Source organism: Armatimonadota bacterium (genome assembly GCA_020354555.1).
Taxonomy (GTDB): Bacteria; Armatimonadota; Hebobacteria.
Genome location: CP070648.1, coordinates 2,328,807 through 2,381,107 on the forward strand (window position 1 = coordinate 2,328,807; position 52,301 = coordinate 2,381,107).

49 protein-coding genes and 1 riboswitch are annotated in these 52,301 nt (G+C 66.1%); of the genes, 15 read left to right on the plus strand and 34 right to left on the minus strand.

Going from position 1 to position 52,301, the window contains the following annotated elements:
* Positions 1 to 314: 314 nt before the first annotated feature.
* The 21 genes from JSV65_09510 to ffh all read right to left on the minus strand — a co-directional run bounded on the left by JSV65_09510 (position 315) and on the right by ffh (position 17,789).
* Positions 315 to 509, minus strand: a complete 195-nt coding sequence (locus JSV65_09510; GenBank protein ID UCH36570.1) for a hypothetical protein — start codon at positions 507 to 509, stop codon at positions 315 to 317.
* A gap of 34 nt (positions 510 to 543) precedes the next feature.
* On the minus strand, positions 544 to 1,551 hold the full coding sequence (locus JSV65_09515) for an endonuclease/exonuclease/phosphatase family protein (protein UCH36571.1): 1,008 nt from the start codon (positions 1,549 to 1,551) through the stop codon (positions 544 to 546).
* 16 nt (positions 1,552 to 1,567) lie between these two features.
* Positions 1,568 to 2,086 carry a helix-turn-helix domain-containing protein gene (locus JSV65_09520; GenBank protein UCH36572.1) on the minus strand — a complete coding sequence of 173 codons (519 nt, stop codon included), beginning with the start codon at positions 2,084 to 2,086 and terminating at the stop codon, positions 1,568 to 1,570.
* A 242-nt stretch (positions 2,087 to 2,328) separates the two neighbouring features.
* Positions 2,329 to 2,859 carry a DUF2500 family protein gene (locus JSV65_09525; protein UCH36573.1) on the minus strand — a complete coding sequence of 177 codons (531 nt, stop codon included), beginning with the start codon at positions 2,857 to 2,859 and terminating at the stop codon, positions 2,329 to 2,331.
* Positions 2,860 to 2,995: 136 nt separating this feature from the next.
* Positions 2,996 to 4,087, minus strand: a complete 1,092-nt coding sequence (locus JSV65_09530) for a carbohydrate ABC transporter permease (protein ID UCH36574.1) — start codon at positions 4,085 to 4,087, stop codon at positions 2,996 to 2,998.
* Positions 4,088 to 4,172: 85 nt separating this feature from the next.
* Positions 4,173 to 5,111: a sugar ABC transporter permease gene (locus tag JSV65_09535; protein ID UCH36575.1), complete on the minus strand. Its 939-nt coding sequence runs from the start codon at positions 5,109 to 5,111 to the stop codon at positions 4,173 to 4,175.
* A gap of 15 nt (positions 5,112 to 5,126) precedes the next feature.
* Positions 5,127 to 5,426 carry a hypothetical protein gene (locus JSV65_09540; GenBank protein ID UCH36576.1) on the minus strand — a complete coding sequence of 100 codons (300 nt, stop codon included), beginning with the start codon at positions 5,424 to 5,426 and terminating at the stop codon, positions 5,127 to 5,129.
* Positions 5,427 to 5,435: 9 nt separating this feature from the next.
* Complete coding sequence (locus JSV65_09545) at positions 5,436 to 7,679, minus strand: hypothetical protein (protein UCH36577.1); 2,244 nt, start codon at positions 7,677 to 7,679, stop codon at positions 5,436 to 5,438.
* 168 nt (positions 7,680 to 7,847) lie between these two features.
* A complete protein-coding gene (locus JSV65_09550; protein UCH36737.1) occupies positions 7,848 to 9,152 on the minus strand; it encodes a glycine--tRNA ligase in 1,305 nt (434 codons plus the stop codon).
* A gap of 188 nt (positions 9,153 to 9,340) precedes the next feature.
* A complete protein-coding gene (xerD, locus tag JSV65_09555) occupies positions 9,341 to 10,231 on the minus strand; it encodes a site-specific tyrosine recombinase XerD (protein UCH36578.1) in 891 nt (296 codons plus the stop codon).
* On the minus strand, positions 10,228 to 10,956 hold the full coding sequence (locus JSV65_09560; protein UCH36579.1) for an amidohydrolase family protein: 729 nt from the start codon (positions 10,954 to 10,956) through the stop codon (positions 10,228 to 10,230). Before JSV65_09560 ends, xerD begins: the two co-directional genes overlap by 4 nt.
* Positions 10,957 to 11,023: 67 nt before the next feature.
* Positions 11,024 to 11,755, minus strand: coding sequence for an amidohydrolase family protein (locus tag JSV65_09565; protein ID UCH36580.1), 732 nt, complete (start codon positions 11,753 to 11,755; stop codon positions 11,024 to 11,026).
* A gap of 239 nt (positions 11,756 to 11,994) precedes the next feature.
* Complete coding sequence (locus tag JSV65_09570; protein UCH36581.1) at positions 11,995 to 12,738, minus strand: ribonuclease HII; 744 nt, start codon at positions 12,736 to 12,738, stop codon at positions 11,995 to 11,997.
* Entirely contained in the window at positions 12,728 to 13,243 is a 516-nt protein-coding gene (gene lepB, locus JSV65_09575) for a signal peptidase I (protein UCH36738.1), read from the minus strand. The genes JSV65_09570 and lepB overlap by 11 nt, the downstream gene beginning before the upstream one ends.
* Positions 13,244 to 13,354: 111 nt before the next feature.
* Positions 13,355 to 13,702, minus strand: coding sequence for a 50S ribosomal protein L19 (gene rplS, locus JSV65_09580; protein ID UCH36582.1), 348 nt, complete (start codon positions 13,700 to 13,702; stop codon positions 13,355 to 13,357).
* Between the two features lie 24 nt (positions 13,703 to 13,726).
* Positions 13,727 to 14,467 (minus strand): tRNA (guanosine(37)-N1)-methyltransferase TrmD, encoded by a 741-nt coding sequence (trmD, locus tag JSV65_09585; protein UCH36583.1) that lies wholly within the window; start codon positions 14,465 to 14,467, stop codon positions 13,727 to 13,729.
* Between the two features lie 33 nt (positions 14,468 to 14,500).
* A complete protein-coding gene (gene rimM / locus JSV65_09590; protein ID UCH36584.1) occupies positions 14,501 to 15,031 on the minus strand; it encodes a 16S rRNA processing protein RimM in 531 nt (176 codons plus the stop codon).
* Complete coding sequence (locus JSV65_09595; protein UCH36585.1) at positions 15,015 to 15,434, minus strand: YlqD family protein; 420 nt, start codon at positions 15,432 to 15,434, stop codon at positions 15,015 to 15,017. The genes rimM and JSV65_09595 overlap by 17 nt, the downstream gene beginning before the upstream one ends.
* A 32-nt stretch (positions 15,435 to 15,466) precedes the next feature.
* Entirely contained in the window at positions 15,467 to 15,709 is a 243-nt protein-coding gene (locus tag JSV65_09600; GenBank protein UCH36586.1) for a KH domain-containing protein, read from the minus strand.
* 112 nt (positions 15,710 to 15,821) lie between these two features.
* Positions 15,822 to 16,376 (minus strand): 30S ribosomal protein S16, encoded by a 555-nt coding sequence (rpsP, locus tag JSV65_09605; protein ID UCH36587.1) that lies wholly within the window; start codon positions 16,374 to 16,376, stop codon positions 15,822 to 15,824.
* Positions 16,377 to 16,448: 72 nt separating this feature from the next.
* On the minus strand, positions 16,449 to 17,789 hold the full coding sequence (ffh, locus tag JSV65_09610) for a signal recognition particle protein (protein UCH36588.1): 1,341 nt from the start codon (positions 17,787 to 17,789) through the stop codon (positions 16,449 to 16,451).
* 584 nt (positions 17,790 to 18,373) lie between these two features.
* On the opposite strand from ffh, the gene JSV65_09615 reads away from it, so the two are divergent.
* The gene (locus tag JSV65_09615; GenBank protein ID UCH36589.1) at positions 18,374 to 19,837 is read left to right on the plus strand and encodes a hypothetical protein; all 1,464 of its coding nucleotides are present in this window, start codon (positions 18,374 to 18,376) and stop codon (positions 19,835 to 19,837) included.
* A 198-nt stretch (positions 19,838 to 20,035) separates the two neighbouring features.
* On the opposite strand, the gene JSV65_09620 is transcribed toward JSV65_09615, so the two are convergent.
* The 6 genes from JSV65_09620 to JSV65_09645 all read right to left on the minus strand — a co-directional run bounded on the left by JSV65_09620 (position 20,036) and on the right by JSV65_09645 (position 25,705).
* Entirely contained in the window at positions 20,036 to 20,533 is a 498-nt protein-coding gene (locus tag JSV65_09620) for a hypothetical protein (protein UCH36590.1), read from the minus strand.
* A 270-nt stretch (positions 20,534 to 20,803) separates the two neighbouring features.
* Complete coding sequence (locus JSV65_09625; protein ID UCH36591.1) at positions 20,804 to 21,475, minus strand: ThuA domain-containing protein; 672 nt, start codon at positions 21,473 to 21,475, stop codon at positions 20,804 to 20,806.
* A 160-nt stretch (positions 21,476 to 21,635) separates the two neighbouring features.
* Positions 21,636 to 22,622, minus strand: a complete 987-nt coding sequence (locus tag JSV65_09630; protein UCH36592.1) for a zinc-binding dehydrogenase — start codon at positions 22,620 to 22,622, stop codon at positions 21,636 to 21,638.
* Between the two features lie 223 nt (positions 22,623 to 22,845).
* Positions 22,846 to 24,333: a sulfatase-like hydrolase/transferase gene (locus JSV65_09635; GenBank protein UCH36739.1), complete on the minus strand. Its 1,488-nt coding sequence runs from the start codon at positions 24,331 to 24,333 to the stop codon at positions 22,846 to 22,848.
* Between the two features lie 277 nt (positions 24,334 to 24,610).
* Positions 24,611 to 24,838, minus strand: coding sequence for a hypothetical protein (locus JSV65_09640; GenBank protein UCH36593.1), 228 nt, complete (start codon positions 24,836 to 24,838; stop codon positions 24,611 to 24,613).
* Between the two features lie 177 nt (positions 24,839 to 25,015).
* Positions 25,016 to 25,705, minus strand: a complete 690-nt coding sequence (locus JSV65_09645; GenBank protein ID UCH36594.1) for a gamma-glutamyl-gamma-aminobutyrate hydrolase family protein — start codon at positions 25,703 to 25,705, stop codon at positions 25,016 to 25,018.
* 221 nt (positions 25,706 to 25,926) lie between these two features.
* Between JSV65_09645 and JSV65_09650 the strand changes: the two genes are divergently transcribed.
* Both JSV65_09650 and JSV65_09655 read left to right on the plus strand, forming a co-directional pair.
* On the plus strand, positions 25,927 to 27,105 hold the full coding sequence (locus JSV65_09650; protein UCH36595.1) for a zf-HC2 domain-containing protein: 1,179 nt from the start codon (positions 25,927 to 25,929) through the stop codon (positions 27,103 to 27,105).
* An 85-nt stretch (positions 27,106 to 27,190) separates the two neighbouring features.
* Complete coding sequence (locus tag JSV65_09655) at positions 27,191 to 30,244, plus strand: hypothetical protein (GenBank protein ID UCH36596.1); 3,054 nt, start codon at positions 27,191 to 27,193, stop codon at positions 30,242 to 30,244.
* 252 nt (positions 30,245 to 30,496) lie between these two features.
* Here the strand turns inward: JSV65_09655 and JSV65_09660 are convergent, their stop codons facing one another.
* The 6 genes from JSV65_09660 to murJ form a co-directional block, all read right to left on the minus strand.
* Positions 30,497 to 31,444, minus strand: coding sequence for a dihydroorotate dehydrogenase (locus JSV65_09660; GenBank protein ID UCH36597.1), 948 nt, complete (start codon positions 31,442 to 31,444; stop codon positions 30,497 to 30,499).
* 46 nt (positions 31,445 to 31,490) lie between these two features.
* Positions 31,491 to 32,789: a hypothetical protein gene (locus JSV65_09665; GenBank protein UCH36598.1), complete on the minus strand. Its 1,299-nt coding sequence runs from the start codon at positions 32,787 to 32,789 to the stop codon at positions 31,491 to 31,493.
* Positions 32,790 to 32,860: 71 nt separating this feature from the next.
* On the minus strand, positions 32,861 to 34,138 hold the full coding sequence (locus JSV65_09670; protein UCH36599.1) for a PKD domain-containing protein: 1,278 nt from the start codon (positions 34,136 to 34,138) through the stop codon (positions 32,861 to 32,863).
* Between the two features lie 24 nt (positions 34,139 to 34,162).
* Complete coding sequence (gene hemW / locus JSV65_09675) at positions 34,163 to 35,299, minus strand: radical SAM family heme chaperone HemW (protein ID UCH36600.1); 1,137 nt, start codon at positions 35,297 to 35,299, stop codon at positions 34,163 to 34,165.
* A 3-nt stretch (positions 35,300 to 35,302) separates the two neighbouring features.
* The gene (gene lepA, locus JSV65_09680; protein UCH36601.1) at positions 35,303 to 37,111 is read right to left on the minus strand and encodes an elongation factor 4; all 1,809 of its coding nucleotides are present in this window, start codon (positions 37,109 to 37,111) and stop codon (positions 35,303 to 35,305) included.
* Positions 37,112 to 37,115: 4 nt separating this feature from the next.
* A complete protein-coding gene (gene murJ, locus JSV65_09685) occupies positions 37,116 to 38,780 on the minus strand; it encodes a murein biosynthesis integral membrane protein MurJ (GenBank protein ID UCH36602.1) in 1,665 nt (554 codons plus the stop codon).
* 218 nt (positions 38,781 to 38,998) lie between these two features.
* Here murJ and JSV65_09690 point away from each other — a divergent pair, with 218 nt between their 5' ends.
* Genes JSV65_09690 through JSV65_09700 form a run of 3 tightly spaced genes read left to right on the plus strand, consistent with a single transcriptional unit; the run spans position 38,999 to position 42,664 of the window.
* Positions 38,999 to 40,165, plus strand: coding sequence for a glycosyltransferase family 4 protein (locus tag JSV65_09690; protein UCH36603.1), 1,167 nt, complete (start codon positions 38,999 to 39,001; stop codon positions 40,163 to 40,165).
* Positions 40,162 to 41,301 carry a glycosyltransferase gene (locus tag JSV65_09695; GenBank protein UCH36604.1) on the plus strand — a complete coding sequence of 380 codons (1,140 nt, stop codon included), beginning with the start codon at positions 40,162 to 40,164 and terminating at the stop codon, positions 41,299 to 41,301. The genes JSV65_09690 and JSV65_09695 overlap by 4 nt, the downstream gene beginning before the upstream one ends.
* Positions 41,279 to 42,664: a polysaccharide pyruvyl transferase family protein gene (locus tag JSV65_09700; protein UCH36605.1), complete on the plus strand. Its 1,386-nt coding sequence runs from the start codon at positions 41,279 to 41,281 to the stop codon at positions 42,662 to 42,664. Before JSV65_09695 ends, JSV65_09700 begins: the two co-directional genes overlap by 23 nt.
* Before the next feature lie 43 nt (positions 42,665 to 42,707).
* Here the strand turns inward: JSV65_09700 and JSV65_09705 are convergent, their stop codons facing one another.
* A complete protein-coding gene (locus JSV65_09705) occupies positions 42,708 to 42,896 on the minus strand; it encodes a hypothetical protein (GenBank protein ID UCH36606.1) in 189 nt (62 codons plus the stop codon).
* A gap of 200 nt (positions 42,897 to 43,096) precedes the next feature.
* Between JSV65_09705 and JSV65_09710 the strand changes: the two genes are divergently transcribed.
* From JSV65_09710 to JSV65_09750, 9 genes are all read left to right on the plus strand, one after another.
* A complete protein-coding gene (locus tag JSV65_09710; protein ID UCH36607.1) occupies positions 43,097 to 44,038 on the plus strand; it encodes a hypothetical protein in 942 nt (313 codons plus the stop codon).
* A gap of 36 nt (positions 44,039 to 44,074) precedes the next feature.
* Entirely contained in the window at positions 44,075 to 44,677 is a 603-nt protein-coding gene (locus JSV65_09715; GenBank protein UCH36608.1) for a gliding-motility protein MglA, read from the plus strand.
* A 102-nt stretch (positions 44,678 to 44,779) separates the two neighbouring features.
* Positions 44,780 to 44,898, plus strand: a riboswitch (cyclic di-GMP riboswitch).
* A 159-nt stretch (positions 44,899 to 45,057) separates the two neighbouring features.
* Positions 45,058 to 45,753 carry a DUF4388 domain-containing protein gene (locus JSV65_09720; GenBank protein ID UCH36609.1) on the plus strand — a complete coding sequence of 232 codons (696 nt, stop codon included), beginning with the start codon at positions 45,058 to 45,060 and terminating at the stop codon, positions 45,751 to 45,753.
* Complete coding sequence (gene pilM, locus JSV65_09725) at positions 45,750 to 46,913, plus strand: type IV pilus assembly protein PilM (protein UCH36610.1); 1,164 nt, start codon at positions 45,750 to 45,752, stop codon at positions 46,911 to 46,913. The genes JSV65_09720 and pilM overlap by 4 nt, the downstream gene beginning before the upstream one ends.
* A gap of 28 nt (positions 46,914 to 46,941) precedes the next feature.
* The gene (locus JSV65_09730; protein ID UCH36611.1) at positions 46,942 to 47,523 is read left to right on the plus strand and encodes a PilN domain-containing protein; all 582 of its coding nucleotides are present in this window, start codon (positions 46,942 to 46,944) and stop codon (positions 47,521 to 47,523) included.
* On the plus strand, positions 47,520 to 48,194 hold the full coding sequence (gene pilO, locus JSV65_09735) for a type 4a pilus biogenesis protein PilO (GenBank protein ID UCH36612.1): 675 nt from the start codon (positions 47,520 to 47,522) through the stop codon (positions 48,192 to 48,194). The genes JSV65_09730 and pilO overlap by 4 nt, the downstream gene beginning before the upstream one ends.
* Positions 48,161 to 48,769 carry a hypothetical protein gene (locus JSV65_09740; GenBank protein UCH36613.1) on the plus strand — a complete coding sequence of 203 codons (609 nt, stop codon included), beginning with the start codon at positions 48,161 to 48,163 and terminating at the stop codon, positions 48,767 to 48,769. The genes pilO and JSV65_09740 overlap by 34 nt, the downstream gene beginning before the upstream one ends.
* A gap of 3 nt (positions 48,770 to 48,772) precedes the next feature.
* The gene (locus JSV65_09745; GenBank protein UCH36614.1) at positions 48,773 to 50,473 is read left to right on the plus strand and encodes a type II secretion system protein GspD; all 1,701 of its coding nucleotides are present in this window, start codon (positions 48,773 to 48,775) and stop codon (positions 50,471 to 50,473) included.
* A 128-nt stretch (positions 50,474 to 50,601) separates the two neighbouring features.
* Positions 50,602 to 52,301: type II/IV secretion system protein (locus JSV65_09750; protein ID UCH36615.1), on the plus strand; the 1,700-nt coding region annotated here is incomplete at its 3' end.

Below are 52,301 nucleotides of genomic sequence, written 5' to 3' on the forward strand. Positions count from 1 at the left end.
CGGGAACACGTCCGGCAACGGATCTTCCGAACTCCTCAGCGGCTGCCCGCCATCAACTGCGAGTTGGTCATCATTCATACGAACACCGGTTACAGCACAATGCGATCGAGGCATCCCCAATAGAGGTGGTTCGTGACCGAGCGAACGATTTCGCTCTGACGCAGCCGGGATGCTTCATTGCTCTCGACTGCCCTCAGCGCGAAGGCTCAGCATCACACTGCGCACCGGATTACAGGATCGAATTCGCGCAACGCCTCCCGGCATGCCGGGTTCAATTACGACGGCGGCGAGCGATCACCTGTCGGCCCGGCGCTTTACAGCCGATCAGTCAGAGCGGCCAGGGCGACGATGATGAATGGCCCGCATACGAGCAACCAGACCGGAATCGCCCACCACGTGCCGACCGTCAGGAACACCCACAGGAGCAGGATGTCGAGGCCGAGCGAGGCGACAGCAAGGGGCTTATGCCAGCGCTTGCTTTTCCGTTCGTGACGGGGATGAAGCATCATCTCCTCATTCCCTGCTCTCCCCGCGCGGCAAGTTCTAGCGTGACGAATCGCGCACGATCAGGTCGCAGATCACCATGCGGTGGTCGGAGTGCTTCGTCTCTCGCGCGACTAGGGCTGCCGCCCGGAACTCGCCGCTCACCCATATCTGGTCGAAGCGCGAGACCGGCGTGTCGTTGAGAACGGTATTCCCCCAGCCGAGGCCGCCCTCCTTGAATGCGTCGTGCAGGCGGGGCCGCAGGAGGCGGAAGATCGCGTCGCCGCCGGGGACGTTGAAATCACCGCCTAGAATCACCGGCCCGCGCGGAGGCACGGCGGTGACCGCTGCGGCGAGTTCTCTCATCTGCTCGCGGTGCACGGCGCGCTTGGCGGCGTGGTCGCGCCAGCACGACGGCGACCACACATCGAAGCGCATCACCGGCGGCAGGAAATGGGCGCTGAAGACCTGCGCTTCGATGCCGGAGACGAGCCGAACGTCGGCCTCGATGTAGGCGAAGGGCACCTTTCCGCTTTGCGGCACGGCGGTCACGGTTCCGCGGGCAATGATGTCCGTGTCAACGCCGCGGGCGAGGCCGGCCTGGCTGCCGTAGAGGCGCCGTGCGAGACCCTCCACCTCAGCCTTCGCCGGTGTTTCCTGAAGCAGCACGATGTCGGGATCGTGCTGCACGACTTCCGCTGCTGCCTTGGTGCCTTCCATGCCGCAGTTGAGGGAGATGACCCGCAGAGCCTGACCGCGCGCATGAGCCTGCTCCCACGTCGGCGACGGCCACCGGCGCAAGCGCGCCAGGCTTCTCGATTCCTCGGGGACGGCGATCAGGAAGAGGCACCACAGGAGCAGGACGGCGATGACTGCGCGTCTGCCGCCGCGCCACCCCAGGCCGGCGAGAGCCAGCCCAGGCGCCGGCCACACCCATGGCGGGAGGAACGTCACCGCGGCGCAACCGTCGAGGCGCAGCCAGTAACAGCTGGCAACGAACGCACACAACAGCGCAGACAGGCCGAGCAGGCCTGTCTGCGCAACGCCGTGTATCCTGGTCAGTGGCATGGGCAGGCGCCGCGGCCTACTTCTTACGCGAGCGCGCTCTCGTCCTGCGCTTCCGGCGCGGCGCTTTCCGCTTCGCGGGCTTGTCCACGGGAGCGGCGGCGCTCTTCTCGGCGACCAGCCTCTTCGCGTCGCGGCGGCCGAGCTTGCGCAGAGCAACGAGGGCAACCCGGTTGCCGCCGCGCGGCGACGTATCGCCCCGTTCCCACGAGGTGACGGCGCCGGTGCTCACGCCGACGAGCGCGGCGAGTTGGGCCTGCGTGATCCCCAGCCGCGCGCGCAGTTTGCGAATGAGATTCGGCGAGAAGCGAGCAGCCTGCACCTCCGCTTCAGGGGCATCGAGGCGCATCAGTTCCGCCTGCGCTTCTCGGGCTTGCGCCTCGGCCGCTTTCTCCAGTGCCGCTACGGAGCGCGCGAGCGACGAGACCGTCCGCTTCATCTCGCGCACGTCTCGCGATAGAGGGACGACGGTTTCCCTCATCTCCTTCCTGACGATGCGCGCGACGGTCGAACGGATGGCTTCTTCAACTTTACTCACGGATACCTCCTTCCACGACACGCGCGGCGCGGATGGTCGCACCACGCGGTTACATCGTCGGCTTCTGTCTCGGGGAGCGGCTTCCCTGCACGCGCATGTCGAGGCGCCAGCGGCCGGATACGGCTTGGCCCCGGATTGCGCGTCGAGTGGAGCGACCCACACCGGGCGCGTGGGCTCCTGTCAGCCGACAGCACCGGATTGGATCGCGCGCCGCGCTGCAGCAGCGGCGCGCGGGGAGTGGGCTACCGCGGCATCGTCTTCTGGCGACGCGAGAGGGCGCCCTGGCTCTCCGTCTCGGCCACGTGCGGCTCGAACTTGACGAACCGCTCACCCCTAAAGGTGAGCGTTCCTTCGCAGCCGATGGGCAGTGCTGCATAGAGCGGCTCGGGAACAGCGAATTCCATCTCGCCGTCGCGCGTGCCAAACGTCAGCCAGCAAACGTGCCGGAGGCCAGCGGCACCCCGCGGACGGACGGAGCGCTTGAGTATCGCCTGCACGATGCCCCGGCCGGACAGGGGCGAATCATAGCCGTACATGCGGGTGGACTTGCGGACGACTTGGGCCGGCACAGCTCGGCGGCGTGACACGACACCTGCCAGGAGCGTCCATGCATCGAATGCGAGTACGTAGAGCGCCACGAGCACAAGTCCCGCCAGGATTACCAGGAACGGCAGCAGCATGAGTGAGGGAGCGAAGATCCGAATACAGGCGAGTGCCGTCGCTGCCACGAGGATCAGCAGCACGCGTACGTACGGATTGTCGTCTTCGAACATCCCGGGCCTGCCAGCTAATCGCGGATGGTGCGACGCGCCTGCCGTCGATGGCGCCCGAGCGCGATTCATCTCGCCACGGCGAGCGAACGCCGCTGACTGATACCGCTTTCGCCCGCAACTCGGCGGTTCCTCCAGCCTACGCCTTCAAGCCGCTGAGGATGATGCCGCGGACGAAGTAGCGCTGTCCCACGATGAAGACTATGAGCACCGGCACCATGACGATCACCGAGGCCGCCATCAGCAGGTGCCACTCCGTGAGGTATGGCCCCTGGAAATGCGCGAGGCCGATGGGCAGCGTTTTGAGGCTGAGGCTGTCGATGACGATGAGCGGCCACATGAAGTCGTTCCAGGTGTGGAGGAAGACGAACGTCGTGAGTGCGGCGAGCGCGGGCTTCGACAGCGGCAGGATGACGTTCCAGTAGATGCCGAGGAGGCTCGCGCCGTCAATGCGCGCGGCGTCTTCCAGGTCACTCGGGATGGTCAGGAAGAATTGGCGCAGCATGAACGTCCCGTACGCGGAGAACATGGCGGGCAGGATGAGTGCCCAGTAGGTGTCGGTCAGCCGCAGCCGCGAGAGGAGAATGTACACCGGAATCATTGTGATGACGCCGGGTACCATGAGCGTCGCGAGATAGCCGAGGAACAGCCCATTGCGACCGGGGAAGCGCAGGCGCGCAAACGCGTATGCCGCCAGCGAACTGGTCGTGACCTGCCCGAGCGTCACCAACACCGCGACGATGATGCTGTTGATGTAGAACACCAGGAAGCCGTCGGCGTTCTGCAGCAGCCCCGCAAAGGCCGACTCCACCCTGATGGCCTTCCATGCGCCAATGTAGTTGCGCCACTCCAGGTGGAGCCGCTCGACGGGGCGCGCTGCCCCTGACGGCACGGCCACGACCTGGCCCACCATGTCGGACGGCTCCACTAAGCGGAGCCGCTTCGCCGTAGGCGTGCGTCCGACTTCAGCGCCGCGCATCTCGCGCCCGTTGATGACCGCGGTGTAGATCGGGCCGTACTGGTTCGTGACTTGACGCGTCGGCAACCACCTGTCATGTGAGACCACGACTTGCGTCGGATCCTTAAGGGAGGTGACGATCATCCACGCCAGCGGCACCGCCATGACGAAGCCGATGGCACCGAGCGCCGCGTAGGCCAGCATCTTCAACAGCGCGTTGCTGCGGCCGCTGCGCCGACGCCGCCGCATGCCTGTCGTCCGTCTATCGTCCATCTCGCTCACTGCGATAACACCAATCTACAGCCGAAAGCGGCTGTGCGACATGGCAGATGATGAGCCTGTTCGCCGCGCGCTGTCATCACTGAAAGAACGCCACCCGCTGGCTCAAGCGCCAGTTGAGCAGCGTGAAGCCGAAGATCAGGCCGAACAAGACGCAGGCGATCGCCGCCGCGTAGCCCATTTGGAACCATTGGAACGCGTTCTGGTAGATGTAGAGCATGATCGTCGTCGTCGCGCCCGCGGGGCCGCCGCCGGTCATCATGTACGCCGCGATGAACCCGCCCTGGAAGCCGGAGATGATGGCCATGGTGACGACGAAGAACGTGGTCGGCGACAGCATCGGCCAGGTCACGTAACGCAGCTTGTGCCACCAGTTGGCGCCGTCCATGTCGGCGGCTTCATAGAGTTCGCCCGGGATGTTCTGGAGCCCGGCGAGGTAGAGGATGCAGTTGTATCCCCCGACGGTCATCCACAGGCTCATGATAATGAAGGCGGGCTTGGCCCACGCGGTACTGACGAGCCAGCGCGGAGGCTGAGTCATGCCGATATTGCGCAGCCAGACATTCAGCAGGCCGTAGTCTTCCTGGAAGATCCACTTCCACAGCAGGGTCACGGCGACGGCGGAGCATATCGCGGGCAGGAAGAACAGGGTGCGGAAGAACACGACTCCGCGCAGACGCTGGTTGAGCAGCAGGGCGCAGAACAGCGATCCCGCGATGGACAGGGGGATGCCGAACATCAGGAAGACCGTATTCCAGATGTATTTCCAGAAGTACGGGTCGTTGGCGACGAGCCCGGAGCCCTCGCGGTGGAATGCGAGGAGCTTGTCGAAGTTGCGCAGGCCGACGAAACGCGGCTGGTCGAGGACGCCCCACTCGGTGAAGCTGAGCACGAATGCCGCCGCAACCGGCAGCAGCGTAAAGACCAGGAAGCCGAGGAAGTTCGGCAGCAGGAAAGCGTAGGAGCCCACGTACCGCCGCCAGCGGCGGCGTTTGGGCGTTTCTGCCGGGGTGGCCATGGCGGTGTGCGCTGCCTACTCCTCCTCCATCACCGGCGGGTAGCTGAACGATTCGGTTTCCTCGCCGCGAAAGACGACGATGATGAAATCCTCGCGCTCGAACACGGGCATATACGAGGACACGATGTCCTCGTCGAGCTGCGCGAACAGCTCCTGCTGCTGCTCCGGCGACAGATACGCTTCGAGCAGCACGGTCGCATGAACGGTGGCGTCCGCGTAGTGGATGTCAACCTGGCCGACGCGCCGCTCGCCGTCCCACACCATGTACACCTCGGACGACAGCGTACGCAGGCTCCGTATCAGACGAAATGACATCCCTGCCCCCTATCGCTGAATTTCGATGCGCTCCAGGCCCCCGGCTTGCGCCCGCGCAGCGCCATTGACGTATATTCTAAGCCCGGCGTCGTCGGTTTGCAACTCCGGCGCGCGCCACGTGATCCTGATGTCGCGATCGCGGAGCCTGGCATGGTCAAGGGTGAAATGCTCCAGACCCATCGGCAGCGGATGCACCACCGCCCCGCCGTCGGCCTGCGGCTGGAGCCCGGCAACGTACTTGATAATCAGGTCAACCACCCAGGAGTGCTGATAGTCATCAACGCCCCGGTAGAGGCACGGCATCCCGGTGCGCGGGTTATAGTGCTCGTAGCAATTCGGCCTCCGCACGTCACCGTCGAAGAACATCATGCGCACGAACCGGCGCAGCAGTTCCGCGGCTGCCTCCGCGAGCGACGGATCGAGGTGCTGCGCGGCGCGCGCGAGAGCCTCGCACGCATGGCTGTTCGTCATCGGCCACACCCGCCCGCTCCAGGGGCACGCGTGGCGCTTACCTTTCCATTCCGCGTCCGCGCTGAAGAAGGGATCGTCCACTGCGCAAGTCGGCACGGGAAACTCGGTCCAGAAGCGCTGCGGCCTAAGCAGATGGCGGCGCAGCGCGTTCACGTGTTCCGGCCCGGCGATGTCGGTCATGAAGGGGTAGAAGCCGACTGCCGGCGAGTGCGGCGAGCGCTCCCAGGTTCCCGGCAAGACGTCGCAGAACTCCTCGCGCTCGGAATCCCACATGCGTTCGCGCACGGCCTGCTTCGTGGCCGCCGCCTCCGCACGCCAGCGCCGCGCGTCGTCGGTCTTGCCAAGCTCCTCCGCGATCTCCCCCAGGCTGCGCTGAAGTTCGTAGATGTACACCGTCGCGTCCACGCCCTTGAGGCGAATCGGCTTCCACGTGTCCGCCTCGGGGTCGGCGAAGAGATAGCGGCTCGCGTACTCCTGCCCCGTTTCTCCCTGGTTGACGACGTCGTAGAGATGGCTGCCCGCGCGGTCGCGCTCGCGCGCGAAGTACTCCGCGTAGCGGCAGAGCGGCTCATAGATAGTCTTGAGGAAGCCCTTGTCGCCGAACAGGTTGTAGACCTGCAGGGCGCCCGCACCCCAGTTGGCGTGGTAGAAACCCTCGTCGTGCCACGCCACGCCGAGGTGGCCGGCGAAGCTGCCGCTGTCGAGTTGGTTCTCGACGAAGTTGACCAGGCTCCCCTCGGCGAATGACGGGAAGTTCATCCACGAGCACTCCAGCATGTGGCACTGAGCGCTGTAGGAGATGTGACAGCGGAACCCGCCGATGCCCTCAAAGATGCAGGGGTGCCGGAGATTGCCCTCCATCGCCGCCACCATCAGCAAGCGCAGGCCGTACCACCGATACCAGTAGTAGGTCGTGAGGTACGGGTCGCTGCATTCGAAGTACGGCACGGAATCGAAGAACTTGCGCCAGCCCTTCTCACTCGATGCGACGACGTCAACCTCCGGCAGCTTTCCGATCGCCCTCTCCGCGTGGCCCGACTCGGTGGATGCGGCGAACGCGAAGCTGACATGCCACGATTCGCCCGGCGGTATCTCGACCCGGTAATGGAGACCCAGGTGCACCAGTCCGTCAGACCGAGTCCCGACCGCGAACTCGTCCTCGCCGGGAAGGCCCGCGTCGCTCAGCTTGTCCTGGAACACCGACATCTCCCACAGCGGGGACGTGTCGTGCCATTCCGTGGGGTTGATGGTGTGCGACGTCGGCGGGATGTCCGCCCCGATGGCGGCGTGGAGCTCGACCTCCGCGCCCGCGCGCCGGACGGTGATGGGAAACACGAGCGCCGCGCCGTCGCGCCGAGGCGGACCGATGCTGACCCCGTCGCGCTCAAGTTTCTCCGCTCTGGGCTGAAGGCTCCATTGGATGAGGGCGATCGTCAGGGCCTGGTCGCTTCGGTTGGCGAGGGTCAAGCGGCTGGCGAAGATGTGGTTGCCGACGATGACGCGATCCTCGCGACATTCGAGGCCGACGGCCTCGCGCTCGATGGTCAGGCGGTCGGGGCGCCACACGCGGCGGCGGGTCGAGAACGCGATTGGCCGGTGCCGCTCGTCGAGGATGAGGACGGTGAAGAGCCGTTCCAGTGGAAGGTCATAGAGATACGACTCATCCCAGAACCCGGGGGCGTCGAGGAAACGCGGCGACGCGGGGGCGTACATCGCCCCACGTCCGTTGGCGAGGTACCATTTATCCTCGCGCGCGAGGTGGTTGAGAGGGTCAATCGCCATTGCTGTCCCGGACGCCGCAGTTGCGTACGCCGGCAGGTCATTCCGCGCGGCAGGCGAAGTCTGCCCGCCTCAGGCGAGTGTGCTGCTCGCGGCCGAGATTCCTCACTCCGCTTGCTGCCCTGCGAAGCAGGAGTCGCTGCGTTCGGAATGGCGGGATCCCGGCGCCGGCTAGCACTCCCCCAGCTTGTCGCGCAGGAACTCGACGAGCCGGTCCGCGGAGACGCGCACCTGCTCCATGGTGTCGCGGTCGCGCACGGTGACGGTGTCGTCCTCAAGCGTCTGCGAATCAATGGTAACGCCGAACGGCGTCCCGATCTCATCCTGGCGGCGGTAGCGGCGGCCGATGCTGCCGCCCTCGTCGTACTCGACGAACCAGTGGCGCTTCAGTTCCTCGTAGATCGCCCGCGCGCGGTCGGGCATGCCGTCGCGGCGGACGAGCGGCAGCACGGCGGCTTTCACCGGAGCCAGCCGCGGATGCAGCCGCAGCACCGATTCGACCTCCGCTCCCGCGGAGCCGCGGCCCCCTTCGATCGCCTCGTATGCGTCCACCACAAACGCGAGGACGCTGCGATCTACCCCGCCCGACGGCTCGATAACGTGCGGCAGATAGCGCTGCTTCGTCGCCTCGTCGAAGTACGCGAGGTCGCGGCCCGAGTGTTCCTGATGCTGCCGCAGGTCGAAATCCTGGCGGTTGGCAATGCCCTCCAACTCGGACCAGCCGAACGGGAAGTTGTACTCGATGTCGGAGCAGCGCGACGCGTAGTGCGCGAGTTCGTCCTCGCCGTGCTCGCGCAGGCGCAGGTTATCCCGCTTCACGCCGAAGGCAGTGTACCACTTCAGGCGCTCTTCGACCCAATACTCGAACCACTGGTCCGCCTCGTCCGGCGGCACGAAGTACTCGATCTCGTACTGCTCGAACTCGCGGCTGCGGAACGTGAAATTGCCGGTCGTGATTTCGTTGCGGAATGACTTGCCGATCTGGGCGATGCCGAACGGCGGCTTCTTGCGGCTCGACACGAGCACGTTCTTGAAGTTGGCGAAGATGCCCTGGCAGGTTTCCGGCCGCAGGTACGTCACCGCCGCGTCGTTCTCGACCGGACCCATGAAGGTCTTGAACATGAGGTTGAAGGGGCGCGCCTCGGTCAGCTCCCCGCCGCACGCCGGGCAGCGGTCGCCCGCGAGGTCATCGGCGCGGAATCGCTGCTTGCACTGCTTGCAGTCCACCAGGGGATCGGTGAAGCTCTTGACGTGACCGGACGCCTCCCACACCCGCGGATGCATGAGGATCGCGGCGTCGAGCCCGACCATGTCCGCGCGCTCCTGCACCACCGCGCGCCACCATGCGGCCTTGACGTTGTTCTTCAGCAGCACCCCGAACGGGCCGTAATCCCACACCGACCCGGTGCCGCCGTAGATCTCGGATGACGGGAAGATGAACCCCCGGCGCTTGCAGAGCGAGACGATGCGCTCCATCTTGAGTTGCTGCTCATTGGTCTGCTGGTTGGCTGTTTCCGGTTTGCTCACGGCGTCACGGACCTCACGATATGCTTAATTCGCAGCCGCGGGCGGCTGCACCATACGAATCAGGTTGTTCACGGCCGATCCCACCCGCCCGCGCTACCTAGACGCGGGCGCACGCCGCGCGTCTCTCCTCCGCGCGTTCACGCGCGCGGGTGCGTTGACTGGTACACTTCCCGCAGGTGATCCGCGGAGACGTGTGTGTAGATCTCCGTCGTCGAGATGTCGGCGTGGCCGAGCATCTCCTGGATCGCCCTGAGGTCCGCACCGCGCTCGAGCAAGTGCGTGGCGAAGGAATGGCGCAGCGTGTGCGGCGACACACGTTCCGCGATTCCCGCCAGCGCCGCGTACCGCTTGATGATCTTCCAACACGCGACGCGCGTCAGCTTGCCGCCGGCGCGTCCCGGAAAGAGCGCGGTCGAGCCGCTCTTGCGCGACGCGAGATAAGGCTCGAGCGCCTCGATCGCCTTGCGCCCCAGCGGCACGATGCGTTCCTTCGATCCTTTGCCCATGCAGCGGACGAATCCCAGCTTCAGGTTGACGTCGCCGATCTCGAGTTCGACCGCCTCGGACACGCGCAGCCCGGTCGCATAGAGCAACTCCAGCAGCGCGCGGTCGCGCAAGCCGCGCGCGGTGGAGGAGTCGGGCTTGGCGAGCATGGCCTCGACCTGCGCCAGCGTCAGCACGCCGGGCAGCCTGGTTTCCAGTCGGTGCGATTCGATATTGGCTGTCGGGTCCTGCTCGATCATCCCCTCACGCATGAGGTATCGGTAGAACGATCTCACTGCGGACAGCTTGCGCAGCACGGTGGTCGGCGCCGCGCCGGCCTTGCGCAGCCGGCCAAGATATCGCAGCAGGTGAGACTCGTCGGCATCGGCCAGCTTCGGCGCGCCGATCTCGGCGAGGAACGCCAGGAAAGCTTCCAGGTCCCTCCGGTACGCGGCGATGGTGTTGTTGGACAGACCGCGCTCGAGAGCGACGTGGTCGAGGAACAGATCCAGCGTGTGCCGCGCATCGGCGTGGAGTCCGGTCATAGCTTGAACAGGCGCCTTGCGTTGCCCTGGAGCACTGCGTCCTTCTGCGAAGACTCCAACTGAGCATCGCGCACCGCGCCAACCGCGAACGCCGGGTGCACCAGCGGCTGGTCGGTGCCGAAGACGACGCGATGGGGGCCTGCCTTCTCCATGGCGTAGGCAATCTTATCCCGGTCCGCCACGCGCCCCCCGCACTCGATCACGATATTGACGCGCTTGTCCGCGAGCCGCGCCGCCGGCTGCCAGTGCGCACCGGCCATGTTGCCGATGATGATATGTGCGCTGGGGAACTGCTCGGCCAGAGCATCAAGCCGCGCGAGTTCCCCTTCACTGCGCACCTGCACCATGAGCGGCTTGTCGTAGCGCAGCAGCGCCTTGACCAGCTGCGCTGTCAGCGGCGAATCCATCGGCTGCATGTGGTAGGCGGCATGCATCTTCGCGCCGATGAAATCCCGCCGCCGCAAGTAGGTCTGTATCTGCTCGAGAGAGAGATCCACGAAGTTGGGGTTGATGACGCACCACCCAAAGAGGTCGTCAGAGCCCTCGATGACCTCCGCAACTTGCGCGTTGCCCGACTCGATCTCGCCGGTGATCGCCACCGTGCTCGCCAGGAACACCCTCTCGATGGCGAAGCGCTTCATACCGGCGCGGATTTCGTCAACCGTCTGTGCGCGGACCGGCCAGAACCAGGGCCCGTAATGCGCATGGACGTCTATTATCGGCACTTGCTCACCTCATCGGCGTCAGCAAGATACTGGGCGTCGCGGCATGTCGTTCCCAGCCGCCCCGCTGTCAATCCTGCTCCAGCAGCCGGGCGAAGTTGCCGCCCAGGATCGCCGCCCGGTCACCCTCCGACAAATCGGCGAACTTCAAGCGCAGATACGCGCTCGAGAAGTACTTGAGCGGCGCGCGCGACCCGAACAGCAGTCGATCGCTGCCGACCTCGTCCGCAGCCGACTCGATTCCGCCCACCGAGGTCACCAGGTGGGTTTCCATAGAGATGTTGGGGTCGGTCTTCATGACCATCAAGGTTTCGCCGAAGTTGTGGTAGCCCACGCCGGAGAGGACGACCCGCGCCTGGCACTGCTCGGCGATCCGGCCGATAACCGTAGCTGCGCCCTGGCGACCGGCTTCCACCATGACCAGTGCCCCGGCTTCCGCGGCCAGCTTCAGCGCCTCTGCGAAACACGCGTGATCGAGCGACCATTCCTGCGTCTCGGGAAAGAGCGCGAACATCCGGAAGCCCTGCTCGGCGCGCTCCGCCAACTCCTCGACACACACCGTCCCGCGCCTGGGGTCAACCGTTCCGACGGGCAGAAGTCGCGCATCGTCCTGCGCGGCCTGCCAAGTCGTGTCGTTGCCGCGGCGGGAATCCACGAATATCCCCACGGTGGACAAAGTGGCCGCGCGCGCGACGCTGTGTTTGTCCAAAACTGCCGACAAAGCTTGGAGCGACACGTCAACCGGCCGGCTCGCCCAGAAGCCGAAAAGCGTACTTATGTCCCGAATCGCCGGTTCTGACACTACCCGCCTCCCGGGTGCTGGGATCCTCGTATCGTCACGCCCGGCAGTGCGCGTACGGCCAACCCCACAAGGATATGCTGCAAGACATGCAGAGCCGCACGCCGTGTGTCCATTCTCCACACCTGTGGATAAACCTGTGAACTCACCCTCGCGAGCGCCGCCATTTCCGACCGACGCGGGCTCGGCCATGGGTCGCTACCGTGACCGGACCGGTTCCCAGACCGCGGACGACTTCGGCGTCATCCCTCAGGTGCAGCACACCCATCCGGCCGCACGAAGCGCGCCACCGGAGCGAATGACCGCCTGTGCACCGGGCAAATGCCGAGTCGTTCGATCGCCAGGCGATGGGCGCGCGTCCCGTAGCCCTTGTGGGCGGCGAACCCGTAACCCGGATAGAGCCGCTCGAGCCGCTCCATGATGCGGTCGCGAGTGACCTTGGCAACCACCGAGGCCGCCGCGATAGACATGCTGTACGCGTCGCCGTCAACGATGGGGCGTTGGAAGACGGGAAGGCCGGGCACCGAGAACCCGTCCACCAGCACGCAGTCGGGCTGGGCGGACAGGCGAGACAGCGCCAACCGCATGGCTTTGAGCCCGGCCTGGCGTATGTTGATGCGGTCCAGTTCATCCACATCCACGATGCCGACCGCCGCCGCAGTCGCGCGTTCCATGATGATCGAGCAGAAGTGCGGTCGCTTATGGGCGGCGAGGCGCTTGCATTCCCACAGCCCCGGACTCTTGAAGTCGCGGGGCAGGATCACCGCGGCCGCCACCACCGGCCCCGCCAGAGGCCCGACGCCGGACTCGTCGACGCCTGCGATGAGCTGATGACCCGAGTTCCACAGCTCCCGCTCGTGCTTCCACAAGGCGTCGAGGCGGGCGTTCTCGGCACGCGTCCGCGCTCCCTTGCGCGCGGCCTGGGACCGCTTGCGGAGGCGATCCTTCGCGCGCGACGGCGCGCTATCGCCGTCATCACCTGGCAAGCGCCATTCTCCCCGGTGGCCAGAAGATAATCATCGCCTTGCCCAGAAGGTTGGCCCGATTGAGGAATCCCCAGCGGTGGCTGTCGTTGCTGTCGCGGCGATTGTCGCCCATCACGAAGTACTGTCCCGAGGGCACTTCGACCGGGCCGTAGTCGTAGTCGGGGGCCTGCAGCGGCCCGATGTAGGGCTCATCGAGCTTGCGGCCGTTAATGTACACCCCGTCATAGCTGCGGATTTCGAGGTGATCGCCGGGCAAGCCGATGAGGCGTTTGATGAAGTCCTTCTGCTCCATGGATGCCTGAGGCGGGGCGCGGAAGACAATGACATCCTGGCGGCGCGGTTCGGTGAGCCGATAGATGAACTTGTTGACCAGCACGCGGTCTCGTTCCATCAGTGTCGGCCGCATCGAGCCTGAAGGGATGTAGAACGCGGCGACGACAAAGGGCTTGATGAGCAGGAAGACGAGGGCGAACGCGATGAGGAGCGAATCGGAGAGTTCGAGCATCAGCGCCCGATACGGCGATCCGCGCCACACCGTATAGACCATTCGCAGCAACGCGACCGCGGCTACGATGGCGACGATCTTCCACGGAGAGTCCAGGTTAAACATGCGGCTCTAACGGGCCTCCTTGATGCGCCCGGCGCGGCCGACCTTCTGGCGCAGGTAGTAGAGCTTGGCGCGCCGCACCTTGCCGCGCCGCAGCACCTGGATGCGCTCCACGCGCGGCGAGTGCAGCAGGAAGGTGCGCTCGACGCCAACCGCGTGGGCCACGCGGCGCACCGTGAACTGCTCGCTGGCGCCGCCGCCCGCGCGGCCGATGACGGTACCCTCAAACGCTTGGGTGCGCTCGCGGCCGCCCTCGGTGATGCGCAGATGAACCCGCACCGTGTCGCCGGGTCCGAACTCCGGGATATCGGTCTTCAGTTGCTCTTTTTCCAGTTGGTCTATGATCACTTTGCCCATTGCACGTCTCCGTCGGGACGGCCTTCATTCATCGCGCTGTCCCCTGATTTTCTCCAGCAATCCGCGGTCTTCCTCGCTGAGCGCCGCCCGCTCCAGCAGATCCGGCCGGCGCTCCAGCGTGCGCTTCAGCGCCTGCTCGCGCCGCCACACTCGAATCACCTCGTGGTTGCCGGAGAGCAACACATCGGGAACCTTCCAACCGCGAAACTCGGCGGGCCGCGTGTACTGCGGCTGCTCCAGCAAACCCGAGGCGAACGAATCCGTCACCGCCCCGTCCTCCGCCCCCAAAGCCCCCGGCAGGAGTCTGATGACCGCGTCCATCACGACCATCGCCGGCAGCTCGCCGCCGGTCAAGACATAATCGCCGATAGATATCTCCTCGTCAACCAGGTGCTCGCGAACGCGCTCGTCCACGCCTTCGTAATGACCGCACACAATGACGAGGTGCTCATACCGCGCCAGTTCCGCGGCCTTCGCCTGATCCAGACGCGCGCCCTGCGGCGTCATCAGCACCACGCGCTCGCGACATTCCTCCGGGCAGCGCATCGCCTCGACCGCGGCGAAAATCGGCGCCGCCTTCATCACCATGCCGCTCCCGCCGCCGTACGAGTAGTCGTCTACTATGCGCTGGCGCTCCGTGCTGAAGTCGCGCGTGTTGACGATCCTGATCTCGACTAGCCCTTGCTCTCGCGCGCGGCCGACGATGCTCGCATCGAACGGGCCGGCGAACATCTCCGGGAACAGCGTCAGTACGTCAATTCGCATCGGCATCGCCAAGGGTGCTGCACGGACCGGCCCTTAGATCTCCTCCGGCAACTCAACTACGATCCTACCGGCGCGGAGATCAATCCCGCGAATGACCTCGCGCGTCGCGGGGATCATGGCCCTGTCGGTCGCGTAGACGTCGTTGGCCTTGGTGCGCAGCACCTCCCGCACGCGGCCGAGGTCCTCCCCGTCAACCGTCACCACTTCAAGCCCCACGATATCATCAATGAAATAGTGCCCCTCGGGGAGCGCAATCGCCTGCGCGCGCGGGATCAGGATGTACGCGCCCCGCAACGCTTCCGCGGCGTCTCTGTCGTCGCAGTCCTTCAGCTTGAGCAGCACCCGGGACGGGCCGACTGCGGCGCGCTCAATGACGGCCCCGCGCCGCTCGCCCCCGGGAAGCTCGAGAGACACATCACTCAGTTCCGCGAATCGCTGCGGCACGTCGGTCAGCGGCTCGACTCGCACTTGCCCCTTGACACCGTGCGGGGCAGTGATGCGCCCAACGGCGATCTCGGCGTCTTCGCGCGGGCGCTGCCGCGGTGCGTCACTTCCTGGGGTCACGGATTTCCGTGACAATCCCGTCTTTGATGACGATTTCGGCCTGCGTGAGTTTCTCGTAGAGGTTATCGCCCTCCTTGATTTCGATCATGCTCTCAATCGTCCCGCGCGGGAACTCCGAGCCGAGTTCGAGCCCACGCACTTCCTCTGCGCGCTCCAGCAATTCCTTCTTAACCGACTCCTGACGCCCCTTCTCGGCTTCGATCTGCTGGCGCACCTGCATTGCCTGATTGAGGTCGGCGCGCTGCAGATCCGCCAGCACCCGTCGCGCCTGGAAGTCGATCTGGTCTAGGCGACGCTGCGCCGAGTCCGCCGCCTCTTGCAGCTCCTTGTCCATCTCCTGCTTGAACTGCTCCGTGACTATCACCCGCAGCGCCACCGGGCGCATGACTGTCAGATTGGCCACGTATATCCTCCCGATCTACCCAAAGGGTCTACTCATTCATCGGGGTGCTTGTTGATGTCCACCCAGATGTTCTTGTTCTGCTTCGCGCCGGCGGCCTTCGCCACGGTGCGCAGCGAGTTGGCTATGCGCCCCCCCTTGCCGATAACGCGCCCCATATCATCCGACGCCACGCGCACTTCGAAGATGATACTCCTCTCCCCCTCCACCTGGCTCACCACTACCCGGTCCGGCTCGTCAACCAGCGCCTTGACAATCATCTCGATCAGGTCTTTCACGATTAGCACCTCCGCCGACTGGCCTTGGCCCGTAAGGTATAACTAGCATCGGCCCGGCGCGTGGCGCATATACCGTCGTCCGCGCCGGAATCGCGGTGCCGCGAGGTATCTGTCAATTCGCGGTTGTGGTTTCTTCGGGCGCTTCTTCCGGAGCCGGCGCCGCCGGGGCATCGGACGCCGCCTCAGACTGCGGCTCAGTTGCGTCCGGCTGCGGCTGCGCCGCTTCTGCTTCAGGAGCGGGCGTCTCGGCGGCCGGCTGCTCCGGCGCTTCAGCCTCCGCCGAGGGGGGCGCGGCAGGCGGCTGTCCAGCGGCCTCGGCGCCTGGCTCCTCGGCAGCCGCGGGCGCAGCTTCCGCTCTAGGTGCGACCTGCGCCTCGCCCTTGCCGAAATCCGGCATTGGCTTGCCTTGCTCCTCGTAGAACTTCTGAAGTATGCCCTGTTGGATCAGCAGGTCGCGTACCGTTTCCGTCGGCAGCGCGCCGTGTTTGAGCCACTTGAGCGCCAGCTCTTCCTTGATCCCGACCTCGTGGGGCTGGCGCGCCGGATTGTAATACCCGATGACCTCGATGAAGCGCCCGTCCCTCGGTGACCGCACATCGGTCGCAACGATTCGATAGCGTGGTTGATGCTTGGCCCCGACTCTTCGCAGGCGAAGTTTAACAGCCATTTGTCCTTCTTATCTCCTGGTCTCGTGTTCCCTCGCGCTCGAACGCGCGCCGTCTATCATACACTCCCCGCCTTAGGTCCAGGGCAAACGCAGCTTCGGCATCTTGCCCCGCGTTTCCATTTCGGCGAGGCGATGGTACGTTTCCTTGAACTGCTTGAACTGGCCCAAGAGCTGGTTCACCGCCTGCGGCGATGTGCCGCTTCCCTGTGCGATGCGGCGCCGCCGGCTCCCCTTGATGATCTCCGGCTGCGCGCGCTCCTGGGATGTCATGGATTGCATGATTGCCCTGAGCTGCTTCATCCGCGCCGGGTCAATCTCCAGGTTCCCCGGCAAGCGCATCTGCCGGAAGCCGGGTATCATGTCCAGCAGTTGATCGAGCGGCCCCATCTTCGAGATCTGACCCAACTGCTCCATGAAATCGTTGAGGTCGAACGTGCGCGTGCGCAGCTTGCGCTCAAGCTCTGCCGCCTGTCGCTCGTCCACCGCCGATTCCGCGCGTTCGATCAACGTCAACACGTCGCCCATGCCGAGGATGCGCGAGACCATGCGGTCGGGATGAAACGCCTCGAGCGCATCGAGCTTCTCCCCCACTCCGACGAGCTTGATCGGCGTGCCGGTGACGGCCCGTATCGAGACCGCGGCCCCGCCGCGCGCATCGCCGTCGAGCTTGGTCAGGATGAAGCCGGTCACGTTGAGCGCCGCATCAAATTCCTGCGCCACGCGCACCGCGTCCTGTCCCGTCATGGCGTCGAGCACGAGCAACGTTTCCGCCGGCGACACCTCCTGCTGCATCCGGCACAGCTCGCCCATAAGTTCCTCGTCCACATGCAGGCGGCCTTGCGTGTCGAGGATCACGGGATCGAGACCCTCCCGCTGCGCCTGCGCCAGCGCCGCGCGGGCGATGTTGACGGGGTCCTCCCGCGCGCCGAGGTCGAACACGGGCACGCCGACCTGTTCGCCGACGATGCGCAACTGCTCAATCGCGGCCGGCCGGCGGACATCGGTGGCGACGAGGAGCGGCTTGCGGCCGTTCTTCTTCTCCAAGCGCGCCAGCTTGGCTGACGTGGTGGTCTTGCCGCCGCCCTGGAGGCCGACGAGCATGAGGATCGTCGGCGGCTGGGGGCTGCGCTGCAGGCTCAGTTCTCCCTCGCCGCCGAGCAGCTCGGTCAGCTCTTCCTTGACGACTTTGACGACCTGCTGGCCGGGGGTGAGGCTTTGCAGCACTTCGTGCCCCACCGCGCGCTCGCGCACCCGCCCGACGAAGTCCTTGACCACCTTGAAGTTGACGTCGGCCTCGAGCAGCGCGAGCCGGATCTCGCGGCAGGCCTCGGTGACGTCCTGCTCGGACAGCCGCCCCTTGCGCGCGAGCCGGTCGAAGACTGCCTGCAGTTTGTCTGTGAGATTATCGAACACGGCGCCGTTGACCCTCGGGCTGCGGTTCGGAGAGAAAAAACTTGCGCCAAATACCGGAGCACTTGCGCTCGCTCGGTGCGGTGTGCCTTGGTATGGACACCCGCCCACAGCAACGGCGACCGCCGCCTCCAGCTTGGCGCTGTTCGCAGTATAGCAAAGCGATCCCGCAATTGTCAACGAAACAGGCTGCCTCCGACGCGCAATCCGCCGTGCGATAGGCCCGATTCGTCACAGTCATGAGGCGTCCACTGGGCGGCGAGCGAATTGGCCTGTGTTGCCCCGCATTCGCGCACGTTTCCCGTTAACTGCTCGGTCCGGCTCGCCGTTTCGTGCGCGGGTTCCTGGGAAGGACGCGAAGCCGCTCTCGTGGAAGGTCGCTTGGGGCGGGCCGACTGGTGGAGTCCCGTAAGCCGCCCGCGCCGCCCCGTATACCCGTGCCCGGATCATTTCCGTACCTCTCGCGCGCCGCACACCGGGAAGCCGCGGGTGCATAGCGAACGTGCGCCGGCCACAACTGAATACTCCACACACACGCCTGCGAGCGCACCGCGGCCATGGATTCGCGCTCGCGAAAGGAGACAGCCGTGCCCAACAAGATCGCCGAGAAGCTGATCCGCAGGCTGGAGGAACTCGCTGAAGACCCGGACCCCAACCCGCCTAAGTTGAAGGGAGCCCGCCGGAAGCGCAAGTACGAGCATGACATATCGATGCACGCCCGAGTGCGGCACGACGCGGCTGGACAGCTTCTCGCCCTCCTCGGCCCGAAAGCATACCTCAACGAGTCCCGAATCCTGCGCGCTCTGGACAAGAGTACTCTGGATTACCAGAGGTCGAGACAACAGGTCAGGACCAAGGGCATGATGGACCGGTTGCAGCACGTCCCGGAGTACATCATTGACATGCCGCAGCTGATCAGAAGCGAGGTCCGCGGCATCGCCAAGGTGCTGAGGGATGCAGAGATACGCAAGGTCAAGGTGTACGGGGTCGGGGGGTCCGCGACGCCGGCGGGTATTGCTCGGGAGATCATCGAGAACTCGGGCCGCCTTGGGTATGACTTTGAGGTCGTGCGGCGCGATACACCCAGATTCGAGAGCGTGGACGACGCGACGCTGCTGATATTCGCGAGCTTCTCTGGGAATACGGAGGAGACTCTCAATTGCTTCGAGCGGGCGCTGAAGAGGAAACACCCGACCGATCATATGATCGCGATGTCCAAAGGCGGCAAGCTCAAGACGATGGCCGCCGATAGCAAAGTGCCGTGGATCCGGATCCCGGCCCGCATCCGCCAGCCGCGGGAATCCATGGTCTTCCAGCTAACGGCAATCCTGAGCGTCGTCTCGGCGCTCAAGCTGCCGTCCGGGGGGTCGCGCGCACCCTTCGAGGTGGACGACGCAATGCTCGACGCGGCGAAGCGCCGACTCGAAGGGATGCGCGGAGAGTTACACTGGGACGTGCGGTTCGAAGCGAACCGGGCAAAACAGATCGCGGCGAAGCTCGTCTGCGGCGACGTCAACGCGGCGAAAGCCGGCGCGTACGGCGCGCCTTGGACTCGGCCTTGCATCCCGATCGTCCTGTCGTCGGCGTCGAACCAGGCGGTGGCGTACGAGTTCTACACACAACTCTGCGAGGCCTCGAAGATCGTGTGCCACGTCGCGACCTATCCGGAAGCCCTTCACAACCTGGTGGAGTGCATGAAGTTCAACCTGGTTTCCGGCGCGGGCGTCCCGTGGTCGCTGTATTTCCTCGAAAGCGCAGACGACACGCCGCGCGTGGCTCGGCGGTGGCGCGCTACACTGAAGGAGATATTCCCCGATGTGGCTTGGTGCTCGTTCAAGGCTGAGGGCGATACGGCCTTCGAACGTGCCCTGTCAGGGTACTACTTCAACGCGTGGCTGCGCCTGTACATGGCCTTCCTCAACGGCGCGGAGCCTCTGCCCGTTCCGACGATGGATTACATGAAGGACTACATGGCCGGCATACCGAGGAAACCGCGGCGTCCCGGATCGAAGCCCGGCCGCTCTGGCAAGAGGCCATCTCGACCTCGATAGGCTGCGGCGGTTCGGCGTTGTCGTGCCGGTTCAGGAATCGCCTCTTGGGAAGACCGCGCCATCGGGATCGAGCGGATTGTCGAAATCGGCGCGAGGTGCACGGCATTGCCCAGGATCTTGGCACGAAAGCTGATGGGATGGTAGGTGCTTGCCGCCGCGCCATTGTGCGCGGGCAGCCTCTTCCGTGGCGTCCCAGTGCTACTTAACGACTATCTCCACCCCGACCACCTCGAACGGCGTCCCCCCAGACTCGCAACCTAGCACGCCAAAACACTTGAGCCGAGTGGTGCCGCGCGCCACGGCACGGAAGTCCAGTTCCACCAGCGCCCCGGACCCGGCCAACGCGGTGGCTGTCGGGCTGTGGCCGAAGACCGCCAGCGCCCCTTCCTCGGACGCCCTGTGCTGCACCACCCAGCCCCGCCCGGCCAGCAGTTCCGCCTCCCACGGCGGGGAAACGAACTCCACAATCCCGATGTCATAGGCGATGTCAATGCTGAAGTTGGTGACCCTTGCCGGGTGCTCAGCATTCACTGTCAGGGTGAAGGTGTCATCGACGCTCACTTCAGTCAGCGGCGGCTGAATCGAGACCGTGCCTCCCGGTTCCTGAAGAGCCAGCCATAGGACGAGGAAGACGCCCGCGGCGATCGCCGTCGCCAGCAGGAAGGACAATATGATTATCTCGCGTCGCTTAAGCACATCCAGCGCTCCGCGGGTGACCGACAGGCAGCTGGTGGAGGCCCCCTCCTGCGATGGGGAAAGGCTCTGACTGGACGTCGTGACGTGACGTCAGGTAATCGACAACCCAACCGCCCGTCTCAAGGGCACGCGTCTCACGGCTGGACTGTTCGCTTGGTAGCGCCGCGGCGAGGTGGTGTCAGTGTGCCGGCGAGCAGCAGCGTGCAGCGAGACACGCCGCAGGCTCACGATCTACGGTTCAGGGCAGGGGCTCGCCGACGACGAGGAACGTCACTTCTCCACGCCGGCGGCCCACTTGATGCAGCCCAGGATGTGCTCGCGCATCCACGCCTCGGACCACAGCTCATCCGGGTGCCCGAGGCCTGTGTAGATCACGCGTCCCTGCCCATAGGGGTGGCACCAGCCCATCGCGTAGTCGTGATCGTCGCGATTGCCCTTGGCGAGGTCCACCGACGCGTTGTCAATACTCATCAGCACGTGCGTCTTGCTGCGGTCCCAATTGCGGAAGGTGTAGATCTCGTCGAAGACCTTCAATGACTCGCCGAGCATGCGCGTGGCCGGGTGCTTCGTGTCTTCTACCTTGACGGTGACTTCCTGGGTCCACGGGTGGCCGTTGAAGTAGCCGCCGAGCATCTCGCCGTATTCGGGCCACTCGTACAGCGTGTCGGCGGCATTGTGAATGCCCATGAACCCTTTTCCGCCACGGACGAAATCAAGCACGGCCGCCTTCTGCGCATCGTCCAGGGGCAATTCACCGGTGGTGGCGAAGATCAACACGTCGAGCTTCGCCAGGTTCTCCGCGGTGATCCGTCCGCAATCGTGCGTGGTAACGGCGCGATAAAGGCCGCTCGCCCTCCCGATGTCCTTGACCGCTACCTCCGCGTTCGGGAGGTACGAATGCTCGAATCCCGCGGAATGTCGCAGCATCAGCACGTTCAGCATACTCTCTCTCCTGTTAGGCGTGACGGTACGTGTTCCGGAGTATCTGCTCCCTAGGGGTTCGGTTCCGGAGTCTTCAATCCTCCACGGCCGGCGGGTATTCTGCGAAAACGGTCGCCCACAGCCCGCGCTGAGCAGCGCCCACCGACATTCCGCGCGAGCATTAAGGCTCGATCACGACGCGTAGGGAGCCGTCGGCCTTGCTCTCCGCCAACTCAAAGGCCTGCTGCGCCTGCTTGAGCGGGAACCGATGCGTGGCGAGTGGCGCCAGATCCACCAAGCCCTGCTCGACCAGCCGGATCGCCTGGGCCTGGTTATGGTTCTGGCGGCGTATCCATTGGATGGTGACCTCGTGCCGCCGACCGACGGACGCGCCCATCGTCATCACATCCTCGACGGGAATGCCGAGCAGCGCTACCTGTCCGAACGGACGAAGCATCCTCACCGCTTGATCCGGCGTCTCCGGGGCGCCGGCGGCCTCGTACACGACGTCGCAGCCCTCGCCGTGCGACCAGTCGAGTGCGACGGCCACGGGATCCTCCCGATCCGCTAGCGCCGTCGCATCCGCTCCGAGCCGACGCGCGAGTTCGAGGCGCTCTGGGATGAGATCGGTCGCCAGAACATCCTTGGCGCCGGCGGCGCGGGCGACCTGGAGAATGCACAGGCCGATACCGCCGCAGCCGAGAACCGCGACGCGCGCTCCCGGCGGTGGCGGAACCAACTCCACTGCATGCACCGCCACTGCCAGGGGCTCGAGCAAAGCCACGGCAGCGAAATCGAGACCCAGGGGCGCACGGAACAGCGCGCTTTCCGGCCAGGGGACGAACTCGCGCAGCGCGCCCTGACGCGGAGGCAGGCCGCAGAACTCGAGGTTGCGGCACAGATGGTGCCACGCTCGATGGCACATGTCGCAGCGTCCACACGGCAGAGCGGGTTCGACGACCACCGTGGTCCCGTCGGGGATGTGCCGGCCGCCGCGACAGATGCCGGCGAATTCATGGCAGGGGCTGAACGGACGATCCCACGTCACACCGCCGACATTGCCCTCGCTGAAGATGTGGATATCAGAGCCGCAGATGGAGACTGCCTTGACCTCGACCAGGCACTCGCCCGCGCCGGGGATCGGTTTCTCCCCCTCCGTGATTCGCACGTCACGAATTCCGTGAACAAGGGCGACTCTCATCGTCTCTTCCTGGCCCCGCCGCTCACCGATTCCATTCAATCTCCGGCCATCCACGCCAATCCGCGGCCAGCTGATTCTGTTCGCCTGCGGCTCGCCTTGCCCCTCCCCCGCGTTCGCCGCGCTTTCCACGGTTTGGTCAATGCTTCGCGGCCTCATCGAGGCCGCGCCCACAAGCGACGGGGGAATCCGGTCAGGAGTGCTCGTCGTAGGTCGCCCAGAAGCGCTCACCCATCGGCCTCGTGTCCCCAAGCTCTGCGCGCCAGCGCTGCAGTTCCGTGCGAAGACGCTGGAGATGATCGCCGCCGGCGGGATCGTCCGCGAGGTTGCGCGTCTCCCAGGGGTCATCGCGGAGATCGAATAACTGCGTCGTCCGCGTTCCGTTGACTGCGTACTCAATCAGCTTGTAGCGCTCATCCCGCACCGCGCGCTGGCAATCCGTGTAGGCGAAAAGCAGCCGCTCGCGAGCAACGGCCGTCGAATCATGCATGAGGGGTACCAGGCTTTGGCCGTCCACCGTTGCGGGAGTCGCCATGCCGGTGAGTTCGCACAGCGTCGGGAAGATGTCCGTGAGGTAGCACAGGCCATCCCGGCGCTCGTTGCGCGGTATCCCCGGCCCGGCGATGATGAGTGGCACGTGGATGCTGTGTTCGTAGAGGTTCTGCTTGCCCATCAGCCCGTGCTGGCCCACGGCGAGGCCGTTGTCCCCGGCAAAGACGATGATGGTGTTCTCCGCTTGCCCGGTCTCCTTCAGCGTCTCAAGCAAGCGGCCGACCTGCGCGTCGAGGTGCGAGATCATGGCGTAGTAGTCTGCGATGTGTTCGCGAATCTCTCGTGGAGTCCGCGGCCATGCCGCGAGCTTCTCGTCACGGGTGCGCAGGTCGCGGTTGTCGAAGGGATGCTCCGCGAGGAAGTTCCCCGGCAGGCGGATAGCATCGACATCGTAGAGGTCGTGGTACCGCTGATGCGTCTCGCGGGGATCGTGCGGCGCGGTGTAGGCGATGTACGCGAGGAACGGCGCCTCGTCCCGGTAGCCCTTCAGGAAACGAACCACGGCATCGGTGAAGAGATCGCTCGAGTGCTCGCCCGATCGGATATGGTCGAATGCGGACGATAAGGTCATCTCGATCTTCCCCCAGCGCGCCTTCAGTTCGCGAGGCTTGGGATACTCACCCGATGAGCTGAAGTCGCACAGCGGCACGTTCCAGTGGTCGGCCATCCCGCCGAAGAATACCTCTCCGCCGGCGGAGAAGCTGCGCGCGTAGCTGGGCGTGCCGTTGTGCCATTTGCCCGTCCCGAAGGTCGCGTAACCGGCCTGCCGCAGGGCCTCGGGGAACGTGACGTGCTCGGGCGGGATCCCTTGGCCCACGTTCTGCAGGTGGAATAGACTGCGCCCGGTCATCAGCATCGCGCGGCTGGGAATGCAGACGGCGCCGCTGGTGCCGCCCATGATGTAGGCGTGGGTGAACGTAACACCGCGGCTCACGAGGGCGTCCAGGTTCGGCGTGACGATCTCGTCGTTGCCCAAGGCGTGGATGGTGTCGAACCGCTGGTCATCGGTGAAGATGAACAGGACGTTCGGTCGCGAACGGGAGCCCTGCGCGCGGCCGGCGAAGGGCGCGCCGAGTGTCAGCCCGGTGCCGGCGGCAGCTAGCGTGCCGAGCACCTCGCGGCGGGTCATGCGATGAGCCATCAAGTCCCTCCCCTATCCTCTTCGTTGTCGGCGCTGAATTGCCGTAGGCCTGCATATGATAGCCTAGGACCGGTGAGATGTGAACCCTTCAGGACACCGGGGCGAGGCGGAGAATGGAGCCGCGGGCATCAGACCGGGGGCAGCACGGTGCCACCGCTCTCTGACGGCATGTCACGCGTCACGAGCGCAGACGAAGTACCGAGTAATGCGACCCCGACAGGAGTCGCACCCAAAGTCATGGATCCCGCGCGCCCGGGTCGGCCACTCACTTGAGGAAGAAGATGAGCTTGAGTTCGCCGGGATGGAAGCGGTGGAAGCGGAGTGAGTACGACGCGATGGCGGCAAGGCCGGCGACGGCAATGCCGAGCAGGAGGAAGATGTAGGCGTACCCGAGCCCGGCCAGCAGACCGAGGCGCAGGCGGTACGACGACGGCGAGCGCTGCGCGAAGCGCTCGAAGCGATCAACCAAGCCGACGAACTTCTCATGCGTCATGGACACGGCACCCTCCTCGGAGCAGGGCACGCCTACGGCTGGTTAGCTGAACGCTCGGACCGATGCCTCGCCGCAATCGGTCAATCGCTCGCATTGTGGCCACGAGGAGAAGCGACGTCAACGCCATCGCCGGCCCCGCCGGTTCCGACGCCGAATCGTTGGATGACGTGGGCGGGCTCAACTCCCCGCCGAGTCAATGAGCGAGGCGAAGAGGGCGGCATGTTCCCAGCGATCCAGCAGATCCTCGGGGTGCCACTGGACACCGAGAACAAAGCGCGCCCCTGGAAGCTCCACCGCCTCGATGATGCCGTCCGGTGCCCATCCGGAGATGATCAGTCCCCCGCCCACCGTCTGCGCGGCCTGATGGTGGCTACTGTTGACCTCGAACTCGGTGGTGCGTACGGTCCGGGCGCCAAGGGAGTCTGCGCGCAGCATGACGCCGTGGGTTGCGCGTTCCGTTCCCCCGCCCTTGCCCGCCCCACGACCGTGGCCGATGCTCTGGGGCAGTTCCGACGGCAAATCCTGCCACAACGTGCCGCCGAGAGCCACCACGAGCACCTGCATCCCCCGGCACACCGCCAGCACGGGGATGTCACGAGCCAGGGCGAGACTGAGGGCCTCAAGCTCAAGCTCGTCGCGCTCCTCGTCCACACGACCGAGATTCGGGTGGGGCGTGTGGCCATATCGCCGCGGCGCGACATCCCCGCCCCCGCTCAGCAGGAGGCCTTCGGCCTGGGCGACGTCACTCGGACGCTCGAGACAGAAAGGCGCACCGCCCGCCGACTCGACCGCGCGCATGTAGGCGAGCTTGGGAGCCCAGCGACCAGTTTCAGCATCGCGACCGCCGGTCACAGCGATTCGTGACAATTCGGGCCTCGCAGGAATCTTCCGGCCGCAGTGTACCAGCGCCATCGGGTGCCGGTCAATGCCGACAGCGCCGGGAGACCGCCTCGAAGCGCCTCGGCTACGTGGCCGCGGGGAATCCAGCCCGCACGGTGTCCCAAGTCACGCCCATGTGAGCGTAACTTCGAGGCCGCACGCGTGTCTAAACCACCCGACGTAACCAAAACCCACAGGAGGGGCAAGCGATGTACTGTGTACGGTCTAGCGAAGAGCTGACCAGCTTCATGGACGGCGAGCTGTCCTCCGGGAGGGCTGCCGAGATCGAGCGGCACCTCACGGAGTGCGCAGCTTGCCGTCGTGCGCTGAGCCAGCTCAGGCAGACGGCGAGCCTCGTTGGTGCCCTGGCGGAGGTCGAACCGCCGGCGGACCTGCGGGCTCGCATCGCGCAGAAGGCGGCGCAGCCGCAGCCGGCCGCGCTGGCCTGCGCTGGCGCCCGTGAGCTGCTCGACGAGTACGCTCACGGCGAGCTCGGTGACGAAGCGGCGAACAGCGTGCACGCGCACCTGTGCGAGTGCGAAGCGTGCGGCCGCGAGCTGGCGCAGCTCGAGCAGGGCGCCGGGTTGCTGGGCTCGCTCGCCGACGTCGCGCCGCCACCGCGCATTCGCGAACGCGTACAGCGTGAGGTGGCGCTGCGGTCGCGCCCGGTGTACGCGAAGCCGACGTTCCGCGGGCTTGTCGCCACGCTCGCAACGGCGGCGACAGCGGCAGCTGTGATGGTTGCGATGCGGGTGCCCGCCTCGGCGCCGCAGTCGGTAAGGCTAGCCGAGCAACCGCGGACGGCGCCGGAGGCGACGGTAGCGGAGCCTTCAACCACGCGGACAGCGCCGATGGTCGCTGAGGAAGTCGTCAAGCCGGCTCAGGAGCAAGTCGCCAGGGCGGTTGCAGGACTGGCGCGAAGCCGCCCGACAGCGGCGACATCGGTCGCAACGACGGCTCAGCCCGCGGCGACGCTGATGGCCAGCGTGGCGCTCGACGGCACGCCGGCAAGCGCAACCGAGCCGAAGCCTGTTGCGCCGGCGGGTGAGCCGGACGATCCCCCGCTCATGGTCGCCTACGTGGACGGCGACGAGATGACGCGCTTCGTTGCGGACGGTGCGCTGCTACCGATCGCAACGCCTGCGCCCCAGCCCGCGGGCGCCGGCCCAGTAGTCGGGTTGGAGCCGGCAACCACACCGGAGTCACTTCCGCAACCCCACCCGACCCGCGAGACGGTGCGCGCGACCGTGACGCCCAAGGTGGAATCGCCGTTCGCCGAGGTGCGCCGGGCGCTGAAGAGCGACCGCAAGTCAGAAGCGCCGACCTTCAGGCGCAAGCGGCAACAGGATCGCCTCGCGGCAGGGCCGATCTCGCCGTGGGGCTTCTGACGGCGTGAGCCGTCATCGCAGTCGAGGGCGGATCGGATAGCAGCGTGTCTCGAATGGTGAACGCTTCCCATAACGAGCAAGGGCGATGAAAAAGAAGGCGAAACGAAAGACAGCACGGGCCCATATCTCGCCGATCAGAGCCGCGGGGCGCAGCCTCGTTTTCGCGCTTTTACTGGCGCTTCCGTGGGCGGCGCCTCACGCCGCGTTTGCGCTGACCGCGCCTGACCAGTCGCCGGCGGACGCGAACCCGGTGTATCACGTCGGCGAATCGTTCAACCCCGTGGGCTCCAGCGGGCTGCCCTTCACGATGATCGACGAACGGCCGGATCCCAAGGCCGCAACCGCGGGCGCGGCGTCACAGATCTGGGGCAGTCAACTCAGTCTGGCCCTCAACGTGAATTCGAGCCTCGCCAGCAGCGTCTATTACAGCAAGAGCTTGCCCCTCTACGAGGCGCTGCGGCGGAACAGCCAATTCGGAGGATTCGATCCGACATTGGGGGTGCTCGCTTTTCGCGCCGAGGGCGCGGAGCACGTGCTCGACAGCGGCAGAGCGATCCAGCAGAAGCTGGACTACGCCTCGGGCGCGTTCGCGCTTCAGGGCTCGTACACCGACGTTGATAAGGATTTCCACACTCCGGGCGCGGGAAGCGTCAGCGTGATCGGAGACCGATCGCCTGTGGATGCCCTGGCGGCGATGCGCGGCATGAGCGAGCTTCAGTTCCAGGCCCAGTTCAATCCGTCGGCCGCGTTCGCGCTGAGCACGAGTCAGCGCAAGTCCGTCAACGAGCAGCCCGGCCACAAAGAGATCGGGATGACGGTGAGCGAGATGGCGCACGCGCTCACCTACCAACTGAGCGGGGATCGCCAGCTCAAGGCGGACTTCCAGAGCCGCGACGAGGACTGGCGGGGCCACGGCGCGATCAACATGGAGAAGCTCGCGGCGCACCTGGACGTTACCAGCCGCCTGGCGCTCGACTACAGCTACGACTGGAACAAGAACGAGCGTCAGGGCCACAAGGAGAAAGGCCGCGACGTTACCGAGATCAAGCAGAGCCTGGTCTACAAGCTGACCGGTGACAGCAAGCTCGCCCTTGACTACCGCAAGTTCGACGAGCAGTGGGACGGCAAGGGGCCGATGCAGCTCGAGACCCTGGCCGCGAGTTTGAATCCCACGAGCCGACTTCAGCTCACGTACAACCACGACTGGAGCGCCAACGATCGCGACGGCCACAAGGAGAAGGGCCTGACGCGCGATGCCACCAAGACCGGCCTCGCGTACCAGTTGACGGATCAGACGCGGCTCGAAGTCAACTACGACGATATCCGCGAGGAATGGGATCGCGGCGACCGCACCGACGCGACGGAGACGCAGATTCGCAACTACGCCGTTCGTCATGCCTTCGGCGGCAGCACCAAGGCCGACGTGACGCGGAACCTGACCTCTATCACCTCGGCCGGCGCGACGACCGACATTGACACGACTCAACTCCACCTCGAACACAAGCCGGGCGAGAGGCTCAACCTCGTCGCGGACTGGATGGACCGAAATCGCAGCGACGGCGGAACCGAGGATCTGACCGCGCTCGCCCTGGACACGGCGATCGGCTCCGGCGCCGGCAAGACGGCGATCAAGGCGCTGTATCAACAGCACAGCGACGGCGCGGATGATAAGCAAGTGGACACGTTGTACCGCCTCGGCGTATCGGCGTCGCCGAGCCCGCTGCTGCAACTGAGGGCGGACTACGAATCGCTCAATCAGCAGGGCCCGAAGGCGGATCATGATTTCGTTCGCACCAATCTGGGCTTCGCCAGCCAGCTTCACCGATATGCAAAGCTGACCGCCGACTACGCGCGCGAAACCGATAAGGATGTCCAGACCAAATCCGACCGCGGAGCCAGGATCGAGATCAACCCCGGCTGGCTTACCCTGAGCGGCGGGGTCGCCTTCCAGGAGCGCCAAGGGCAGCCGGATTTGACGACAACCTCCGGCGACCTGCAGATCAAGTTCGGGCACGCGCTCGCCGACTGGGCCAAGGCGGTGAGCGGCGCCGAGCCGCTCCCGGGCGCTGGCGCACATGGCTTCCGCGGCGCGCCGGGGTGGTTGAACCTCGGCGACGGCGCGATCACGCTCAACTACATCGCGCGCTCGACCGACGAGCAATCGCACGTGGTCACGCGCAGCCTCGGCTACCAGACCATGCTCGGCGACCGCGCGTACGTCAAACTTGCGATGCACAAGAACCCCATGATCAAGAAGAAGGACAAGCTGGTCATGGAGGCGGCGCGGTGGGACAGCTACGAGGGCGGTCTTGACCTGAGCAGCGGTTTCGCGGCTCTCGGCCGCTTTATTCGCGAGGAGGATCTCAACAGCGGGCGCGCAGCGACGGCGCGCGTGCTCGGGCTGCGCGGCGCCATCGGCGGCAGCGACACGTTCACCTTCGTTGGCGGCCTGCAGACGGTGCAGCCGGAGGGTGACGCCGCGACCAACTGGCAGTTCGCCAACGTGAACCTGAAGTTCGGGCGGGCGCTCGCGGACTGGGCCAAGGCGGCCAGCGACGGCGGGCTGTTCGACGACAACACCAAGTACGGCCACCGTAAGCTGCCCGGCTGGGCGGCTTTCGCAGACGGCGGACTAAGCCTGCAGTATATGTCGCGCGAGTCGGAGACAGGCGACCAGCTGATTGCCTCCGCGGCGGGGTATCAGACGATGCTCGGCGACCGCGCCTATGTCAAGCTGTCGTTCCAGCAGAACCCGCTGACCGACAAGGGCAAGGTGATTCCGGTTGACCGCAAGCTCTACGAAGTCGGGCGGCGCTTCGGCGGGAAGTTCATGGCGCTCGCGCGCTTCATCACCGACGATAACCTCGCCGAGTCCAAGTCGCTGCGCACCAGCATGCTCGGCCTGCGCAGCCGGCTGTCGGAGCGCGAGCGGCTGGAGACCGTCATCGTGCTCGACGACGTGTCGAGCCAGGGCCAGCGCTATCGCTCCACCACCTACGGCCTCGAATACGCGCGAGAGGTCAACGACGGCCATTACCTGATCGTCAAGGGCACCCTCACCCGCGACGACCGCCCCGGCGTGTCGGACGAGCTGCGGGATAACTACCAGGTCGACTTCGCTTACAAGAAGGCGATCTAGCGCACCGCGCTTCGTCCTCACCCTCGCATCTTCTGCCGCACAACACCGGACACCATTTCGCTGAATCTCTGAGCGTCTCACACTGCGTCCGTGCGCCTGCCGCCGCGGCGGGATCGCCGACAAATGCGTAGCGGAGTATTGGCCGACGGCCACATGCAGCCGCGCGACAGCCAGGGCCGAAAGGCGGCGCGGTGTTCGGCGAATGGCGCGAGATACGCCGGCGCTTGCCTGGGGCGGGGGGCGGAGCCGGGGCTACGGGTTCAGCTTGACCGAGCCAATCACATCGCGGAGGGACGAGATGCGTTCGCGGCGCAGGAACTCGCGGATCCCCTGCGCGATTTCCTGGGGCTTGTTCGGGTCGGCGAGCAGACACGTGCCGAGGCCGACAGCGGTGGCGCCGGCGATCATCAACTCGATCGCATCGTCGGCATCCCACACGCCGCCCATGCCGATGACCGGAACCTCGACTGACTGCGCGACGCGATAGACGCGCAGCACCGCCGCCGGCCGTATCGCGGGGCCCGACAATCCGCCGAAGTTGCCGCCGAGCAGCGGCCGCCGGGTGCGGATATCAATGCACATGGCGGTGAACGTGTTGACGAGCGCGATGATGTCGGCGCCAGCGCTTTCGCACGCGACGGCGATGTCGGCGATATCCGTGACGTTGGGCGTCAGCTTCGCGATGAGCGGGCGATCCCAGGCGGAGCGGCAGGCGGCAACGACTGCGGCCGCGGTTTCGGGATCTGCGCCGAACGCCATGCCGTGCTGCTCAACATTGGGGCAGGAGATGTTCAGTTCGAGCGCTGCCAGCCCGTCGGCTGCGGCGAGTCGGCGCGCCATTTCGGCGAACTCATCGAGCGTTTCGCCGGCGATGCTGGCAATGAGGTTCAGACCCAACTCCCGCGCGCGCGGGAGCTTGTCGGCGAGGAACGCATCAAGCCCGGGGTTCTCCAGCCCGATGGAGTTGACAAGGCCGGCGGGAGTCTCGACCGTTCGCGCGCCGGGCGGGTTGCCTGCGCGCGGCCGCAGCGTGGTCGTCTTCAGGACGAACGCGCCGAGGTGTCGCAGCTGCGGCGAGCCGACGAATTCCTCACCGTAGCCCCAGATGCCGGACGCGGCGACGAGCGGCGTGCGCAAGCGCATGCCGGCGAGAGTGACCCCCATCGTGGCGGTTTTCGCTTTCGATCTTGCCGGTGTCATGTTCGTTGTCGCGGCTCAGGGCACGGCACACGGTGACCCACATCGGTCATCCCGCGGTCGCCGTAATCTCTTCCCACGCCACCTCTTCGGCGCGAAATGCCGGGCCGTCGCGGCAGACCGTGCGATAGACGGGTTCGCCGCTTTCCGAGCGCATCCGCACCACGCATCCCCGGCACACGCCCATGCCGCAGGCCATGCGCTGTTCCATCAGCACCTGCACCGGGATATGCGGCTCAGTGATGCGCGCGATCTCACGGAGCATCCCGCCCGGCCCGCACGCGAATATCTCTGTGTCGTTGCCCATCATCTCCCTGAGATGTCGTTCCAGATACTCCGTGACGAGCAACCCATCTTCCTGCTCAGTCACGAGCGTGGCCACAGCGCCGATTCCTTCGAAATCCTGCGGCGTCAGGGGCGCGCTCGCGCGATCGACGGCCCCGAGCAGGGCCACAACGTCTCGGCCCTGGCGGCGCAGCTCTTGCGCCAGGGCGAACAGCGGCCCCGCGCCGATGCCGCCGGCGACGAGCACCGCACGGCCCAGGCTCGGGCGTATCTCAATCGGCCTGCCCAACGGGCCGCGCAGCGACAGCGCCTCCCCGGCGCGCATCTGCGCCAAGCGCTGCGTCCCGCGCCCGACGACCTTGAACAGGACGTCGAAGGTTGCGCCCCGGCCCGGCTCGATGATGCTCGATAACTCAGGCGGCAAAGGCGATTGCTCCGAAAGCCGTTCCGGCTCATAGTCGGGGCCGACAAAGCGGTGGAAGCCGAATGGCCGGCGCAGAAGCGGCAGTTTGGGATCAACCGTAGGTGCGACAGATTCGCGCCACGGCTTGTTCTTCGCGTCGGCGAACGACCGGAGTTGATCGCGTGTGACGCATCCGAGGAGCATGAACTGCCCGGCGCGTGCGGCCTCAGCTACCGGCTCGCACGCCAACGTCATGCGGTATGCGTCGCCGCCGCGCGGCTCGATCGCGCGGACCTCGGCGCGGGCTTCGCGGGCCGGGCGGCTCATTGGCTGCGGGACGGTGGCGCCGCGGAAGTAGCGCTCGAGGTTGCGGGTGAGGACCGCCGACCACCCCTCGCGCCGCAGTGTATTGGCCTCCTCGGCGCGGTCAACGAGGGCGAGACAGCGAACGCGATTCGGCCCCGGGAATCTCGACGAAGGCCGGCCCGCGGACGCTGCCTCGAGCCGGTAGGCTACGCGCTTGCCGTCGAGCCACAGCATGCCGACGTGCGCGAGCTGCCCCGGCAGGCCGGGGCAGCGGTTGTTGAGAACGGCATCGCTGATGAACGCGGGGCACGGGCTGCACCTCGTCTGCAGCACCGCCCGATAGGCTGCGCCCACCCACACCTCCAGACCCCGCTCGCGAGCCTGAAAGGCCAACCGGCAGAGCAGTCGCGCCTGGGCGCGCTCCATCATCTCACGCGAACGAGCACGACGTAGGTCTTTGACTCCGGATTGGCGCCGGTCGCGTCACTGACGATGACCGTCGCCTCGTAATCCCCCGGCTGGTCATACACGTTGGTCACGCGCGTGCCGGTCGCTTGCGTCTCGACGCCGTCGGAGTTGTCGAAGTCCCACACCGCCTGCACGGGGGCGAGACCGCCCTTGGCATCGGCGAGAAACGTCACGGGCTGGCCGGTTCTCGCGATCGCCGGGTAGGCAACCGGCTTCGCCCCGAGTGGTGAGGTGTCCAGGGTGATCTTCATCTCGCCAACGTAGAAGATATCCGGTCGCTCGCTGAAAACGGCGATCCTCTCGAGCTGGTCGCCCAGAGGTCCCTTGAACTCGCTGAGCGGGAAGCCGACGCGCGTCCATCCCGAGGCGTTGCGATCCCCGGGGTGGATCGGATAGTCGGCAAGCACTGCGGTGCCCTTATCGGTTGTGAGCTGGACGCGAAAGCCATCGGTCTGGAACGCGGCTTCCGCAGCCGGCGCGGGGCCGGTCGGTATCGGTGCCGGCGCCGGCTTTGCTTGAGGCGTGGGCTGGGTGCGGCGATACGTCGTCCGCGTCGCCCCCGGCGTGCGGCGCATAACAGTCCCCAACCTGCCCGCTGACGCGCGCGAGGACGGCAGCACCCGAGAGGTGCGACTGTCACGCCTTCCGCCGAGCCCGACTCCACCGAGACCGGTGGATGTCCGCCGAGTGGTGCGCGGCGCAACACGCGCACCCGTACGCGTGGGCTGTGATGGGCGGCGCGCAGGGGCGACCGTCGTGCGCGACGAGGTCCTGTCGCGCCCGCCTCCCATCCTCAGGCCGCTCAGGCTCAGGCGGAGCTGGCCGCCTCTCTCCTCGGCGCTCCCGCCAGGCACGCGGTCGGCTCCGCCCACCGCGGACTCGGTGCCCGCTGCTGCCTTGGGCTTCGGGCGTGCGAAGTGAGGGCGCAGCCACATCTCAATGTAGGCGTTGGGCTGCCCGGCGTAGCCGGAGATGTCAATCGGGGTCGCGAAGTCAATCCGTCCGCCCTGGAAGTCCCCGTGTGAGACGAGCTTGAGCGCACTCGCGCCCTGGTACCGGACGTCGGTGACCTCCTGAAGACTGCCGCTGCCCCACGAGCCCAGCGCCAGCGGGACCGGAGCCGTCTTCACGTCACCAGTGTAGATCAGCGTTTCCTGTGCCGCCGTCGCGATACCGCTCACCGCAAGGAGCGCTCCGAGAGTCCCGACCGCCGCGATCGTCACGTATCTCATCATCGGGATCACCTACCTTCGGCCCTGTCAGGCCATGATCCGCATTCCGACCTCACTCGCGAGGAGCATGCCGCGCTCGGTGAGGGCAAGCCGCGAGCCGGTCATTGTCGCCAGTCCCGCCCGCACCAACTCCTCGATGTGGTTTCTGTATTCGTTGACAGCATCCCTGCCGCACCGCGCGCCCAACTGCGCCAGGCACGAGCCCTCCACGGTGCGCAACTCGAGTATCAGCCCCTCGTCCATTCTGCGTCGCGCCGCAAGCCGTTCAACGTACGCCACGGGCAGTACGCCGCGGCGCACCATGGCGCGGTATTGCCCCGGGCACGCCGTATTCGCCCACCGCAGCCCCCGGACGCTCGAATGCGCCCCCGCGCCCAGGCCGACGTAGTCGCCATCGCGCCAGTACTTCTCATTGTGCCGGCAGCGGCGCCCCGGCAAGGCGAAATTGGAGATCTCGTAGTGCTCGTAGCCGGCGGCGAGCAGCATATGTCGCGCCGCCGCGTACATCTCAGCTTCGGTCTCCTCCCCCACTCCCACAAGGTCTCCCGCGAGCTGCCGACGATGGAACTCAGTGCCCGGCTCAATGGTCAGGCAGTACGTCGAAATGTGCTCCGCGCGTAGGCTCATGGCCTGCTCCAGCGTCGCCCTCCACTGCCGCTGCCCCTGGCCGGGCACGCCGAAGATCAGATCCAGGGAGACGTTCTCCCACCCCGCCCCGCGTGCATCTTGCACCGCCTCGCGGGCGCGCCGCGCGTCGTGCCTTCGACCAAGCGTGCTGAGCACCTCGTCGTCGAAGGACTGCGCGCCGATGCTCAGCCGGTTGAACCCAACTCGGCGCAGTTCGGCGAGGGAGTCCCGCGTAAGCGATTCCGGATTTGCTTCGACCGTGATCTCGACATCGTCCGCGAGAGGAAGGCGCACCTCAATCGCGCGCAACAACTCGCCGAGCAGCGCGGGACGCAGCATCGTCGGCGTGCCGCCGCCAAAGTACACCGTGCCCGCAGCAGCGTCGCCGTCCAGCCGCAGTCGCACCTCCTCGCTGACGGCGGGCACGTAGGCCTCGATCTCGCCGTCGGTGGCCGGCCGCGAGTCGAAGCTGCAGTACGGGCATTTGCCCGTGCAGAACGGAACGTGGACGTAGATCCCGAGATGCTCTGCGGACACGTCTCAGCCCTTTTCGTCGCCCACCCGCAAGACGGTGAGGAAGGCCTCCTGTGGAATCTCGACGTTGCCGACCTGCTTCATGCGCTTCTTGCCCGCCTTCTGCTTCTCGAGCAGCTTGCGCTTGCGCGTGACATCCCCGCCGTAGCACTTGGCAACGACGTTCTTGCGCAGCGGCCGGATTTTTTCAGACGCGACGACGCGCGACCCGATCGCCGCCTGTAAGCGCACCTCAAATAGTTGCCGGGGCACCACTTCCTTCAGCTTCTCCACCGCGCGCCGGCCGCGGCGCTGCGCGCGCTCCCGATGGGCGACGAACGAGAGCGCGTCCACGATGTCGCCGTTGACCAGCACCTGAACCCGCACCAACTCGCCCTTGCGGTACCCCGCCACTTCATAGTCCAGGGAGGCATATCCCCGCGTGCGCGACTTGAGCTGGTCGAAGAAGTCGAGCAGGATCTCCGCCAGCGGCAGATCGTAGGTGATGATGACGCGGTTCGTGCTCGAGTATTCGATGTTGCGGAATTCGCCGCGCCGGTCCTGAGCCAGTTCGAGACACGAGCCGACGTACTCCGACGGCGCCATGATCGTTGCGCGCACCCACGGCTCTTCGATGTAGTCCACATATTGGACGTCCGGCATCGCTGCGGGGTTGTCTATCTCGATGACCTCTCCGTCGGTGCGATGGACGCGATAGACGGCGCTCGGGGAGGTCGCCACCAGGGTCAGGCCGTACTCGCGCTCCAGTCGTTCCTGGACGATCTCCATGTGCAGCAAGCCGAGGAAGCCGCAGCGGAACCCGAAGCCGAGCGCGGCCGAAGTCTCGGACTCGTAGCTGAACGCGGCGTCGTTGAGCTGCAGCCGCTGCAGCGCGTCGCGCAGGGCGGGATAGTCATCGCCCTCGGTCGGATACAGGCCGCAGAACACCATGGGCTTCAGCGCCCGGTAGCCCGGCAACGGCGCCGACGCCGGCCGTTCCGCGGCGGTGATCGTATCGCCGACGCGCGCGTCCCCGATCGCCTTGATGCCCGCGGCAACATAGCCCACCTCGCCCGCGGCGAGAGACTCGACGGGCTTCATGGTGAGCCCGAAGACACCGACCTCATCAACCTCGAATTCCTTGCCGGTCGCCATCATGCGGATGTGCATACCCTTGCTCAGCCGGCCTTCGCGCAGCCGGACGTATGCGATCGTGCCGCGGTAGGGATCGAAATGGGAGTCGAAGATGAGTGCCTGCAGCGGCGCCTCGGGATCGCCCTCGGGCGCCGGTATCCTCCCGACCACCGCCTCCAGCACCTCCTCGACGCCGGTGCCTTCCTTGGCACTGGTGAGCAACGCCGCAGATCCATCGAGGCCGATGACGTCCTGCAGTTCCGCGCGGACGCGTTCGGGATGGGCGTTGGCCAGATCAGTCTTGTTGATCACCGGGACGATCTCGAGGTCGTGCTCGAGCGCGAGGTCGGCGTTGGCCACGGTCTGCGCCTCCACCCCTTGCACCGCGTCCACGACGAGCAGTACGCCCTCACACGCAGCAAGGCTGCGCGACACCTCGTAGGTGAAGTCCACGTGGCCGGGGGTGTCTATCAGATTGAGGACGTATGTCTGGCCGTCGCGGGCCGTGTAGTTGATGCGAATCGCGCTCGCCTTGATGGTAATCCCGCGCTCGCGCTCCAGATCCATCTGGTCGAGCACCTGGTCGCGCCGCTCGCGCTCGCTCAGCGTCCCGGTGATTTCCAGGAGCCGATCCGCAAGCGTGGACTTGCCGTGATCAATATGGGCGACTATGCCGAAGTTTCGTATCCGGTTCTGTTCCAACGTGCTATTGCTCGCTCTGGGGCGCGGCCGGCACTCCTGCGCCCCGGCGCAGGAGTGTGCGGCGGATGATGTCCGTCGCCAACGGCAACTCCTCCGCACCCACCACCCGCAGCGCGGCGATAAACGCGGCGGCCCCTGCCGCGATGGCGGCCAGGACTTGCAGGCCGACGCGCCACAGGCTGATGCTCCCGCCCGCGGCCGCCCCCTCGGCCTCGGGTGCCGTCAACGTGAAACCGAAGTGAGGCAAGCCGAACGCGTTACCTATTATATTACTTACCCCCAACGCGACCACGCCCATGACCGCTGACGCCAGGACGACTCTGCCGAACGACGCGGCGAGTCCCCACATGTCCATCGGCCCAACCTTGCGCCGCAGGAGCAGAGCCGCGGCGATCATGGCGGGCAGCGAGGCGATCGAGGTCGCCAGCGGCAGGCTGCCGTACGCAGCCGGGGTGGTCTTCATCAGAGCCACTGCCAGCGCTGCGGTGAGCCCGATATAACCGAGGCCGATCAGCGGGGGCGTCACCGTGTCCTGCATCGAGTAGAACCCGCGGTTAATGATTTGCATGGCAGCGATGGCGAACAGGCAGGGCGCCCAAAGGGTCAGCGCGAACGCTGCGGAGCGCGCCGCGGCTTCGCTGTAGGCGCCGCCCTGCCACAGCAGGCTGATGATGGGCCCGCTCAGCACCGCCAACCCAACCGAGCTTGGCACCGAGAACAGGAGTATCGCGCGCAGGCTGAGGCCCAGCGTGTGCTTGAACTGGTCCGATTCGCCGCGCCGGAACTGCTGCGCGAGCGTGGGGAACGCGGCGGTGGATATGGAGACGCCGAAGAGGCCGAGCGGCAGGACGATGAGCCGGTTGGCGTAGCGAAGGTTGGTGACGCCGCCGGTATAGAATGAGCCGAACAACCCCGGCAGCCACAGCAGGGCAATCTGCTGCACCGCAAGGCCGATCATGAGCGGAAAGAACAGCACCGCAAAGCGCCGCACGCCGGGATGCGTGAAATCGAGCCCCGGACGATAGCGCAGGCCCCGCTTGACCAGCGCCGGAAGCTGCACCGCCACCATCATCGCCGCCCCCGCCAGCACGCCAATGCAGAGGCCAAGGATGCCCAGGTAAGGCGCCAGAAAAACCGCGCCGACGATGATACCCACGTTGTACATACACCAGGCGAGCGCCGGCGCCGTGAAGTGGTGGTAGGACTGGAGGATGCCGCCCGCCATTGCCGACAGCGCGGTGAAGAAGACCATTGCCGCCATCACCCGCACGTAGAACACGCACTCCGCGAATACCTCGGGCCTGCGGGTGAACCCGAAGGCCGCGATCGGCACCAGATAGGGAGCGCAGACGATAATGACGATGACGCCCACCGCGACGGCGAGAACCATCGCCGTCGCAAGCGTATTGATCATGCGCCACGCTTCGTCTTCCCGCTCCTGCACCAGGTAGCCGGAGAGCACCGGTATCAACGCCGCCGCCAGCGCCCCGCCCGCAAGCAGATAGTACAGCAGGTCGGGGACCTGGAACGCCGCCCAATAGGCGTCGGTGTGGGGGGTCCTGCCGAACTGGTAGGCGATGAGCTTGTCTCGGACGTACCCGAGCACGCGGCTCCCTGCGGTGGCGGCCATCATGATCGCCGCGGCCTGCACAACGGTCTGCCTCTTCACAGGGCTATTATACTGGCGCCGGCTACGGCAGGCAAGGACGAGCCCATCACGGGGCCTTTCGCACGGCATCATGCAGGAGATCGATGGCTGATGCGCGACGGCGCAAGGAGGGCGGGCGGCGAAGGCCGAAACAACAAAGGATACTTCGACCGAAAGGCAGTGCCGGCCCCGCGGCGAAAGACGCCCGGGGTGGCGGCGTGTCCAGAGGCTCGTGGAGCATGAGGATCCTGATGCAAGCCCGGGTGAGCCTGTTCACCGTGCCTGGCGGGGATACGGTTCAGGTAGTCGAGACGATGCGGGCGCTGCGACGCATGGGGGCGGATGCAGACGTCTCCGTCGAACCGAATGCCGACCCGCGCGGGTACGACATCGTCCACCTCTTCAACCTTGGGCGCGTGCAGGAGACCGCCAGATACGCTCGCCGGGCGGCCCGGGCGCACGTGCCGATGGTGCTCTCGCCGATCTACTGGGACACGAGCGAGTTCGAACGGCGCGGGCATTCCGGCGCGCGGGGGGCGCTCTGTCGCGCTCTGCCGCTGGAGCTTATCGAGCGCCTGCGCGGCGTCTGGCGCTACTGCGTGGACGGTGAGCGAAATCAAGCGACATTTGACCTCGTGATTCGGGGCTGGCGGCGACTGCAGCGAGACACCCTATCGGTCGCATCATGTCTGCTGCCGAACTCGGTGACGGAATCGGCGCTGCTGCGGCGCAGCTTCGGGCCCCTTGGTTGTCCGACCGTGGTCGTCCCCAACGGAGTGAACCCGGAATTCGGCTCGAGGACGGACCGTGAGCGCCGCGGTGTCGCCTGTGTCGGTCGGATCGAGCCGCGCAAGAATCAGCTCGGGCTGGTGCGCGCGCTGCGCGGAACGACCTACGGGCTGTCCCTGGTCGGCGCGCCGGCTCCGAATCATCGCCGCTATCTGAGCCGAACGCTTCGCTGCGGTGGCGCCGGCGTTCGCTGGCTGCGAGGGATGCCGCACGAGCAAGCACGCCAGGTTATGTCCCGGGCCAGAGTCCACGCGCTGCCGAGTTGGTTCGAGACGCCCGGTCTCGCCTCCCTCGAGGCGGCCGCCGCGGGGTGCGCCGTCGTGGTCAGCGACCGCGGCTCGACGCGAGAGTACTTCGGCGACGACGCGCAGTACTGCGATCCGGCTGACCTCGACTCGATCCGCGGAGCGGTCGCTCGGGCGTGGGCCGCGCCGCCAGCGCAGCTGCGCGAACGCGTGCTCGACAAATTCACCTGGGCTAAGGCGGCGGAGCGCACGCTGTACGCGTACCATCTCGCGCTGGACGCCGGCTCCCCGTGCGCTGAAGCGATGACGCTCCCGGGAAGCTGCGCGCCTGCGTCGCATTTCACCGGAGTCGGAGCCGCACTGGGCCTGTGAGAATAGCAATCGTCGGATCGAGAGGAATACCCGCGCGTTACGGCGGCTTCGAGACGTGCGCCGAGCAAGTCAGCCGACGGCTCGCGGACGCCGGGCATGAGGTCGCCGTCTATTGCCTGCGACGATACGTCGGGCCAGCGAGCGACACGCCGCCCGGCGTGCGCCGGATCTTCCTGCCGACCATCCACCACAAGGCGTTGGAGAAGCCGCTGTTCACGTGGCTCTCGCTGGTGCACGCAGCGGCGAGCCGCGCCGAGGTCATCCTGGCGCTGGGGATCAGCGGCGGGCCGGCGACCATGCTGCCCGGGTTGCTCGGGAGGCCGGTGGTCACCAACATAGATGGGCTCGAGTGGCAGCGCGCCAAGTGGGGCACCGCGGCGCGGGCGGTGCTGCGATTGTTCGAGGCGTCCACGGTGAGGATGAGCAACGCGGTCGTGTCGGACGCGGCGGCGATATGGTCGTACTGTGTCAGCCGGTATGGGCGGCGGCCCTGGCTCATCCCGTACGGAGCGGAAATCGTGCCCACCGCCCCGGGGGCTGCGCTGCGCGAACTCGGCCTCGAGTCGCGCAAGTACTTCCTCGTGGTCGGACGACTGGAGCCGGAGAGCAACGTAGACGTGATCATCCGGGCGCACGCCGGCCTGCCCGATGCGCACCCCGTGGTCATCGTCGGCGACGCTCCGTACGCGCAGCAGTACATTCGACAGCTCAAGCGCATCGCGGGCCCCAAGGTGGCATTCGCGGGGTATGTCTTCGGCAGCGCCTACCGGGAGCTTCAGTCGAACGCGTACGCATACATCTCCGCCACCGATGTCGGCGGCACGCATCCGGCGCTCTTGGAGGCGATGGCGTACGGCAACTGCGTGGTCGTCAGCGATATCGCCGAACACCAGGAGATCGCAGCCGGCGCGGGCATTCTCTTCAAGGCGCACGACGTGGACGATCTTGCAGATCGGCTCGGATGGTTGATGCGCAACCCCGGCGCAGCTCGCGCGCTTGGCGAACGCGCCGGCCGCCGCGCCAGAGGCCGGTACTCGTGGGACGTCGTGGCCGACGAGTACGCGCGCCTCTTGGATTGCTGCCGCAACGGCCACGCAGCCAAGCAGGTGGGGCGTGACCGAGCACCAAGCCACTGACGACGCGTCGAGCCCGAGACGCATTCTACTCGCCACCGCCGCAGGCTACACCAACCTCGGCGACGACGCCATTGCCCATGCCGTGCTGACGCGGCTCGGACAGGACCTTCCGACGGTCCGCGCGAGCGTCGTCGCCGGCCCGCGGTTCGCGACTGACAGAGGAACGCAACCGGCTGCGCGGCTCGGCTGGACGCGCCTTGATCGTCTCGCCCGCGCAGTAGAGGAAGCCGACGCCGTAGTCGTCGGCGGCGGCGGACTGCTTTACGACTCCACCTTCCGCGTCAGCGCCGTTGACTTCTTCCGCCCCGATGCATCGTGGCTCATCCGCACCGCCAAGCTTGCGATGTTGGCCCGGATCGCGCAGCGCCCGTTGCTGCTTTACGCCATGGGGGTCGGGCCGCTGGTGTCTCACAGTGCGCGCAGCCTGGCGCGGTTTGTGGCGGAGAGCGCGCAGTGCATCGCCGTGCGCGACGCCTATTCGAAGCAGACGCTGATTGACTGCGGCGTGCCGGCTGATTCGGTACACGTGGCGGCGGATCCCGCCCTCGAACTGCCCGCGCCGTCCGACGAAGAAGCGCAGGCGGCGGTCCGCGAATGCGCTCACCTCCCCCGGCCGTGGATAGCCCTTAACCTGCGCCCATGGTTCCGCTTCCGGGGAATCCCGCTCGCGCCGCGATCCGGAATGGACCAACTCCGCGCGGCAGTCAGGCAAGCGGCTGAAGCCCTGGTACGGGAGACCGGTGGCTCGATCATCGGCCTCCCGCTCCAAGCCGGCCCGCACGGCGACCTGCCGTTGCTCCGACGCGTACTGCAAGACATCAGACGACGCAAGCGGGCCGCAATCCTCGCACTCGCATCCCATCGGGCCGCGCAGGCCGTGATTTCGCGCGCCGACGTAGCTGTCGGCATGCGCCTGCACCTGCACGTGTTCGCCGCGAACGGCGCAGTCCCGTCGGTGGGTCTTACCTACGACCCGAAAGTGGCGTGCTTTCTGTCTGAGTTGGGGATGGGCGCATTCGCTCTGTCCGCCGACGACGTCACTGCTCACGCCATCCTCGAAGCGACCCATCGCGCCTTGCGCGAGCGGCGGGAGTTGCAGGCCCACCTTCGCGCCGAGCGCGAGATCATGCTCCGACGCTGCGCCCTCCCGGCGAGGCTGCTGCGTGACATGCTGCACGGGGTCGGCGCAGAGTCTGCGCCGTCGCGCGCGGAGGGCGTAGCGGCGACGTGGCCGGCCGAACGCGCGGCGCTGATGCAGCACCTCGCGGCGATGGAAAGAACGTCGGGCAGGCATCTCGCGCGAAGTCTGGAGCCCATCCGCTGGATCGCCGAGATGGTGCGGCGGGTCACCGGCCGCGGGTGAGGCGCGAGCCAGGCCAGCTTCGCGGTCCGCCAGAGAGCCCCGACTACCACCCGCCCGACCGCACGACGGACATCCCCACGACGTCCGTGATTGCCACCCCGCTTGGCGTGAAGCAGTTCGTCGCGTTCGGCGCGAGGCCACTATGGAATGCCCACGCCATGGTGAGCGGGATGACGAGCAGCGACAGACGCCGCGACGTCGTCTTCGGCTCGGAGAAGAGCCGGCCGAGCAATACCTCGGTCCACCTGACCCATCGGTAGGTCCGCGCGGCCCGCGTGGCATTGGGGACGGTCGGATAGGCGCCGCAATATCAAATTGCGAGACCGGATGTGGAATAACTATGGCGAACCGAATCAGTTCTTCGCTGTGGCTTGCGCGGCCATCGTGGGCCCGCGCCCCAATTCTCATGACGACTCCGGCGTGGAGACGCTGATGAAAAGAGAGATCAGCGGGACGAGCGTCGCCACCGCGGTCCTACTATTGGCGGCTGCCGTTCTGCTGTGCACCAGACTTGAAAGCCTCGACGCGCCAGCGATCAAGCTGCCGGTGCTCGCGGCTCTGCTTACCGAAGGCGCTGTGTACGCTGGGATCATCTACGTGTGGTCTGGGCGGTTCAGTCTGCGCGCGGAGTTGGTCTGCCTGCCCACGCTGCTCTTGCTGCGCATCGCCGTCTCTGCCGCGGCCGCGGTCGGGGCGGAGCTTGCTGCGGCGCGGCGGCCCCACATCGGGTGGGACTTCCTGTCGCCGGGGTGGGAGAGTTGGATGACCGCCGCGGCCTTCGCGGTGATCGCGGTCTACCTGGTGCGCGGCGCCCTGATGCCGCCTGAGCGGGCACCTGCGGAGCGCAGGGCGCACAAGGTGTCAACAGCGCAGCCCACGGCGGCGAAGGTCGCATTCGATTCCCCGCCTGCTCAGGCCGGGGCCGGCGCGAGTGCCGACGCAGAGGACGCGGGGCGGAACGGCGCAACGGACGCGTCGCTGTTTCAGGTGCTCGACCCGCGCGATTCGGCGCAGTCGCAGATGTCGTCAGCTCCGCCTATGCCGCAGGTGGAGGGCTGGGTGACCGTGCCCGCGTCGTTGATCGCAGAGCAGCTTCCGCCGGACGCGCAGCTGGAGGTGGACGAGGTGACGATACCGCTGTCACGCATCATGCCCAGGCTGCGTGAGGGCGAGGTGCGCATCCCGTTGGTCGAGCTCGACGACGTCGTATCCCGGCCCGCCGGGGCGGCCGACGATGCGGCGAGCATCGAGCTTCCGCTACCCGCGATCGTGCCGCTTATCCCGGATGAAGCCTTCGACTTGCCGCAACCGAAACCCCCGTCGTGGCTGGCAGCAGACGCGGCGCTGGAGGACATATTCTTCGCCAAGGTCTAGGGACGCCTGGCCTGGAACGCGAGCAGAGGTCGGCCTATGGCCTCCGTCAACTATGCACTAAAAGAGATTTCCTGCAAGATCGTGTACTACGGCCCGGGGATGTGCGGGAAGACAACCAATCTCCAGCACATCCACCATCACACCAACGCCGAGCGGCGAGGCGATCTGGTCTCGCTCGCCACGCCCGGCGAGCGCACATTGTTCTTCGACTTCCTCCCGCTGGAGGCGCCGAGCCTGCACGGTTTCGAGACGAAGTTCCAGGTGTACACGGTGCCCGGCCAGGTGATGTACAACTCGACCAGAAAGCTCGTGCTGCGGGCGGTGGACGGGATCATCTTCGTCGCCGATTCGCAGTGGGACAAGATGCGAGAGAACGTCGAGAGTTTCCGCAACATGGAGGAGAACCTAGCGGGCTACTCGTGCAGCCTGGAGACGACGCCTTACGTGATGCAGTACAACAAGCGTGACCTCGACAATGTGGCGCCGCTGAGGTTCATGCAGTACGTTCTGAACCCGTGGCAGGTGCCGCATTTCGAGGCGGTCGCTATCGACGGCCGCGGCGTATTCGAGAGCCTGAACGCAGCGTGCAAGTTGGTGCTCGCCAATCTGCGCGCGAAGCAACAGCGCGGCGCGATGTAGGGCACCGCCGGTCGTCTCGTTCAAGCTGTTGCCGATGACGGCCGAAATGTGGAATAAAGCAGTAGAGCCGGGGGGCTTGACAACCAAATAAGGGATTTCGGTCGCTGATAAAGGCAAACCCTTCGCGAGGAGGGGACGCAAAGCCACGGGACTCACCCTGGATGCGGCTTGGCCGCAGTCAGGAACGGCGCGCTGCGCCGTGAGTCAGCCGGGTTGCCACAAGACGAAATCCCCGCGCGCCGCCTGGTGCGGCGTGATATGGGGAGCCGTCTTCCGGCAGCCTTGCTGGGGCGGCTCCGCCTTTTGTTGGGCGGGCACAGCCGCCCAGTGTCGCCAGAGCAACTGGCTGCCGGTGGACGGCAGATCCGAGGGATGGCACATTGCCGCTGTATGGCACGTTCGACGAGTTTGGCTTCGCGGAGATACTCCAGCTGCTCAACCTGAGTCGCAAGAGCGGCACGTTGACCGTGCGCCAGGGCAGCCTGCAGGGGCTGGTGCATCTGCGCGACGGGCAGGTCGTGGAAGCCGCCTGCGAGGGCCACAGCGGAGCCCCGGTGATCTATCGGCTGCTGGGGTGGCGCGAGGGGGAGTTCGATTTCAGCCGCAACCTGCGACCGGTGACGCGCAGCGTTCACGATTCGACCGAAGCGCTCATCATGGAGGGCATGCGGCGGATTGATGAATGGGAGCAGATCGAGCGGGAGTTCACCGACCTCAACGTTGTGCTGCGCTTGAGGAGCGGCAAGGCGACGGAGCGACACGACGACCTCAGCGACGAGCACCGTACCATCATGAAGCTAGTGGACGCGCGCCGCAATGTGGCGCAGATCATCCGTGAGAGCGGCATCGAGCCGGTGCAAGCAATCCTCCTCATAACTGAACTCATAAGCCAGGACCTCGTCGAGAAATGGGGCTCGGCGAAGGTCAGCACTCGGGACCAGGTGGCGCACGTCGAACACACGCCGCCGTCACCGAGCCTGGGCATCGGCAACTACTTCAGCCCGAGCCCGCCCGGCGACACAGCGGGCGCGCCGGCGGGCGTCCCACCCGCTGAGACAGGAGCAGACGAATCATGAGCGTTTTCTCGAAGCTCTACGGCGACGCCGACGTCGTCGGCTTGGACATCGGCAGTCACAGTGTCAAAGTCGTACAGTTGGATGAAGAGCGCGGGAGCCTGGTGCTGCGCAAAGCGGGTACCCGCCCGACGCCGGCGGGCGCCACCAAGGGCGGAGTCGTCACCGATTCCGCCACCGTAGCCCAGACCGTGTCTGCGCTGCTGGGCGCTCTCGAGATCCCGGCGACACAGGTGTTGGCGGCGGTCGCAGGGCCGACGGTGGTGGTGCGCCAGGTACAGATGCCGTACATGTCGGAGCGCCAACTGCGCAAGTCCATCCAGTGGGAGGCGCGTAGCTACATCTCCTTCCCGGTCGAGGACAGCATCCTGGAGTTCCAGGTGCTCGGGCAGCGGGACGGCGGCCAGCTCGACGTCATGCTCGTCGCGACGCCCCGCGATATGGTGGAAACCCGAGTGGAGGCCCTGGAACGCGCCGGCCTCGAGCCGATTGGCATTGAGCTCGAGCCCTTCGCGACCATGCGCAGCCTGATCGAATTCAACGGGCAGTCGGCATTCGACACCGAGACGGTCGCGTTGGTCGACAGCGGCGCATCGTTCACCGAGATCAACATCGTCAAGAACCGCAACTTCGTCCTGACGCGCACCATCCCGATCGCGGGCAACAGCATGACCGAGGCCATCGCCTCGGCGCTCGCCATGGATAACGACAAGGCGAACGCCCTCAAGGAAACCGCGATGCAGGTGGTGTGCAGCGAGGAAGAGCGCGCCACTCTCGATCCCTTCGCCCAGCAGGCGAGCCGCGCCGTCGAGCCGCTGCTCGACGAGCTGATCCGCGAAATCCGCCGCTCACTCGCCTATTACGACTATCAGCAGCAGGCGCCTGCCGAGGATGAGGACCAGAACCGTGCCCCGGGCGTCAACCGCATCATCCTCTCCGGTGGGACGGCCAAGATGGCCGGGCTCGCCGCCTACTTCCAAGCGCAGCTCGGCGTTCCCGTCGAGCAGGCAGGCATGTTCAGCCACGGGCTGATCCAGACGCCCGGGCTGAGCCAGGAGTATCTCGACGAGCATTCCCCGACGCTCGTCGTCGCTGCCGGCCTGGCGCTCAGGGAGATCATGCTGAGCGGCAAGCTTAACCTGAGAGCAGCCGAAGCCCGTTGATAAGCGTCAACAAGTTAGGTGAAGCCTGATGACAAGCATCAACATCAACCTCATCGCCGAGCGCAGAGCACAGAAGCAGCGCAGCGCCAAACTGCTGCGGCTCGCCGGCTACACCGTCTTGAGCCTGATCGTCGTCATCGGCGTCATGTACGCCTATTTCACGATCGCCATCGGCATCACGCAAGGCGAGGTCGTGGAATGCGCCGCCAAGCTCAGCGACCCCAAGTTCCGCGCTGATCTCCAACGCATCGAGTATTTGGAGCAGCACTGCGCTGCGCTGGAGCCGCGAGTGAACCTGCTCGAGGCGGTCCACGGCAGCCAGCAGGCCTGGATCGCGGTCCTGGGCGACCTCAGCCGCTGCATCCCGAACAACGTGTGGCTGACCAACGTCCAGTCGCGCCGCGATCAGTCCGGGCAATCCCTGTCCATCGCAGGCTCTGCCGCCTCGCAGCGGGCGGTCGGCGACTTCATGCTGAACCTCAAGCAAGCGACGTGGTGCGGGGATCCCGTGCTTAACTTCACGCAGACGGTGGGCTTGCTCGACCAGGAGGTGGTGAATTTCGATGTCACCGCCCCGATCAAGCATCCCATAGGGAGCGAACTCCGATGAAGATAGCAAATCGCAAGGGCGCCTTCACGATCCTGATTCTCGTCTCGACCGTGCTGTTGTGCCTGGGGGGGTTTGTCTACCAGACCAAAGTGACGAAGCTGCGCGCGCTGACGCGGGAGCGCAACGACAAGCGCCAGGAACTCCAGGGGCTGCAAGACAAGCTCGCCACGAGGCCGATGCTCGAACGCAAGTACTCCAACCTCCAGGAGCGCCTGGCGGTGCTGGAACCGGCACTGCCGACCTACGCCTACATACCGACCTTCCTGCGGCAGATAGAGAAGCTGGCGCAGGATACGGATAACAAGGTGATGGGCGTCAAGCCGCTGCCGCTCATCGAGCGCGCGCCCACGCCCGCGCCCGCGTCCACCGAATCTCCAGCGGGAGCTGACGGCGGCGCGGCGCCGGCCGAAGAGCAACTGGCGGCCGACGCACTCTACGACCGGGTACCGATCGAGTTTGATCTCACGGGCGAGTACTGGCAAACGGAGAAGTTCCTCGAGCGCTTGAGCCAGTTCCCGAAAATGCTGGCGGTCAACGACCTGTCGCTCGCGCCGGCATGTCAGCCGGAGGGCCTCAAGGCGCCGGACCTGCGCGTGAAGATGAACCTGCTCGCTCTCATCCAGAAAGGGGAAGAGAAATGGACAAGCGACGCAAAGAACTCCTCTTCCTAGGGGCAGGACTGGCGGTTCTGCTGGCAGCCCTGTTTTTCACGTTCAAGCCCACCACGCGGCCGGCGCAGGCGACGACGCAGCCGCCGCCGAGCGCGACGGCGCGCGAGCCGTCTGACTTGGCCTCGGCACGCATCGAGTCGTCGGCGGCGCCGATACCGATGAGCCAAGGCGGGACGACGGCCGGGCGTAATCCCTTTGCGCCCGTGATCGCCGCGCGGCCGGCCTCCGCACCGGGCTCCGCGCCGCCGGCGATGGTGGCCGCAATGCCGCCGGCGCCCCTGCCGCCGATCGAGCCCATGCGCCTGGAGCTATTCGGCCCGCCGGATCAGGCGTCCCCGTCCGGGGTCATAACGCCCGCGGCGGAACCGACGCCGGCGCAAGCGACTCTGCGCCTCACCGGCGTCATCTACGGTGACCCGTCCATGGCGATCATCCGCAAGGGTGACAAGCGATACTTCGTGCGGCCCGGCGACCCCGTCGGTGGCCGCTACATGGTTCAGTCCATAGCACGTCGGCAGGTGGTCCTCGCCAGCAGCGAGGGGACACTTCGCCTCGACCTAACAGGGAGGTTGTAAGACATGACCCGCAGAGCAATCCCCAACCGAAAGTTGTCCCCTCCGCAGGCACGCGCCTGGCTGTGCCTGGTGCTCAGCGCAGCGGTGCTGTTGCCGCTCGCCGCGGCGCCTGTGGCAGCGCAAGGGCCGGAAGCCCTCCCCGGGACGCAGCTTTTCGCTGCGGCGGACCCGGCGGCTGGAGGGAAGCGTTTCAGCCTCGATTTCGTCGCCACCGATCTGGTCGACGTGATCAAGGCGCTCGCGGCCCAGAGCGGCGCGAACATCGCGGTGAGCAGCACGGTGTCCGGCACGGTCACGCTGCGGCTGAGTGAAGTCACGGTCGAGGAAGCCCTGACCGTGATCAGCAAGATCAACAGCCTCGAGTTCGCCAAGATCGACAGCACCTACGTTGTGGGCACGCCGGAGGAGGTCAAGGCGTTGGTTGCGGAGCCGCCGGCTCCGGATCAGCCGTTGACTGAGGTCGTCGCCCTGCAGTACGTGCCCGCTGAGGACGCCATGGCGATCATCGGCGACGTGGAGCCGCAGGTCACGTGCAAGGCCAGCCCCACCGGCGGGCTGATCCTGAATGGGACGCCCGCTGCGCTCGAGCGCGCGAAGGCGCTGCTCGCGGGCGTCGACGTGGCGCCCGCGATGGGCATCGCGGAGCGCGCCATCTACACGATCAAGTACGCCGATCCCAGGGAGTTCCAGGAAACACTGGAAACGGTGTTCCCCGATCTGAAAGTGACGCCGGCGCCGCGGTCGAGCACGCCGACGGTGCAGCCCGCCGCCAGAGGGGGCGCGCTGCAGGGCGGGATGGCAGCACTGGCTGCGCCGCAGTTGTCGGCGCAGGGCCAGCAGCCCGGCGGCGCGGGCGGAGTAGGCGGAGCCGGTCAGACGCAGGAACTCTCCCACGTCAGCAAGCTGGTTCTGAGCGGCGCGCCGGCGACGCTCACGCGTGCCCTCAAGCTGTGCGAAGAGCTCGACGTCCCGCCGATGCAGATCAAGATCAGCGCCACCATCACCGAGGTGCGCCAAGACGTGGAGAAGCGCCTCGGCATCAACTGGCAGGACCTTGCGGGCAAGGCGGGCATCATCGTCGGTGAGGCCTCCCCGTCGGAGTTCGACAGCGGGTTGTCCGCCGCCGAGGTCGCGGCCCACGATCTGAAGCTCGGCAGCATCATGCGGTCACACCTCAGTATCGCCGGCGCGATCAACGCGCTGGTCACCGAGGGCAACGCCCGCATCATGGCCAACCCGACCATCATGATTCTCGACGGCCGCCAGGCGACGATCCACGCGGGCGAGAAGATCTACTACCCGCAGATCGTCGGCTACACCCCGCTCGGCGGCCAGATCGTCCAGGCCACGGAGATTGACGTCGGCGTGACGCTCATGGTCAACCCGCGGATCGGCCCTGACAGCGAGATCACGCTGACCCTCGTGCCGAGCATCAGCTCTATAACGACCAGCGTGTTCGACGGATATCCGACGATCACCGAGCGTTCAACCGTGACCACCGTGCGCGTCAAGAGCGGTGAGACGCTGGCCATCGGCGGATTGATCCGCGACGACGAGACAATCAACGTCAACAAGGTGCCGTTGCTGGGCGACATTCCCGTCATCGGCGACCTGTTGTTCAAGTCAACGGTGAGGCATCCGGTGCGCTCGGAGGTGGTGATCATCATCACACCCGAGATCGCGGAGTCGGGGGCCGCGAGCTAGCGATTCGACGTGATTGTGTTGACAGGTGCGGGGGTCGCGCGGCTCGGCGTTCGGCCCCCGCTTGCGTGCCGCGATAGAGGACCGATGCATCGCGGCCGACGACGTAGGCAAGGGTGACAGGCAAAGGGATGGAGTCTCAGCAGAAATTCGTCACAGAGCTGGTGCGTGAGTTCACCAACCTCACCGACGACCAACTGCACCAGGCAATAGAGATCCAGAAGGAGACCAAGGAGCCGCTGCCCCAGATCTTGGTCAACATGGGCCTTATCAACGAGAAGGATAAGGCCAAGTGCCTGGGCCGGCAGTGGGGGATCCCGTTCGTTGACCTGTCGGAGCGGCAGCTCGACAAGGAACTCATCAAGGTCATTCCGCGCCACCTGCTGCAGCGCCTGCGCGCCGTGCCCCTGGAGCAAAGCGGCCGCAAGCTCACGGTCGCGATGGTCAACCCGCTGGATATCTTCGCGATAGACCAACTGCGGCTCGTGGCCGGCCTCGAGATCGAGCCCGTCATCGCGACGGACGAAGACATCAGCAATGTGCTGACGCAGGCCCACGCGGTGAGCGAAGAGATCGGCGCAGCCATCAAGCAGGTTGCGGAAGAGGTCGGACAAGCCGACATCAGCGAGATCACGTTTGAGCACAAATCCGCGGAGGAAGAGCTCACTGCCGATCAGTTGAAGGAACTCACCGAGGACGCGCCGGTGGTGCGCCTGGTGAACCTCATCATCCAGCAGGCGTTGCGCGACTCCGCGAGCGACATCCACATCCAGCCCGAAGCGAATCGCGTCCGCGTGCGCTATCGCATTGACGGTATCCTGCACGATAAGATGGTCGTGCCCAAGCAGGTGCAGGCGGCGTTGGTGTCGCGCGTCAAGGTGATGGCGGAAATGGACATCGCCGAGAAGCGAGCCCCGCAGGACGGACGCATCTCCCTGCTCATGAACAACCGGGAGTTCGACTTCCGTATCTCGACCTTCCCCGGAGCGCACGGCGAGAAAGTGGTCATGCGCGTTCTCGACAAGCGCGGGGTGCAAGTCAACCTCAACAAGCTCGGCATTCCCGCGAGCATGATGGAGGAATTCGACAATCTCATCAACCGCACGTACGGCATCATCGTGGTGACCGGGCCCACCGGCAGCGGCAAGTCAACCACGCTGTACTCGGTGCTCAACAAGATCAACGGCCCCGAAAAGAACATCATGACTATCGAGGACCCGGTGGAGTACCAGCTCCCGGGGCTGACGCAGGGACAGGTCAACCCGCGCGCCGGCGTCACCTTCGCCTCGGCGCTGCGCACCATGCTGCGCCAGGACCCGGACGTCATGCTGGTCGGCGAGATGCGCGATGCCGAGACCTCCCTCATCGCCGTCGAGGCGGCGTTGACCGGCCACCTCGTGCTCTCGACACTGCACACCAACGACGCTCCCAGCGCGGTCACCCGCATGCTGGAGATGGGGATCGAGCCGTTTCTCATCGCCTCGTCGGTCATCGGCGTCCTCGCGCAGCGGCTGGTGCGTGTGATCTGCCCCGACTGCAAGGAGGCGTACACGCCGCCGGTGGATGCGTTCCGGCGCCTCAATTTGGCGATGGATATGGAGTCGGTGACGTTTTACCGCGGCCAGGGGTGTGATCGCTGCATGAACACGGGCTACCGCGGACGCATCGGTGTGTTCGAACTCATGGCTATTAACGACAGCATCCGCGAACTCGTCCTGCGGATGACAGAGGCTCACTCGATTCGCCTGGAGGCGCTCGATTCATTAATGTTTACGCTGCGCCAGGTTGCGATGCAGAAGTTCCTGGAGGGCTTGTCGACGATGGTGGCAGC

Coding starts and splice junctions, on each gene's coding strand:
- pilM (UCH36610.1), top strand. CDS start 45,750: ATGAGCGTTTTCTCGAAGCTCTACGGCGACGCCGACGTCGTCGGCTTG.
- JSV65_09540 (UCH36576.1), bottom strand. CDS start 5,426: ATGTCATTTCGTCTGATACGGAGCCTGCGTACGCTGTCGTCCGAGGTG.
- JSV65_09740 (UCH36613.1), top strand. CDS start 48,161: ATGGACAAGCGACGCAAAGAACTCCTCTTCCTAGGGGCAGGACTGGCG.
- JSV65_09745 (UCH36614.1), top strand. CDS start 48,773: ATGACCCGCAGAGCAATCCCCAACCGAAAGTTGTCCCCTCCGCAGGCA.
- JSV65_09710 (UCH36607.1), top strand. CDS start 43,097: ATGAAAAGAGAGATCAGCGGGACGAGCGTCGCCACCGCGGTCCTACTA.
- JSV65_09625 (UCH36591.1), bottom strand. CDS start 21,475: ATGCTGAACGTGCTGATGCTGCGACATTCCGCGGGATTCGAGCATTCG.
- rplS (UCH36582.1), bottom strand. CDS start 13,702: ATGGGCAAAGTGATCATAGACCAACTGGAAAAAGAGCAACTGAAGACC.
- JSV65_09655 (UCH36596.1), top strand. CDS start 27,191: ATGAAAAAGAAGGCGAAACGAAAGACAGCACGGGCCCATATCTCGCCG.
- rpsP (UCH36587.1), bottom strand. CDS start 16,376: ATGGCTGTTAAACTTCGCCTGCGAAGAGTCGGGGCCAAGCATCAACCA.
- lepB (UCH36738.1), bottom strand. CDS start 13,243: ATGCTCGAACTCTCCGATTCGCTCCTCATCGCGTTCGCCCTCGTCTTC.
- JSV65_09530 (UCH36574.1), bottom strand. CDS start 4,087: ATGGACGATAGACGGACGACAGGCATGCGGCGGCGTCGGCGCAGCGGC.
- JSV65_09640 (UCH36593.1), bottom strand. CDS start 24,838: ATGACGCATGAGAAGTTCGTCGGCTTGGTTGATCGCTTCGAGCGCTTC.
- JSV65_09515 (UCH36571.1), bottom strand. CDS start 1,551: ATGCCACTGACCAGGATACACGGCGTTGCGCAGACAGGCCTGCTCGGC.
- JSV65_09535 (UCH36575.1), bottom strand. CDS start 5,111: ATGGCCACCCCGGCAGAAACGCCCAAACGCCGCCGCTGGCGGCGGTAC.
- JSV65_09510 (UCH36570.1), bottom strand. CDS start 509: ATGATGCTTCATCCCCGTCACGAACGGAAAAGCAAGCGCTGGCATAAG.
- JSV65_09545 (UCH36577.1), bottom strand. CDS start 7,679: ATGGCGATTGACCCTCTCAACCACCTCGCGCGCGAGGATAAATGGTAC.
- JSV65_09635 (UCH36739.1), bottom strand. CDS start 24,333: ATGACCCGCCGCGAGGTGCTCGGCACGCTAGCTGCCGCCGGCACCGGG.
- xerD (UCH36578.1), bottom strand. CDS start 10,231: ATGACCGGACTCCACGCCGATGCGCGGCACACGCTGGATCTGTTCCTC.
- JSV65_09715 (UCH36608.1), top strand. CDS start 44,075: ATGGCCTCCGTCAACTATGCACTAAAAGAGATTTCCTGCAAGATCGTG.
- JSV65_09550 (UCH36737.1), bottom strand. CDS start 9,152: ATGGAGCGCATCGTCTCGCTCTGCAAGCGCCGGGGGTTCATCTTCCCG.
- JSV65_09690 (UCH36603.1), top strand. CDS start 38,999: ATGAGGATCCTGATGCAAGCCCGGGTGAGCCTGTTCACCGTGCCTGGC.
- JSV65_09660 (UCH36597.1), bottom strand. CDS start 31,444: ATGACACCGGCAAGATCGAAAGCGAAAACCGCCACGATGGGGGTCACT.
- trmD (UCH36583.1), bottom strand. CDS start 14,467: ATGCGAATTGACGTACTGACGCTGTTCCCGGAGATGTTCGCCGGCCCG.
- JSV65_09730 (UCH36611.1), top strand. CDS start 46,942: ATGACAAGCATCAACATCAACCTCATCGCCGAGCGCAGAGCACAGAAG.
- JSV65_09650 (UCH36595.1), top strand. CDS start 25,927: ATGTACTGTGTACGGTCTAGCGAAGAGCTGACCAGCTTCATGGACGGC.
- pilO (UCH36612.1), top strand. CDS start 47,520: ATGAAGATAGCAAATCGCAAGGGCGCCTTCACGATCCTGATTCTCGTC.
- JSV65_09525 (UCH36573.1), bottom strand. CDS start 2,859: ATGTTCGAAGACGACAATCCGTACGTACGCGTGCTGCTGATCCTCGTG.
- JSV65_09670 (UCH36599.1), bottom strand. CDS start 34,138: ATGATGAGATACGTGACGATCGCGGCGGTCGGGACTCTCGGAGCGCTC.